This window comes from Dyadobacter bucti, assembly GCF_005869225.1.
GTDB lineage: Bacteria > Bacteroidota > Bacteroidia > Cytophagales > Spirosomataceae > Dyadobacter > Dyadobacter bucti.
Genome location: NZ_SWFP01000014.1, coordinates 57672 through 115342, shown reverse-complemented (window position 1 = coordinate 115342; position 57671 = coordinate 57672). Strand labels below are relative to the sequence as shown.

Below are 57671 nucleotides of genomic sequence, written 5' to 3'. Positions count from 1 at the left end.
ACGACTGGGATGGCCTGGTGCTGACCGAGGTTCCGGACGAGTTAAAAGGCCAGGTATTGTTTACTACGGTTCGGGGCCGTGCGCGGGAAGCGCATCTGGTAAACGCATTCAGGAATACCAAAACGCCTTCTTCCTCCGTCCCCGACCAGATCATGCTCACGTGGAGCGATGATCCGAAAACTTCTGTGGACATTCAGTGGCGCACGAATGTTTCAGTTGAAAGAGGGCGAGTCAAATACTGGAAGCCCGGGACTAAGGATACGCTTTTTGCTGATGCTTCAAAATTTAAAATGGAGGATCGCCTTCTGCAAAATGACCGGTATGTGAACCGGTTTACCGCGAAGCTGAAAAATCTTTCGCCGGGGACCACATATTCCTACGCGCTGGCAACTGAAAATGAAAAATGGCTGGCGCCGGTTGCTTTTCAAACGCAACCGGACGTGAACAAAGGATTTTCGTTTATCTGGTTTGGGGATACGCATTACTCGGAAATATGGGGTGATATGGCAAAAAAATCATTAAAAAGACACCCGGAAACTGCATTCTTCTCCATTGCGGGCGATCTGGTGACCACCGGCCTCCACCGCGATGAATGGGACGGATTGTGGAATTATTCGAGTCCGGTATTTCATGGCAAACCTTTGATGCCAGTGCCGGGGAATCATGACAGCCAGGATGGGCTAGGGGCCTGGATGTACCAGGAGATGTTCAGCCTGCCTGAAAACGGTCCCGGAAATCAGCCAAAGGAAATGACCTATTCTTTCAAATACCAGGATGCACTTTTTGTGATGATCGATGCGACGCTTTCGGTGCCGGCTCAGAAGGGATGGATTGAAAAACAGCTTAAAAATTCTGACGCGAAATGGAAATTTGCGATGTTCCATTTTCCTCCATATAACCTCGAAGAGCCTTACGACGACATCAGAAAAGATTGGTGTACGCTTTTTGACAAATACCATGTGGATATGGTCATGAGCGGGCACATGCATTATTACCTCCGTACAAAGCCGATGCTAAACGGAAAAGCTATGAAAACGCCGGCAGAGGGAACGATCTATACCATGTCCATCAGCATTCCCGGCAAGCAGGAACAATGGCCGGAAGAAGATTATGCCGTGGTTCGCTATCCCGACGGTCCTTTATACCAGCACATTACAATGAAAGATAATACGCTTACATACAAATGTTACGATCCGGAGGGGAAGGTGAGGGATGAACTGGTGATCAGAAAGTAGGAGTTATTGTTCCGGGGTTTGGATAGGATCTTTGTAATCCAGCAGATCACAAAACATCAATTGCGTCCGGCCCTTGTCTTCAAATGGCCGGAGCAACTTGAAGCCGTTGTTTTTGTAAAAATCTATTTTGTTGTTATATGCATCTACTAGCATAAATCGGCAGCCGGTTCTGTTATTTGTTAAAAACATAATTTTAACAAAGTCAAGAATACCTCTTCCGTAACCCTTACCTGTGAACTTCTCACCTACACCTAATCTCCCGATTTTTACAGCGGGATAGCTTTTATGAGATTTTTTATGGGCGATTTTGGAGCGAGCTTTGTTATACTGACTTCTGCTTGGAAAATCCTCCAAAGCTATTTTGTCATTCTGGACCGAGAAGTAAGCAATTGTGTCATCCTTGTTCTCGAGAATATATGTTACAGCCAGATGTGCTTTTTGGTAGTCAATTGCGTCCTGTAAAAGGAATTCATTAAGTTCGTTATCACCGCAATCAAATGGTTTTATAACAGAATCAACCGACAATCTGACGATTCTGAATCATCTAATGCCATCAGAACGTAATCTTCGATTGAAACAACTTGAAGTTTTTCTTCATTCTATCAAGCTCTTCAGCAGACACCTTTTTGTTAAATTCCATATTCTTCCGGAATCTAATTGCGTCTGCACCTTTTAAAACCGGTGTTTCTTTTATCGGGCGTGCCATAGCGAAAGTGTGTTAAATTATTGAAAATAAGAATCTTAGTAACAATCGTTTGTTGGAAAGTTTGTAATGATACAATAATGGAACGATTGGTTTTATAATAATAATTGCGAAGTTAAATATTTATCTGCCATTGCTTAATAAAGGATGTTTAAAAAGAGGGAAGTGGCTAGTTAAATGAATTAGCATTTCTTTTTATTTCCTTTTACTCCAAGTGATATGCAATCGTTAAAACCCTCCGGCCAGCATCCTTCAAAACCGGCTTTGAGCCCCTTTCAATTCTCCGTGTGAGCTTACTGCTACTGCTGTGAGCAGCGCTATGATAGCCAGCACAAAAATTAGATTGATAAACCACCTGTTGATATTGAGGCCCCGGTCGGTAAAAGAGGGCTCGAACTTCCCGACAAGCAGACCGATAATCACCACATTGACAACATAAAGGTATTGTTCTATACGGTAAGTGCTCATAAAAGCACAGGTGATAAGGATGCTGTAAATGGTATAAACGCTAAGATTTGCCAGAAAGAATAACCTTACGGAATCAAACGAAAAGCTTAAAACGCCTCCTTTTCGTTTTTGATAATTAACATAAATAAAATAGCAGGCATATCCTGCAATCAGCAAGAGCGCAATCCACTGCACATATCGGGTAATGCCTGTTCCGTCGCCGGTTGGACTGATTTCCTGGACCGTATTCAGGATTCTTTCTGTTCCGAAGGATTGGTCCCAAACAATAAATGGGATGATCAATGTAAGAATCACGAGTGGGACAAGTATGCTGTTCTTAGGTACGCCAGCCTCCTGTTGTTCCCATTTCGAAGTGAATGTGCCGTAAGCCATCCCAATACCACCGAAAAATCCGATGGAATATTCCATCACATTCCAGAAATTGAATTTGATACCCGAAACATTTCCCATCACTTGAAGGAAATTCCCGAACGCAAACCCGAAACCCCCGCCCAGGCCGGCAAATACCGCCACGCGGATCGCCGCATATTGCCGGTTTCTGATCATAAACCAGAACATAGCCACGGTCATTCCAAAGCAGGCAGCCCAGGCCTCCGATCGGGGAGGGGTCATGAGCCAGCCCAATTCTTCAATCAGAAGGTAATAGAAGATCAAAGCACCGGCGGTCATTTCCAGGATCAGCTGGTGCCAGGCCACAGGTTTGTCTTTTGTAGAAGCCAAAACGAGCCCAAAAAGCCCGCCGCCGATCAGCCCGAACAGGCCTCCTATGACAAACAACATCAGCAATCCATAATATACATTTCCGAATTCGATCCCTCGTCCGTACCCAACCACAATCCCATAGCTGATGATGCCACCGATTCCCCAGCCTGCCGCCGACGCAAGTGCCAGATGAAAGGCTTTTGCATACCAGTCTGGTCTTTTGGCAAGAAGCACGATACTCAGTCCGCCGATCCCGCCAGCCCAGGCAGCACCCTGTTCGTGCCCGAACTGTCCGCGGATAGCCCAGGCCGTTCCCAGCGACATGCCTGCAACGAGCAGTGTAAAAAGAAGTTGTCGGTCTTTCATTCCGGTAAAATATAGAGGAGGGTTTATGAGATAAGTACTTTTTAATGTGAGAAATGGACTACAACCATTGTCCTGATTTTTTGCCAATAGCCCGAAAAATGCATTGAAAAGTATTGAGATTGAATGAATTTGATAACCGACCTTTAAGTAAAATATGTTTTATGGATCCAGTACTGGCAATAGACGGAGGAGCAAAATCGGTAACCAGGCAGTTTCCCTGGCCTGTGTATGATTCACGGGAAGTGGATGCAGTAGCCGAAATAGTCAGGAGCGGCAAATGGGGAAACCCGGATTGCGGCGATGAGGTAGCTAAGTTTGAAAAAGCGTTTGCGCGTTATTGCGGAAGCAAATATGCAATTACGTGCGTTAATGGTTCTGTTTCACTCCGCCTTGCCCTGATTGCCTGCGGCCTGAAACCCGGAGACGAGGTGATCGTTCCCCCCTATACTTTTATCACCACGGCATCGTCGGTTATCGAGTGTAACTGCGTACCGGTTTTCGTGGATATTGATCCGGATACTTATAACATCAGTCCAGCCGCCATAGAAGCCGCCATTACCGAGCGCACGAAAGTGATTATCCCGGTGCATTTCGGAGGACAGGCCTGCGATATGGAAGCCATTATGGACATTGCAGACAGGCACGGATTAAAAGTGATTGAAGATGCGGCTCACGCTCACGGGGCAGAGTATAAAGGGAAAAAACTGGGCACGATCGGTCACGTAGGCAGTTTCAGTTTTCAGTCTTCCAAAAACCTTACCTCCGGCGAGGGCGGAATCGTTATTACCGATGACGATGATCTCTACGCGATGATGCATTCGTTGCGTAATGTGGGGCGTATTGAAGGCGGCCAGTGGTATGACCATTATAATCCGGGTTGCAATTACAGGATCACGCAGATGCAGGCGGTACTGCTTTCACACCAATTGGAAAGGCTCGACGGGCAGACAAAAAAAAGAAACGAAAATGGATTGTATCTGAACGATCTGTTGAAAAATATAAAAGGGATCACACCGCTGCACAGGGGAGAGGAAATCACGCTGCATTGTTACCATATTTATATTTTCAAATATGATGCTTCTGAATTTGGCGGGCTGCCGAAAGACAAGTTCGCTGAAATGCTTGCGGCCGAAGGAATCCCTTCTTTTAAAGGTTACCCACATCCTTTGTATAAGCAGCCTCTTTTTCAGAACCGGAACTTTATGTGTTATGCTATCCCCGAAACTGTCGATTACAGCCGGGTTGTCTGTCCGGTGGCTGAGCAGGCCTGCAGTACAGACGCCGTATGGATTTTACAGCATGCCATGCTCGGGGAAAAAGAAGATATGGAAGCTTTTGCCGGGGCGATCCTGAAAATCCAGCAGGCTGTTGCGGCCATTGCAGGTAATTAGCCTGGAAATAGCTGATCAGTTTTTTGAGTTTTTTCGGGTATTTTTCAGTTCCATAAAATACTGGCGCTGTCCTTTATCCAGATGTTCAATAGCATATCTCAGTAAAGTCCGCGGCATGGTTGCGGCGTATTTATCCAGAAATTCCAGTAACCTTTCACGGTTGGATGCACCCGCAAAACGGAGCATCCAACCCGTGCCTTTGTGAACAAGGTCTTCTTTGTCGTTAACAAGTATTTCAGCAATTTTAAATGTATCGTCCAGATCGCCCTGTCTGATAAAATACGTCGTGCTGACAATGGCTGTTCTTCTTTCCCAGAGATTTTCCGAAAGTGCCAGCTGATACAAAATATCCCTGGGCTTGTTGTAAAGGTAGCTCCCGGTCATGTGGAGCGTTCCGAGGTCGACAAGGTCCCAGTTGTTGATCCTGTCGGAACGTCTGATGTAAAGGTCGAACAGTTCTTTTCTGCGGCTTTCTGGCGTCTTTTTACTGCGCGATTGTTTGTCCATAATGCTGAGTGCGCCGGCCCGTGCTTCGTGAATATCGCTTTCCAGCAATTTTTCGATCTCTTCCGGCGACATATCTATGAATGCTTTGGCCAGATCGAAAACCTGTCCCATACGTACACCGATGAACGTATCACCTTCACCGTATTCGCCTGGGCCAGATTTGAAGTAACGCTGAATTTTTACAAGTTCCTCCGGCGAACTGGCGGCTTTCAGCTTTTCGATAAAATGTGCTGCGTCGATATTGGTAGCCATAGGATCCGCATATTGATCGTTACAAAGATGCAGATGCCTGTTTTAGCTTTTGGGCCAAAACCGCATAGTCAACTTCCAGTCCATTTGTAATGGTGGCTGTTTTTCTGTCGGGGCTGGATGTGGATTTGAAAAAACCGTTGATGTCTTCCAGTTCACCGGCATTGAATATCATGAATGAGACCTTGTCCTTCGAGCAGTGGATGACACATGCATAGTGACCGTTTTTCAGATAGTGCGGCTTGCCATACTGGATCCGCTCGGCAACGTCAGGGATGGTTTCATAAATCATCTTTCGGAGCGACTCGCAAACTTTGATCTGCCATTCCGGTTGTTTTCGGATATAGGCTGTTACTTCCTCGTTCATGGTTTTGGGGTTAGCATAATGATCTTACAAATATCCAGAGATTAATCCCAATTCAAAGGTGCCGCTCACGACAACATTCAGGGGCAATTGCGACAACTGTGAAACCGTCTTTTGCACAAAAATTACTTCTCCACCCTGATCCTCACTCCCTCGCTGTGTGCAGTGAACTCAGGCGCGTACATGCATTGAATGGTGGTGATACCATTGCTGAAATCGCCGTTATGTGTTATAAAAAGAGGATATTCGAACACGTATGTCCCTTTTCGCAGATTGTTGAAAAAGAAATTAACGCTCGCGTCTTTCGTACTTTCATAGTAACCCAAACCATCCTGCCATTTGAATTGGCTCAAAACATTCACAGGTTCCAGGGACGAAGCACGCATGTCTTTCATGTGTACATACTCCATATCGCGGTCGGCGCGGAGTTCGATCCGGACTTTGATTTTATCCCCGACATGCAGCACAGCACCTTCGTTGACCGGAGAAAGTACCGGTCCGCGATCTGTATTTTTTTCGATAAACAGCTTTTTGGAGAGTTTTAACGGGGTATCTGCAAAAGTGATCTTATCAAGATCTTCGAAATACTGCCAGTAAACGGCTCCCCAGGTCGGCAGCGTGGAAGCATTTTTACTTTCGCCCGTCTCGATCCGGATGTTACCCATAGCTGCCTTTACCTCACTTCCGTCAAATGTCTTTTTAAAATAGCCTTTTCCTGTTTCGGTCTGTTCCGGCGCCGGTTGAACAACCATATTACCCAATTTGACAACAGTTGACCTTTCTTCATTCAGCCAGTCTGATCCCTTCATTAACAAAGCATAGCAGGCTTCGGCGGTAGCTTTGGTGCTCTCCCACCCATTGGTTTGCTTATTTTTAAGCAGCCATGTTTTTAGATTATCGACTGTTGCGACATCACCACTGATCTCCTGAAAAGCCTCGATCAGCAAAGCCTGCCGCTCGATAGGTGCCTCATACCACCACCAGCCTCTGCGGGCATCTTTCCAGTACATGCCCAGCTCCTCATTGTTTATGGCTGTTTCTTTTAACGATTTCAAAATAGCCGCCGGGATATTCTTGTCTCCTGAGCGGTGCACTGCCAGGGCTGTCAGTCCCTGCAGGTATTTTGACTGATCAGTCCAGTTCAGTTTGGTACGTTCCATAAAAAAGCTGTATGCCTTTTGAGAAGCGGCCGGTATTTTGTATTCCGGATAAAAGCTCCGCATGTACAGATATTGTATTGCGACTGGCGAAGGGCTGTGGGCTTTCAGGTCAGCTTTCCTTTTTACCAGCTCGTCATAATCTTCTTTGACACGCTGGTCAAGATATGGAATGGCGGCTGCAACGATTTTATTCAAAATGTCTTCGTGACCGCTTTTCACGGCACCCGATTTACGTAAATGACCAATGCCGGTGACAATGTATTGCGTCATATACCGGTCGTCGGGCCCGCCTTTGAACCATACAAAACCACCATTTGGGCTTTGCAGCTGAGTGAGTTTGTCGATGGCACTGCTCAGTTCGTTGCTCATTTTCAGAAGATCAAACAGGAGGGCGATATTCTTTTTCTGCTCCGATTCTGTTTTCGCCGCGAGTACCCAGGGTGTTTCTTCAAGTACCAGCGATTTGAGTTCCTGATTTTTTTCTAGGTTACTCTGCAAAGCAGTCGTATCCGAGGTTCGCCATTTTTCAAATACCGCGGCAATTTTGGGCGATCCGTTAACAATGGATGCGGCCAGCGAATTGGCATAATACCGGTTCCAAGTTTGTTCCGCGCAATCGTACGGGTATTCCATCAGGTAGGGCAGCGCCTGAACTGCATACCAGGCCGGGTTACTTGTATATTCAACGGTCAGCGACTGGCTGGTCAGTGTAGCGGATTTTCTGGAATTGATGAGTTTTTCCATCTTAAAATCCTTGCTGCCATTTCCGCGTGTATGCAGCGGCAGGCTTTCGGTAACGAGCATACGATTGGGCAGCACGGGCAGGGTGTTTTCTTCGGCGTCCGATATGTTCCCTGCTTTGGCAGTTACGCGCCAGGTCAGCATGTGGGTGTACCCTTTGGGGATTTCCAGGGAAAATTGAACCGCTGTGCTTTGTCCTGCCGGAATATGGAAATCGACGTTCCCGGTGGTATTTTTAAATAAATCATCCACCGGCTTATTGGTCTCTGTATCGAACATTTGGAATGAAACTGTACCATCTACCGCGTGGTCAGCAAGGTTTACTACTTTGGAAGAAAAGAGGATTTTGTCTCCTTCCCGCAGAAAGCGGGGCGGGTTGGGCTGCACCATCAGGTCTTTCTGTGTGATGATTTCTTTGCTGCTGTAACCCAGTGCCAGGTCTTTTGTATGCGCCAAAGCCTGGAATTTCCACTTGGTAAGAGCCTCAGGCATGGTAAAGGAAAATGTAATTGCACCCTCCGCATCCGTTTTAAGATCAGGGAAAAAGAAGGCGGTTTCATTGAAGTTTTTCCTGATCGCAGGCCCGGCAGCGTTATCGCCGGGGGCAGGTGGAGCGGCCTTTTGCACCCCGTAGCCCACTGTCACCACTTCTTCCAGCATAAGCCGATCTTCGCCGATCATCGGGGCTGCGAGAATCTCATCGGAATTCTGCTGTCTTAATTGAGGCCTCGCTGCTCCGCCCACTGCGCCAGTGAGCCTTGCCCGCATATTGTTTCGCATGAAGATCCGATCCCCGATCAATTGATCATATTGTTTGTCAAAATGTTTGTACGGTTCCCCTACGGTGTACCGCAGTTCCGAGGTGCCGGTCCCGAAATTCGCACGGGTGTCCCGGTAGCTAAAATCCTGCCCGGCTGGCCAGATAGAGGGCTTTGTCCATCGATGCACATAAAACTGGTCGAGCGATGCATCATACATACTTGCCAGCATTTCAGCGGCTGCCTTTTCTTTTTTGTAACCCGTGATTTTTACTTTCCATTGTTCCGCGGAGCCGGGCAATGCTTTATCCCTGAATGTCTGGTATTCGATATGCAGGTCTTTGTTTGTCCAGGGAACGTTCACAGTTTCCGCGTGCCTGTAAAACCTGTTATGTTTGACAAAGAAATATTCAACACGGTATCCGCCCCGGTCGGCTTCCGTAGCCGAGAGGTCAAAAGTCTTTTTCTGATTGTCGAGTATAGAAAATGAAAAAGTGTTACTGCCCCGCGACTTTTGTTTGCTGCCGTTGATCAGAAATACATTATCGGCGGATGTTCCGATTTTGATACTTGTCTTTTCGCCGGGCTCAATGGCGTGACTGCTTTCTGCCCAAAGGTATTGCGGGCGCGCAAGTTTGTCGTTTGCAGGGGCAGTAACCTCCATGTACCGGACGTCTTTGTTTTCCTCTCCGGTCTGGTCTTTGGTTGATATTTCAATTTTGTAAAATCCGGCTGGGACCTTTTCTGTAAGTTGAAATCTTTTACTGCTATCTGTCCGCGCTGTTTTCTCCTGCACCAACCCCTGTTCCGGCCAGCTTTCGGGCTGATTTTCCCGCGCATATTCATCATGTGGAAAGTAGCTGATAAACTCATTTTTTGATAAAACAAATAAATCCGGCACCTGCCAGAGGCGTTCGCGGATCAGTCTGTTTTCCGGTGTCAGGCGTATTATTTTAACTGTTACATCAGAGGTCACGATTTCCCCATTCATATTCTCAGTCCTGATCGACAGGCTTTTCAAACTGTCCGCCGCGATAGTCTCTGGTATTACAGCTTTGATCACCAGCGATTTATATCCGGCGGAAATGGTGGTATTGGCGCTTCTGGTCTCGCCATTGGTATCGGTAATGTCCGCATATATCATGTAATCAAATACCGGATCAAGCTTTTTATCGGTCTTCCTGTCAGGAATTGCCTCGAATGTAATCGTGAACTTTCCGGCGGCATCGGTAACAGTTTCGCCATGTTTGATTTCCAGCGGTGACGAGGGGGACCACCAGCGTTTGGACAGCCAGGGATAAATCATCCTGACATTGCGCACAACGCGGAAGGAAACTTTGGCGCCGTCGATGGCATTCCCGGCATAAGCGGTGGCCGCGCCGGTGACTGTAATCGTTTCGGTTACCTTGTAAGTTTCTTTTACAGGTTCAAAACTGGCGGCGAATTTGGGCCGCTTGTATTCTTCTACCCGAAAAGTGACTTGAAAATTATCTTCTTCGGTTTCTACCCTGATCTGAAATTGTCCATTCAAACTACCACCTTTTGGCAAAATAAAATTCCCGGAGAAACTGCCATATTCGTTCGCTGTCCGGGTTATTTTGGCTACTTCCTGATTATTTGCATCATAAAGCACAACGTCAATTTCTCGCGCCCTATCGTTGAGAACCTGTTCCCCATTTTTTACAATGCCTTTATAATAAACTGTTTGGCCGGGACGGTAAATGCTGCGATCCGTGAAAAGGTATACTGATTCGACAGGCTTTTCATTTTCTCCGATATAAAACGTCTGAAGAGGATCCTGCAAAAACAGCCGGTCGTTGCCATGTGTTATTTCGAGCAACTCACTTTCGCGCCGGTCGGGCGTTTTTCTTACCGGTTTTTTAAAATATCCATTCCCATCCGTGACCAGAAGCGGGCCTTTTTGTTTTTTGTATGTCTGATTGGTATAGTCGTAGCCGTTATCCCAGATCTGTACATTCGCCCCGGCAAGCGGCTGGCCAGTGTCCCTGTTAAGGACAAAAAAATTGTCTTTTTGCTGCAGATAGCTGATATTTGAAATGTACACAAGCCTCGCGCCGATCAGCGTCTGGTTATTGTCAAAGTCGGGACTTGTGCCAGCCAGGAGCATGTACTCGCCGACGGGCAGGGCATCTACTTTTATTTCCAGACTATGCTGCTGATAATCTTTAGTGTCAGGTAATGCCTGCTCCCAATTTCTGATGGCGGGGGCTTTTTTAAGGAGAGTCCAGGCGTCCGGAAGGTCATTTCTTCTGATGTTAATATTGACAGCGTCGGTTGATTTCACCAGCCGGAGGTAGAGCTTATCGAAGTTCTTGAATTCCAAATGGACACGGAAGGGCTTCTCCGGTACATTGACGCTTTCGGTCGTGAACCGTAAATATTTCTGACGTATACTGTTCAGCAAGTTGAAGGCATTGGTTCCTCCTTCGCTTTCCGGATTTTCAGCAATTACTTTCTGGCAGATTTCCGCGGCCCTTACTTTCTGAAAAAGGTAGCTGGTATCTTTCCCGGCATTAAACAAATTGCCCTGATCGTTTAAGAACGCGGCCTTTAAATACCAGGCCTGTGCGGCGGCAGGTGTTTTCTGATATTGGTCCGCCACATGGCTGATCGCCATAAAATAAAGTTCGTCGGTATCCGGGTGTACCGATTTTTGTTTCATATACTGAATGCGTTGAAGATCCAGATCAATCAGGGCGTCCGGCTGCGGGTCATTGATATGGAAGTCGATCAGTTTTTGGTATAACAATAAAGCCTGGTATTCCAGGGCAGTGCTGTCTTTGGTTACAAACTTGCGGTGTATGAAGTCGGCTGCCGGATCGAAAGCGGAGGCTTGGTCTATTTCAAATGCAAATGCTGGTTTTTGGATGTTTCTTTCGTCGGAGGAGAAATATTGCAGTGCTTTGTGAGCGAGCAGGTCGTACACCGTCGGCCTGAGTTTGCGCGTGGTTCCTTTAGTAATGATCGCCTCGAAAGGTTCAAGCCGCGTTTTTTTCAGCTCTGTGGGGTTGGAGATAGATTCGAGGTACAACTTTGCAATTTTCTCGTGGAAATCTTCAGGAGTCCACGTCTTAATATCTTCTTTTTTGAAGTTGGTGGTCGCAGTGCGGGAGTAAAGTTGCCAGCGGACTGCGGAATAGTAGCTGTAATAATTGGACGCCAGTAAATTTGTGAGGATAGCCCTGGCCGGGCCCTTACTTTCGGCTACTTCTTGTTCAAGCTGGCGGATGGCGTCGGTTTCGTGTTCTTCACGGTTATCGGCCTGTAGTTTGATCATATAAATGGCCGCTTTGATTACCTGGGCTTCCTGCTTGTCTTTTTTTGCCAGCTGATAAATCTTTTTTACCTCTTCCAGGGCTGATTTAGGGAGCTTTTTTTGTGTGTATTCTTCGGCAATCTTCCATTGCTGGCCATAGGTTTTGATTATATTTTGTCCGTTTGTATGCATCGGGAAATAAAAGAGAAGAAGTGTGATGAAATAGTGTAAGCAGTGAAATGTCGGTTTCATAAGGATACTGTTAGAAGTGGCCCGGTACGAATACATGTTTTTTAGGGAAAATATTCGGGGGAGATTAAATATACTGGAAAGTCAAAAAGTTTAATCTGGTATTTATCAGGCGGTGATATTTGGCTACCGTATGGTAACAAGAAATTAACAACTTTCGGAAGTATAAAAGTGATCAGTTTTCGCTTTGTACAATATGAACTATCTTTAAATAGCTGGTTTATAGAAATATAATTAATACGAATAGAAATTGCACAGAATTTAGTTTTACTATTTATGCGTACAATATTGTTGATTGGGGTGGTGATCATCGTGCTGGTAGTAGGGAAGCTTTTTGTCTTTTCAAAGACGAAATCGGACAAGCCGGAAGGTGCCAAGGGGAAGACGGAAGGAGCAGGGAAGACCGCAGGCGGAGGATCGGGAGTTCCTGTAAATGTGTTTGTTGTGGGAAGAGAATCCATCGAAAATCAAATTTTTGCCTCGGGCACGATAATCCCCAATGAAGAGGTAAACCTGATGGCTGAGATCTCAGGAAGGCTCACCAAGCTCGATATCCAGGAGGGCGCGTATGTACAGAAAGGACAGCTCATCGCGAAGATCAATGACCGGGAATTGAGGGCACAATTGCAGAAAATAGGATTTAACCAGGAGCTGGCAAAAAAAATCGAAGCCCGCCAGAAGAAGCTCTTGAATGTTGAAGCTATTAATCTGGAAGAGTATGATGTGACTTCCAATAATATTCGTTTGCTGGATGCGGAAAAAGAAGTCATCGAATCGCAGCTTGAAAAAACCGAGATCCGGGCACCTTTTAACGGAAGGATCGGGCTTAAAAATATCAGTGAAGGTGCTTACGTAGCGCCGGGTACGCCTATCGTTACGGTAGTGCAGAGTAATCCTGTCAAAATTGATTTTACGATTCCTGAAAAATATGCTCCGAGTATCAGGATCGGAAATGTGGTGAAGTTCAATCTCGATGGGGACCCGTCTACATACAATGCGAAGATCATTGCACTGGACCCGAAAGTGGACGAAAATCTTCGGACTTTGAGACTCAGGGCATTGGCTCCGAATCCGCAGGGGCGGTTTGTTCCGGGGATGTTCGTGAAAGTCCTGGCCGATCTGGAGGCCAACAGATCAGCGATGATGATCCCTACCGAAGCCATCGTGCCTGTGTTGAAAGGAAAGAAAGTATACGTTGTCAAAAATGGGAAAGCGCAGGAAGCAATGGTCGTCACAGGCTTGCGTACCGACAAGAAAATCCAGGTTATAGAAGGGTTACAGCCCGGCGATTCCCTCATTACTTCGGGGATTATCGCATTAAAGCCTAATGCAGCCGTGAAGGTGAACTGAAAAAGTACATTAATCTCCAGTTATGAGTATTTCAACTCTTTCTATCAAGCGCCCGGTTCTTGCGATAGTGATGAACCTGCTGATCATCCTCTTCGGGTTTTTGGGTTACAAATTTTTGGGAATGAGGGAGTTTCCTTCTATTGATCCGCCCGTAGTTTCCATCAGGACGAGCTATACCGGGGCCAATGCGGATATTATTGAATCCCAGATCACAGAGCCGTTGGAAAAGCAGCTCAACAGTATTGAAGGGATCAAGTCGATCAACTCCACCAGCAGCCAGGGGGCAAGCCAGATCACCGTCGAGTTTGATATCGGTGTGAACATGGAACGAGCGGCAAACGATGTAAGAGACAAGGTAGGGTCGGCTTCAAGAACCCTTCCGCTCGATATCGACGGTCCGCCGGTGGTGAGCAAAGCCGATGCCAACTCAGAGCCAATCATTGTTTTGACGTTCAAAAGCGACTCCCGCTCGCACCTGGAAGTGAGTGATTATGCAGAGAATATCATTGCCCAGCGACTGCAGACCATCGAAGGTGTGAGTGAGATACGGATATTCGGTCAGAAAAAATATGCGATGCGGATCTGGATGGATCCGATCAGGATGGCATCGCAGGGTATCACTACCCAGGACGTTAAAGTCGCTCTCGACAGGGAAAATGTGGAATTGCCCAGCGGTAGGCTGGCAGGCGATAACACAGAATTGACCGTAAATACAGTAGGACGTTTCCGTACCGAAGAGGATTTCAACGAATTGATCATCAAAAATTCTTCTACTCAGACAATCCACCTGAAAGATGTGGGTTATGCCCAGCTGGGACCCGAGAATGAAGAGACAATCCTGCGGCTCGACAATGTTCCGATGATCGGGCTGGCTATTTCACCTATGCCCGGCGCAAATTACCTGGCAATTGCAGAAGAAGTAAATAAGAGAATGGCCGATATCAAAAGGGAGCTTCCCAAAGATTACGAGCTGGACACGCTGATCGATAATACCATTTTTGTGGAAAGGTCGATAGAGGAAGTGGGAGAGACTTTACTTATCGCGATTGTACTGGTGGTACTCATCATATATCTGTTTTTCCGTGACTGGCTGATCGCCTTCCGCCCGCTGATCGACATCCCTGTGTCCCTGATAGGCACCTTCTTTGTGATGTATATCATGGGTTTTTCCATTAATGTATTAACCCTGCTGGCGATCGTTCTGGCAACCGGGCTTGTGGTTGATGACGGGATCGTGGTCACGGAGAATATTTTCAAAAAAATAGAGCAGGGGATGAGCCCTATCGAGGCTGCTATCAAAGGGGCTAATGAAATTATTTTCGCGGTGTTGTCAACTTCCATCACACTGGCCTCTGTATTCCTTCCGGTGATTTTTATGGAAGGGTTTGTCGGTAAACTTTTCAGGGAATTCGGTATCGTTATTTCAGCGGCAGTCCTTATTTCAGCTTTTGTTTCGCTGACTTTAACACCGATGCTTAATGCATACCTGGTACGTAAGACGCACAAGACAAGCTGGTTTTACGACAAAACAGAGCCATTTTTTGAAAAGATCACCAATAATTACGGAAATGCCCTCGCACAGTTTCTCAAAATGCGCTGGGTGGCAATTCCCCTGATCGGTATCACTTTGGGGATGATATGGTTTTTTGGTAAAGACCTCCAATCGGAACTGGCGCCTCTGGACGACAGAAACTGGTTCAGGATGAACATGACAGCACCGGAAGGCTCATCTTTTGAGTTTACAGACCGGTATGTACAGGAAGTTAGCCAGATGCTCATGGATTCTATGCCTGGCAGAAAAGGTTTGATGATGATCACCGCCCCCGGGAATTCAGGTCTTGGCGCAGTGAATACCGGAAGTGCGCGGATTGCGCTTGTGGATAAAAAATTGAGAAAGGAATCGCAGCAGGAAATTGCGGATTATATCAACCAGAAATTAAAACTGATGCCTGACGCTAAGTCGTTTGTAGTGCAGCAGCAGACTATTTCAGTTGATTCGCGGGGAGGTTTGCCAGTACAGTATGTGATCCAGGCCCCGGATTTTGAAAAATTGCGAGAGTACCTTCCAAAGTTCATGGAAGAAGCTTCCGCTGACCCTACTTTTGCGATCACGGACGTCAATTTGAAATTCAGCAAGCCAGAATTACGCATCACCATTGACCGGGAAAAAGCTAAATCTCTTGGTGTTTCTGTCCAGGATGTGGCCCAAACGATGCAGCTGGCGTTTGCAGGACAGCGGTTCGGGTATTTTACGATGAATGGCCGTCAATATCAGGTGATCGGACAGTACGACCGTATCAACCGTGACGAGCCGCTCGATCTTAAAAGTATGTTTGTAAAAACGAATACCGGCGCTTTGGTACAGCTGGACAATATCGTGAAAGCGGAGGAAGAAAGCAGCCCGCCACAGCTTTTTCACTTTAACAGATACATGAGTGCAACGGTGCAGGCTGCATTGGCACCAGGCAAAACGATCGGCGACGGTATTGAAGCGATGGACCGGATCAGGGATAAGCTGAACGATGAGTCGATACAAACTTCGTTAAGTGGCTCTTCCAGGGATTATGCGGAAAGCTCTTCGAACACAATGTTCTCATTTTTCCTTGCCCTGGTACTGATCTATTTCATTCTCGCGGCGCAGTTTGAAAGCTTTGTAGATCCTTTTATCATCATGATCACTGTTCCGCTGGCGATTGGAGGTGCGGTATTCTCATTGTGGTATTTTGACCAGACGCTTAATATATTCAGTCAGATCGGGATGATCATGCTGATCGGGTTAGTAACCAAAAACGGGATCTTGATCGTGGAGTTTGCCAACCAGCTCCGGGAAAAGGGACTTGGCATTGTGGAAGCAGTACACGAAGCTGCCACGCTGCGTTTCCGCCCGATCCTGATGACAAGTTTCGCGACCATACTCGGCGCCTTACCCATTGCAATGGCGCTGGGCTCGGCGGGGAAAAGCCGGATGTCGATGGGGATTGTTATTATGGGGGGACTGTTATTTTCCCTGGTGCTGACGCTTTACGTTATTCCGGCCATGTATACTTTCCTGTCGAGACCGAAGAATTTTGAAAAGATGAAAATGATAGAAAAAGTTGCTAAGGAAAGTGAGCTTCTGGATCCCGTCTGATCAGCGGGTTCCCATGTTCTTCAGCATTCTGATATGCGACCCGAGCGCGTTGGTAAAGTTGGTTTTTGCATTATAGTGCAAGCCAAATTCCATAGCTGTTTCCCGCACAATAGGCGAAAGCGCATGGTAATGGATGTGCGAAATGGAAGGAAACAAATGATGCTCGATCTGGTAATCCAGCCCGCCGATATACCAGGACAAAAATCTGTTTTTTCCGGCAAAATTGGACGTAGTCTGTAACTGATGTACCGCCCAGGCATTCTCAATGTTGCCGGAGTTGTTGGGCTCTGGCTGGTCAACTCCTTCTACCACGTGTGCCATTTGAAAAACTGTACTCAATATCATTCCAGCAGTGCAGTGCATAGCCATAAACCCGATCAGCCATTGTCCGAATGTCAGCGACGTGAAATAGAGGGGGATGACACAGATAAACAGCACGTAGGCGATTTTAGTAAGTACCAGTCGTATCAGTTCCTTTTTTGGAAATGGTTTTGTCATGCCTGATACGGACATTTTATTAAAAAGGGAAATTTCCTTAAAATCCTTCCACAGAAATGAAAGCGTCATGAGGCTATACAGCAGAAATGCATAAATGTGCTGAAACTTGTGAATGTATTTCTGTTTTTCCTGATAGGATAAACGAAGTAAAAATTTACCAGTGATATCTTCATCCACTTCATGGATATTGGTAAAGGTATGGTGGAGCCGGTTATGCTGTACTTCCCAGTTATAAGCGTTACCTCCCAGCAGGTAAATAGATGCTCCGAAAATTTTGTTAAGTACGTTGGAAGCAGCCAGAGAACCGTGAATCGCATCATGCATGACCGACATGCCCACTCCCGCAACGCCCAATCCCATTACTACGGTAAGTCCCAGCATGGCCACATTGGAAAGGTAGCCTGTAAGTATCAGTAAATAAGGGATCAGATAAAGGCTAAGCATAAAAAGAGCCTTGTAAATGATTTGGGAACCCCCGGATTTGCAGAGGTTATTGGCGGCAAAATACTGGTCAACCCGCTGCCTTAGCGTTGGAAAAAATGTGCTTTTTTCCAGATTGGTAAATTTTATCTTTTGGTACTGCATAAGCTATGGAGGGCACAATTTAGAATAGGTATAATCAAGGAACGGTCAGTACCGAATATTATTAGGGAGAGGTGATATTTTATTAAATTATACCCCCATAAATGATAGGCAAGCCGCTGATTTTTAAGGGTAAAAAAATAAGGCCAGCAATTTGCCGACCTTATCGTGTTGACTTTAAATATCTTACAAAGCAAACTTGGTTTTAATAGCGTCTACAAAGTCAAGTTTCTCCCAGGTGAAAAGTTCAACCTCTACATTTTTCTCTTCACCGTTCGCACCTTTAAAAGACTTTGTAACGATTTCATTTTTGCGACCCATATGACCATACGCAGCAGTTTCCGAGTAAATCGGGTTTCTTAATTTAAGGCGCTGTTCTATCGCATACGGGCGGAGGTCAAATACTTCGCCGATCTTCGCTGCTATTTCACCATCGTTGGCTGCAACTTTGGAAGTACCATAGGTATTGACGTACAGTCCGCAAGGCTCAGCAACACCAATCGCGTAAGAAACCTGAACGAGTACTTCGTCGCAAAGTCCGGAAGCTACCATATTTTTGGCAATGTGGCGTGTGGCATAAGCCGCGGAACGGTCTACTTTGGAGGGGTCTTTCCCCGAGAAAGCACCGCCACCATGGGCACCTTTTCCGCCGTAAGTATCAACGATGATCTTACGTCCGGTGAGACCGGTATCTCCGTGAGGCCCGCCGATCACAAATTTCCCGGTGGGGTTGATATGAAAAGTAATGTCTTCGGTAAACAGTTGCTGTAATTCCGGAGTCAGCTTTGCCTTTACACGGGGAATAACGATGCTGATCACATCACTTTTGATTTTTGCCAGCATTGATTCTTCCGTATCAAAATCATCATGCTGGGTCGAAACTACAATAGTATCGATCCGGAGCGGAACATTTTCATCGCTGTATTCGATCGTCACTTGCGACTTCGCGTCCGGGCGAAGGTAAGAGATCAGGTCTGCCTCATTATTACGGATATAAGACATCTCCTGAAGGATCTTATGTGCAAGGTCGAGAGCAAGCGGCATATAATTCTCAGTCTCGCGGGTTGCGTAGCCGAACATCATTCCCTGATCGCCTGCACCCTGGGCGTTTGCCTTATCTTCAAAGCTCCCGGAAGTTACCGCGCGGTCAACACCCTGGTTGATGTCGGCGCTCTGGTCATGGATAGCAGACAAAATCCCGCAGGAGTTTGCTTCAAACATATACTCACTCTTCGTATAGCCTATCTTTCTGATTACCTCACGCGTTATTTTCTGTACATCCAGATAGGTGTTCGTCTTAACTTCTCCGGCTAAAACAACCTGTCCGGTAGTTACCAATGTTTCGCAGGCCACCTTACTGTCGGTATCCCAGGCTAAGAAATTGTCAATTAAAGCATCTGATATTTGATCGGCTACCTTGTCCGGATGTCCTTCAGATACGGATTCCGAGGTGAATAAGTATGGCATAAAGATGAAATTGTTAGTAATTATATTCCGTTTGGAATCGTGCTATCAGTGTGTGGATGAGATAACAAAATTGAATTTTTTTGAGATATTAACCAAATAATAAATTCAGAATTAGCGGAACCTGATTACGGGATTGATCTTAAAATTTCAGCGCAGATTTAAATAAAAACCCCGCCATTTGTTGTCTGGCAGGGTTTGGCAGGATATTTACATTTGATTTCAGATCGGAACATTAACATGCCGTTCTGCATGGTAACTCGAACGAACCAGAGGGCCTGATTCTACATATTTAAGTCCACGTCTCAATCCTTCTTCCCGGTAGTTGTCGAACATCTCAGGCGTGATCCATTCGATTACCTCGTGGTGCATTTTTGTCGGCTGCAGATATTGTCCCAAAGTAAGGATATCGAGGCCATTTTCGGCCAGGTCATCCATGGCTTTATGCACTTCGTCCTGGGTTTCTCCCAGCCCCAGCATAATACCGGATTTGGTCCGCTGACCGAAGTCTTTGGTTCTTTTGATCTGCTCCAGGCTTCTTGAATATTTGGCCTGTGGACGGACCGCACGATACAGACGTTCTACGGTTTCCATATTGTGGGAAACCACTTCCTGTCCTGCCTCGATCATGTGGATCAATGCATCCCAGTTGTTTTTGACATCCGGTATCAGCGTTTCGATGGTTGTTTCAGGAGTGTTTTCTTTCACCTGTCTGACCGTCTGGTACCAGATTTCAGCACCCCTGTCCTTTAATTCGTCTCTGTTGACAGACGTAATAACCGCGTGTTTCACCTGCATCAGCTTGATCGCCTCTGCTACGCGTCTTGGTTCATCGGTGTCATATTCATTGGGACGGCCGGTGGCTACTGCACAGAAGCTACAGCTCCTGGTGCAAACATTTCCCAAAATCATAAAAGTAGCTGTTCCTGCTCCCCAGCACTCGCCCATGTTCGGGCAGCTTCCGCTTTCGCAAATCGTATGGAGCTTATAATTATCAACCAGTTGCCTTACTTTACGGAATTCGGGGCCAGCTGGTAATTTTACACGAAGCCAATCGGGTCTTTTCTTGCGTTCCGATGGAATAACCGGTAATTCAATCATATTAATCTGTAATCTCTGACCGACCGGGCTAGTCACTTCCGGAACAATCAATTAAAAATAGTAACTATCTTTTCTTGCTGCCGAAATACAGCGTAATGTAGCCGGAAGTGTAAACGCTCCTGTTTTCGGCATAAGCCATAATCTGAATTTTTCGGGTAAAGGCCTCGGCGATAAAACCTATTTCTATACCGGTAACGTTATCACGGAAAGCACTGAGTTCGAAACTCATAGCTGTCTTAAGGTGTAGGCCCGGAACGACCTTAGTTTGCCCAAACCCCTGGAAAAAGCTTCCCGCTCCGATAACAACGCCGGAGTTTTGAGATCCGCCAGAGTGTGTCGCAGGATCAAAGGGTACAGTAGTTACGCGCCCGTCGGAATTCTGAACCTGCACCATATATGGCTTTTCGAGGCCGAGTGAGGGACCGGCTGCTAAAATCCCGCTGATCGAAATCCCCTCGTCTTCGTGCCTGTTAAACAACGTAATTTCCCTTCCGTATTCCGGCCTGACCGCAAAGAGGTAGTTTTGCTTTCCGATCACCAGACGTGCGCCGGTCACGAAATCCTGCTGCGAAAGTTCTTTCGGATGTTTTACATTCACCACTTCAACTGCCAGGTACCTGTATTGGTTTTTGCCAAATAATTTGGAAGAAAGTGCCGAAGACTGACGAAAAACCGCGCCTCCCAAAATCCCAGAATTTGTATTGGTTGTGACGCCTACTGAGGTAAATGATTTATAGCTCTCCTCGTTGTCCTCAGCCTTGGCCCTACGTTGAGCGTATACATCTGTTAATAGTGCGAACAGAATAGATACCGAAAGTAAAAGTTTTACACGCATCATATTACTAGTTATTCTCTGTGATGACTGAAAGTGTCGTATGGACAGTGAAAGTACGAAATAATAGCGTAAGCTGTTGTATCCCGACATCACATTAACGGTTTTTTGTACATTTATGTTCTTTAAAATAAAAAAGGGAAGAAAAAAGCCTGCCACGCCATTGCAAGTTTGAAAAATTGCGCGATTAATATTATTTGTTATCCACTGATCATCAATTCATTGTCTAAAAATACTTACCAAATAGCCATTCGGATTTTTGCCTTTTTAATGAAGGTTGGCGCTCTGTTTAACTACAAGATCAAGTCAGGGGTGGAAGGCCGGAAAGGGCTTCTTAAAAAGCTTGAAAATGATTTTTCCGCACATACAAACGGTCGGCCTGTTGCCTGGTTTCATGCAGCATCTCTGGGGGAATTTGAGCAGGGAAGGCCGGTGATGGAAGCTTTCCGGAGCCAATACCCGGATTATTTTATCATCCTGACGTTTTTTTCTCCGTCGGGTTATGAAATCCGGAAGAATTACAACGGGGCTGATTATGTCTGTTACCTTCCCATTGACACGTCATCAAATGCCAGGAGGTTTGTTCGCGCAATCAATCCCAGGATCGTGTTTTTTATTAAATATGAGTTCTGGTTCAATTACGTCAACGAGCTGATAGCCAGGGGAGTGGGCCTGCTGGCATTCTCTTCTATCTTTCGAACCGAGCAAGTTTTCTTTCAATCCTACGGTGCTTTTTTCAGAAGAATCCTGTCGATGTTTGATCATATTTTTGTGCAGAATAAAGCATCTGTTGAACTGCTTTGGCAGGTGAACATCACAAATTGCAGCGTCGCCGGGGACACCCGGTTCGACCGTGTCAGAACAATTGCAGCCAATGCACGCGAGCTTCCGGAAATTGAGGCTTTTTCCAATGGAAAACCATGCATTGTTGCCGGGTCGGTATGGGAAGCGGATATGCAGGTTTTGATACCGGTACTCAACCGCCTTACGGGTTCCATCAAGGCGATAATTGCACCTCATGAAATAAAAAAAGAGCAGATCGAGAGCTGGCGAAAAAGTCTTAAAGGACGAACTCTACGCTATTCAGAACTCACACCGGAAACAGAAATATCTTCGTTCGATTACCTGATTATCGATAACATCGGAATGTTGTACTCTCTGTACAAATATGGTGATATGGCTTACATAGGTGGTTCTTTTGGGGCAGGGCTTCATAATATTCTTGAAGCCGCCACATTTGGTCTGCCACTGATGTTCGGCAACAAAAGTTACCAGCGGTTTCAGGAAGCCGTGGACCTGGTCGAATATGGAGGAGCATTTCCGATTGCCGATGCCGCGCAAGCCGGGGAGCTCATCGGGCAGTGGGTCCGTGATCCTGCTGCCCGCCGGGAAATCGGTGAAACAAATGAAAATTACGTGCTGTCCGGCATTGGGGCCACCGACAGGATCATGGAGAAAGTGAAAGAAATATTGGGACAATAGCCATTTCGAATTGTCCCAATGTATAAGATATCAGGAGAATTCCTTTGCAATCAAGTATTCAAACAAGTGCGCCTGTGTCCCCAGCAACCTGGCTTTGGAGCCTAATTTGGAAATATGGATGGACAAGGAATTCTTAAAATCGGAAAGGCAGTACTTATTGATCGCCTGCTCGATAGGGTTTGAGATGAATGGTCCTGCTTCTGCAAGCAAACCACCTACAATGATCACTTCCGGATTGAAAAGGTGTACAGCCGTAGCCAGACCTTTGCCCAGTTCGGTGCCTACGGTACTCAGCAGATCTATCGAAAATTCGTCCCCTGCATGAACTGCCTCAATAATGTGGCTTGTATCGAGCAAATCAAGGTTTTTATCAACAATCTGCGAAAGAATGGTAGCCCTCCCACTGTTGATACCTTCTTTGGCCTGACGGATCAGTGCGATTGCGGAAGTAATGGTGTCAAGACAGCCCACTTTCCCACAGAGGCATAAAAGTCCGTCTGGCTTCACCTGAATATGACCAAGCTCCCCGGCAAAACCTGAGGCTCCGTGGAACACTTCTCCATTGATGATAATCCCCAGACCAACACCCCAGTCGATATTAATCGTCAGTACCTGGGATTTATCCATAGCCAGCCCAAACCTGTGCTCGCCGATTGTAGTCGCTTTGGTGTCATTGAAAAGGCAAACAGGAAGTTTGAAGTGCTTTCTCAGATGCGAAACCAGCGGAATGCCGGGCGGGGTGAGGTTGGGATAGGTAAGATTGATGCCTTGAGAAGAATTAATAAGGCCCGGCATGGAAACCCCTATTCCCCATAACTTGCTGTGACTGATGTTGTTGGAGCTAAGGAATTCGTCGGTAAGCGTGAAAAGCTGTTCCAGGAAATCAGTGGAATCATCGAGCCGGATATCTACTTTTCTTTTCAGGATCAGCTGGTTATGCAGGTCGAAAATGACCAGCTGGGTATCATGGCGGTTGATGTCCATGATCAGTGTCAGGTATTTTTTTGCTTTCAATCCATACAAAACGGGAGGTCTGCCAGCCCTTGCCGGCCCTGTACCTGTCTCGGTGATCCAGCCATCGCGCATAAGCTCGTTTACAATGCCTGTCGCAGACGGGATGCTGGCGTGAAACAATCTCGCCATTTTATTGATTGAAGTGTCACCGGATTGGTATAAATGAAGCAAAAGGTTACTCCTGATACGGTTTTTGCGAATATCAATAACCGAATTCGGTTCCTCTACAATTAAGTCCATTATGCGGAGTAAGTTTTTTAAGTGTTTAGATCTTTTTAATATTCTTTAAAATAATGGATACTAATGTATGTAAAAACAATTATAATGTGCTTTAATATTAAAAAATATTATTATTTGCATGAACACGCACATGTAGGTTAATGGTATTGGTCCTGGGAAAAGTAAAGTGTTCATTAATTGTTGCCCGAAGTCGTTTCCTGTCCTTAATATCCGGCGTTATTTTTCAGAAAATATAAACAGCATGCATACAAAAAACTACTTGGCTCTTTAACCTGATTTATTTGTCTCTTCAAATAATTTGAAAATGCTGTCCTAAAATCCCGGCTAAATTCGCTATTTGCAAAAAATATTGAGGTCGTATACATGGATTTGGTAAAAGGATTGGTATTGAGATCAACTGGCTCGTGGTATGATGTGCGGGACACCAGGGATGCCCATATCTGGCAATGCAGGCTGAAAGGCAAATTCAAAGCGTTGGGATTGAAAGTGACCAATCCGATAGCGGTAGGGGATTATGTTCAATTTGAAGTAGAGGACGAAACGCAGAATTTCGGGATTATACATGAAATACTGCCCCGCGAAAATTATGTTGTGAGGCAGTCGGTCCATAAAGCCGCCTTCGCGCACCTTATCGCAGCTAATGTTGATCAGGCGATCCTGATCGCCACTCTGGTATTTCCAAGGACCTCGCTGGGGTTCATAGACCGGTTTTTGGTAGCTATTGAGTCTTTCAGGATACCCGGTGTGCTGATTTTCAACAAACAGGACCTGCTGAACGACAATATGAAAGATTTTCAGTCTGAGCTCATGGAACTCTATACGAGCCTGGGTTACACCTGCCTGGCGACAACCGCCATCGGCGGAGGCGGGCTGGAAGAGTTTGCAGACTTGCTGAAAGGGAAAGTTTCGCTGCTGTCCGGGCACTCCGGTGTCGGGAAGTCCACCCTGGTAAATGCCATAGCCCCTGATCTGGATATCAAAACGCAGGAGGTTTCCACATTTGCAAATAAAGGCGTGCATACGACCACATTTGCAGAAATGTTCGAACTGGAAAAAGATACTTTTATCATTGACTCCCCCGGGATCAAGGAATTGGGGCTTTCGGATATGAAGCCGGAGGAAATCAGCCACTATTTTCCTGAAATGCGCGACCTGCTGAACCAGTGCCGTTTTAACAATTGCCAACATATCAATGAGCCGGGCTGTGCTGTGAAAGACGCAGTTTCCGAAGGAGGGATCGCGCTGAGCCGTTATGAAAGTTACCTTAGTATGGTAGGCGGAGGCGACAACCGGAAATGAACATTTAAACCTGACTGTATGGAAAATGTAGAGCATATCGGTATTGCCGTAAAAGAGCTGGCTGCCGCAGAGCGGCTGTTTTCAAAGCTTTTCGGTGAAGGGCCTTACAAACGCGAAGAAGTTGCTTCCGAGCATGTTTCTACGTCTTTCTTTAAGGTTAATCAAACGAAAATCGAGCTCCTGGAAGCCACGAGTCCTGATAGCGCCATTGCTCGGTTCATTGAAAAAAAAGGGGAGGGCTTTCACCATATCGCTTTTGAGGTAAAGGATATTGTGGAAGAGATGGAGCGGTTAAAAAATGAGGGCTTCACCTTGTTAAGCGAAGCCCCCAAACCCGGCGCAGATAATAAGCTGGTTTGTTTTTTACATCCCAGGACCACAAACGGAATCTTGATAGAATTATGTCAGGAGATCAAAACAGCGGATAAACACGGCCTAGAACGGTAGCCCGACCGCAATGTTGAGTATCAGGTTTTCCTTTCGCCAGGCCTTGCTGCCGAAGTTGATCTCGTTGAAAACCCATGGATTTTTATACTTCACTTGGCCCTCAGGAAGGTCTGTTTCTGGCAGTTGGGTATACCAGGGTTTCCGGAAAGGTGTCGCCAGGTCGAGCCGGAATATCAGATAGGAGAAATCCAGCCGTAGCCCGATCCCGCCACCTACTGCAACCTGTTTCAAAAAACCATTTCCAATCAACGCCCGGGTATCGTAGCCAGATCTGGTACTGTCGCCGAATGACCAGATATTTCCTGCATCCACAAACACCGCACCGTTGATGATATTGGTGAATTTCATGCGCAGTTCTGTGTTCAGTTCCAGCCTGATATCGGCAAAAGACTGATAACCCAGGAGTCGGATAGACGCGGTGTCGGGCGGGTAGGCACCTGGCCCCAGCGCCCGGGCCCGGAACGCTCTGATCCCATTGCTACCTCCGCCAAAATATTGTTTGAAAAGAGGTGTCTGCGTGTTGACAGAGTTGCCATAAGGTTTGATCGCGCCGACGATCAGTCTCGTCGCCCATTTTAGTCCGGGTGTTACGGTACGGTAATACCGTACGTCACCATCTACTTTTACGTATTGGAATATAGGTACGCCAAAAAATTCCTTGGGCAGGCTATCCACTTTATTTTTGGGAGAAAACAGGCTGAGCAGGTTACCGCCATAATCGATCCCGCCGGTAACTGCAAACTGATTTCTGCTGAAAGGTCTGGGTGTCGGCCGGTAGGAGATACTATAATTGGATCCAGCGATAAAATACTTGGTTTCCAGGATCCTGAGATACCTTTCTACATCCAGTGGATTGGTATTGGCACTGAAAATGATGTCGTCCACACGCTCCCAGTTTATTCTGCTAGGCGTGATATAGTTCAGCGAGATAGGTGTAAGCGTGTGCTCTACCTCCGAATTCTTCCGCCAGACATAAGAATAGTCTCCGCGGATAGACGTGGTGGTGAAAAATCCCGTCTGGACCCGGTTTTCATAAATAAGCGATACCACGGTTTTGGGCAGCGACTGGCTTTTTTCCGGTCTTACTTTATAAAAAGGAATGATAAAACGTGGAAAAGACAAGTCGGCACGCGCCCCGTAGCGAATGTATTCGTTTCCGATTTTGTTCGGATTCACTTCTCTGTTCCCGCCCAACTGCACGTCGAATCCGAAGTAAGCATTGATGGATAGCATCTCCGCACCTTTGAACATATTCCGGTTACGCCAGGTAACGTCGAGCTGGGAGCCGCCCAGGTTGTTTGACTTGGTACTGGCGCTGATTACCGTCTGGAGAGATTTCTTTTTAAGCGGAGCCAGGTCATAATAAACATTGAGCAAAGCCGAATCCGAGCGGGGAACCAGCTCGAAGCGGTTTTTGACAAATTTGAAATTCTGGAGGTTTACCAGCCTCGAGAGCGACACATCATGCATTGTATTGGTATACATATTGCCCCTGCGGAAACCGATCGCATCGTAAAATATCCTTCTCCTGTAAAGCTTGCCCGGATCGGTGATATTAATACCCCGGCGCACCGGCCCGCGGCTTACTACCGAGTCGGCGGAAAGGTTTTCTTCTGTTCCGGTGTTGACATATATGCCATTTATAAAATACTGTTTCAGAGAAGTCTGGGCAGTTTCTGGTTTTACTTCCAGATAAAGGTTCACCTGCTGAGGAGCAAGCGTCGAGTCTGCTTTCCCGATCGTCGAATCCACTTTCATGATCAGATAATCCGGATTGAAATAGTAGTACCCTTTGCCTTTCAGCTCCTTATCTATCCTTGATCTTTCAGACGAAATAACATCCAGCCGTACCGGATCGCCTTTTTTCAGATAAGTATCTTTTTTTGACAAAACCAGGTCCCTGTTGAAAAGAGAGCTGTCTCTCACCACGTAATTGACCTCATTGATCACGTACCGCGGCATCACATAAGCTTCATATTCCGAAACAGCAGTCCTGCGTTTCTTTTTTTTGCTCTCAACCAGCTTCCCTTTTACAGAGGAGCGGTAGTACCCTTCATTGTCAAGATACGAAACCATGTTAGCGGCATTGATATCGATGACGCGCTGTGTGGCAAATTTTGGAGGTTCACCCAGTTTCTTACGGAACCAGCTCCTAAGTCCACCCTCATCTTTGGGCTCGCCGATGAAATAGTAAAACCAGACTTTGTAAGGAAATCCAAACAGCGTTTTATTAGGTGCCGGTTTCACGATGCCTTCAAGCTGGGAGTCGAGGCCCGAAACATTGGGCCGCGTAATACTATCAGGATTTACTTTGACATTATTGCCAACATACAGGCTCTGGCCGGCCGGCACATATTTATTTACGGAGCAGCTGCTCAGCAATACACATATTACCAGTACGACTGATATACTATTTCTCATTCTTTTGCTTTTGAAAAATTTCACGGAACAAATCGTAATCTGCCGTAATAATAAAACTCACACCAGTTTCAATAATGAAGCCTTCCAATATGGATTGATATTGATTTTTGCGGTAAGCACGGAACAGGTAACGGCCGTCGGGTGTGATGGAATAATCCAGTGCGATATTATCGAATACTTCGGTCGAGTTCGCAGAATTAGACTGGCTTTCAAGCTCGAAATTCTTGCCAACCGATATTTTCAGACGGTTATTCAAGAATGCTTTGCTAAGCCCGAGATTAAGGTCGGTTCTGGCGCCGGTGGTCTGGTCGGCAGTTGAATTAAGGCCGATATCGAGATCAACACCTTTGATCAGGTCGGAGGCCAGGTTATTGAGCTGGTCACTGAGCAACTGGCTTACGCTTTGCCGGGCAACTGCTTCTGCACTGGAACCCAGGTTAAAGCCTGGTGACGACTGGTCAGTTATAAATTTATTGGTGATCAGCAAAGCGAAAGCCTGCTTGTTCATTTCGGAAGGATTATTGGTCATATCATTCCAGAATGTCTGTGCAACGATCTCTCTCCGCACTTCATCCGAAATTTCGCTTCCCGGCACAATATTGAACGTGATATTCGGCGTAGTCAGGTTTCCGGTAATGATGATCTGAACCTGGATAGGTACTTTACTGCTTCCCTGAAATTTGGAAGAAATAGATCCTGGATCCACCATTACGGGATAAGACGCAGTGATGTTCAGGTCAGCTTTCATCGGGTCGCCGGTCCAGATCAGGGTGCTTCCTTTTTGTATCTGGAATTGCCTTTTGAGGATTTCCAGTGTCAGATCATAAGAACCTTCGGTCAGGTCATAGGAGCCCAAAAGGAATAATTCGCCATTCGGGGCTATACCTGTGTTGAGCTGTGCGTTTCCTTTCAGTCTGATATTGTCACCATTGAGCTCGTCGATCACCACTTTAAATTCCGACTGGTCATTGACATCGATATCCAGTGAGATCTGTGATGCGAAATCCACCATGATGTTGGCATTTTCGAGGGAATCGGCCTTAGCGACCTGGGTGGAGTCACTCATATCGACAAACTCGATCACGCCTTTTGTAGCGTCACCGGCCTCCGTTGCATCGCTCGGCAAAACCACAGTAATATTACTGCCCGAATTCACCTTCACGCTACCGTCAATGATCGATTTGGTTCCCTGGCCTTTCACAGTCAGATTGGCGTCTATGGCCGCTTTGCCGAAGAAAAGCTCATTTTGTTTTTGTGTTGAATTAAGGACGTTGAAGTTTTTGGCGCCTATGGTAAGGTTATAGCCAACATTTGGAATGTTGGCGATGCTTACATTCCCGTTTATTTTCATTTGCTGGTTCAGCGAATCAGCGATCGTGAAATTGCTAAATGTGATGTTCTGGTCTTTGAACTGGATACTCTGGTTAGCCAGCGAATACCTCGAGCCTAGCTGGGATGCATTAAAAGCCACGTTGTCGAAATTGATCGCACCGTTCAAACGGGGGCTGTCGGTGGAACCGCTGATGGCCACATTTCCGGTGAGATTCCCCTCCGCACGTTTTAACTCCCCGAAACTGAATGCTTCGATGGTCTGGGCACTGAGCTTTTTCAGTTCCATTTTAAAATCCATCGGATCGTCAGCCTTAAGATTGTAACTTCCTCCGAGCCGGATATCGTTTTGCGCACTCACCAGGGACATTCCCACTCGGATCAGGTTTTCAGTTTCGTTGGTGGACACAAGCGATAAATTACCCACAGGGATCTGAGTCACCGCCAAGCTGTCAATAGTGAGTTTTCCGGTGTATACCGGGGCAACCATATAATTGCTCAGCAGGATTTTTCCATTCAATATTCCTGTCGCCAGCGTTGAATCCCGTGTTGCGATGGCGATCATAGGCCCGATAGAAATATTAGCCATCGCAATATCAAGCGGGCTGTTTGGTTCCGTTGTAGTGGAATTGATGGTCAGGGACTGGTTGCGTTCGCGGATCACAAAATCTTTGATATACAGGCTATCCGGAGCATAAGTTATATATCCCGCAGTATCAGTTTCCCACTCGTGATAGTCAAGAAGCAGGTTGTCGCGGAGGTTGAGGCGGTATTTGCTTCCCGCAATCGCAAGGTCGCCTTTTACCGCATGCCGTTGGTCAACATTCAGGGAATCTTTTACGATAAAATCAAATTTGACATCGTTATCGACAATTTTGCTATCCAGGGATGCATTCTGAATCCTGAAACCACCGGTATTAACCAACCCGACATTCGCAATCAGGGCTGCGTTTTCTTCCACGTTGCTGAAGTTTACCGAAACGCGTTCGGTACGGATGCTATCGTAATCCACCATCGGAATACTCAGGCGGGCTACAATGGAAGAGTCTTTTTGGTTATCGACATGGGCGTGAAACTGCACCGCGTTCATTTCTCTCAGTTGCGGTACCACTACCTGGAATACCGGGTGATTGGTGACTGTCGCGTCCAGTGTAAAGTTGACGGGTTTTGTAATGGTATTGTAAGTTAATCCCGGTGCTTTAAAATGTTTTCCGACCTCGGTAAAGAGCACGTCAGCGATTTCAGTGTATACAAAATTGCCTTCCATTTTTGCCTTCAGGAATGGCGATTCAATATTTGCCTGTTTTCCGCCGGCGGAATCGGTGAGCTGCACATTGATTTCCGAAATACTCACCGGTTTGCGGTGGTGTGTCAGTACAAGGTCGTTGATATTGAATGTCCCGAGCGGGTTTTCAGGATTCGTAGAAGGCATATCCACCTTAATGTCGCCTTTGACCTGCAGAGAATCAGCATATAAATTCAAGGCGGTGAGATCAAGCTGGTCTATGGATAGATCTGCTTTTACACTTGGATATTCTTTCGACAAGTCAGCTTCCGCTGTCAGGTCTACGTCAATATTTTTGTCATTCATGCTGGCCGCTACGTGTGCCAGTCCATTGTCGACATCACCTTTGAGCGTAAGGTTTTGATAGACATATCCCTTAAGGTCAGCACTTGCTATGGTACCGTCCAGGCTGGCTTTCATGGTTTTCGGAGCGTAGCCAATTCCGTCAATATCGGTTCTGAGCGTAAGCTTGCCCATTTCTTCAGGAGGCTGCTTCATCATTTTGCCAAGATCGAAATCCTGGAAGGCAAGTGTTCCGTTGTAGCGCGCTTTCAGGCTGTCTGTTATGTTTTTAAGTGTTCCTGAAAACGTCCCGGTTCCAAAAGACGTGTTGATCGTCGTGGTCAAAGTCACGTTTTCCATTGATCCCTTCACCCTTCCGGAGATCTTGATCTGGTCGGGGAGTTCTATCGACGCAGGCACCGCGCTGTCGGGCAGCATTTTCATCAGGTCCTGTTTGGTCGATGATATTTCGTTGATGGTCATATCAGCAGCCAGCTTGTTGGCATCGGGCAGTCCTTGTATTCTTCCGTCTACACTTAGTACCGTCCCATTCAGCATGCTGAACCGCGCTTTTGATATCAGCATATCGTCCACCGAACCAGTCACTTGTCCTGATCCTTTCACGATGCCATTGGGTTCTTTGTCGAATGGAGGGGTCTTGGCAAGGTCCGGAACCAATAACAGGATATCTGCGAAAGCGATGCGGCTATCGGTAAGTCTCAGCTTGATTTTAACTTTTGCAATGTCTTTTGTAAGCTCGTCCAGACTGTTATAGCGAAGGCTCAACTCGTCTCTGAGCAGGGTATTGGGAGTTTTTACAAATAAATTTCTTAAATAGGTTTCTTTTGCACCGTAAGCAAAATTGGTACTGAATTCTTCCAGCTTAAACCCGCTCTTTTCCTGAAAGGAACCTGATTTGAGCGCACCTGCAATATTCTCGTCAGAAAAAAGAAAATCCTGCAGATCGATATTGAGGTTTTTAACATTCAAATGTGCGTAGTCCAGCCCTTTTGGCTGGGCAGGTGCGTTGAAATCATCGTAACGCAGATCATTGTTGACGAGTTTGATATCGCCCACTTTTACGTTCCAGCCTGGCGTGGCAGGTTCCGAGGAAGCTGTATCTTTCGCGACCGGAGCTTTTGCCTTTTTTGCAAACTCAGCATACAGCGACATATCTTCCAGCGATAGGTTTTTAACGTCCACGCGCTGACTGCCCATAAAGATGTTGTTAATATGCCCTTCCAGTTTTCCGACAGTCACACCGTTTTTCAGTCCGGATGTTTCATCTTCAAAAAGCCATTTGAACTGCCTGATATCGATATCGCCCAATTTTAAGTCCAGCGAATCAGCCGGATCGGAGGGAGGGCTGGGAGCGTCGGCGGTGTTCAGCGCCTGGTACATCCGCAGTTTCACCTGGCTATTGAGCAGGGCAACTTTGGTGGGATGGTACTGGGAAATGGTCGGGTTAAATTTGTCAAAACGAACCAGAGCGGAATCAATGTTAGCATCGGCATCCGTTCCCACCACCGCATCCCTGTAAGATAACCTTATATTTTTAAGAGAAATCTGATCCAGCCGCATTTCAAGCGGTTTTGAGGTAGTATCGGTGACCGTAGTGGTATCGCTGCTTGCAAAAGCATCTACGATAAACTGGAAATTAAAAACCGTATCGGGAAGCGTTCTTTTGATATTTGCCGTCACGCCTTCCATTTCTACCTTATTGATCCCGATATTTCCCTTGATGAGGCTGTACATATCGAGGTCAACATATAACCGCTTTCCGGCAACGAGCGTATCGCCAGCCTGATCTTCGAAGTAAACACCTTCCAGCAGGATCCAGTCGGGCACATCAAAGCGTACTTTCTCGATATTTACCTTGGTCTTAAGTTTTTTCCTGAGATAACTGTTAGCTTGAGTTGTCAGAAAATTCTGCCCGAAAGGAGTTTGCAGGCCCCATATCAATACACCAACCAGAATCAATACCGTAAGAATAATGATGGCCAGTACCTTTAGTGCTTTCTTCATTCGTTGCTTTTAATCCTGCCCCCGGTCCGGGAAGAGGTGAGTTATTTGTTGCCGGCTATTTTTAAAAATCCGGATGGCCAAATCTTTTGAATTTCACCATCCGGAGAAAATAGATGTCCTGTGTCTTACAGGCTATCGTTTAAATAATTCCTGATTGACCTGACCGTTTATTGTAACCGCGGATTTCACAGTGACCGGTTTTTTGTCCACACTGTTGGTTTCTACAATTTTAGCCGGATATAGTATGCCATATGTTGATTTGGTATACTCAGACAGGTCTTTCACTGTTTCCACGCCATTGGCCGTTTCCTTCTGGCGAACCAGAAGTCCGGTTTTTGCATCAAAATACAAATTGTACTTCATGCCTTTTCCCTGCAGTTCGACATGGTTAACGCTTACTCCGTTCAAAGTTTCGGTGCCAACGGTAGTTGCTATGAAACCTCTGTTTTTATAATCAATAAATGGTGCTAAGACGTCATACATTTCAAAACGCATGCTTTGTTGCTCAGCCTGGCTCAGATCCTTCACATCGGCTCTTTGTCCCAGCGGAACTTTGATCCATCCTTCGTTACCCTTCACTGTATATACAAAACTGCGTTTCATGATAGTTTTTGATTTGTGGATCGACTTGTCCGGCAGTGAAACCGTAGTATTGGAAACGTATGGGGTTGCTGACGCAGCTGAAAAGCTACGGTTCAAGTTAAATGACTTTATGGAATCCCATAGTTTCTTACCGCCGGTTGCAGTGTAATAATTGGCGAAAATAGAATCTGCAGGTAGTTTTTGGGCAAACGACATAGCCGAAACCAGCAGCAGCCCGGCTAACATTTTCAATGATCTTTTCATTTCAATTTTTATTTATTGGTTGATAACTTGTTACCGCTTTTTCTTGGATCTGCGGATTAGATCCGGCATTTAGAGCGGTAATTCCGTTTGGGGTTTAATTAAGCAAAATAAATTGACTACTGCTATTCCCCTTGATGGCAAAAACCATTCCACACTTTTCGGATACGCCGTATTCCGAAAATCTGTTGGGATACCGGTAAACGTCAGGGAGCTTTTGAGATGGCTATACTATTCTGTAGCTAACAGGCTGTAAATGAAAAAGTAGGATAAACTGAATTATCCTACTTTTTAAAAATTTCGATAAAGACCGTGATCAGGCATCGTCGCCGCTGGCGGATATTTTACCAAACCGGTACTGAAAGGTGAGGTTGATCTGCCTGTTCGTTTGCTGCCAGAGCGAATTTTGAGAATAAGTTGCGGTATTCAAATGGCTCTTATAAGCTCTCGACAAAAATATGTCCTGTACATTGAAGGAAATTGTAGCCTTTTTTTCCAGCAAATCCTTTCTGATACCCATATTGGCGATAAAAACACCGTCACGGGTTCCCTGCGCAATGGCACGCGGACCCTCATAATTTAGATATGCAGAAGCGCGGAAGTCTGCCGGCAATGTAACAAATGCATTCACATTACCCGAGTAGCTCCACGTCCGGTTGTCAATCTGGGCAATTTGGGACACAACCTCCGACCTGAATACCCGTCCGCTGCCATTAATTTTCAGAATGTCACCGATCGATTGTGAGAAATCAGTTTCTAGTCCGTAAGCCATTTCCCGGCCTACGTTATCAAACTGCGTAAGGGAAACACCTGCTTCGTTAATTGTGCGTACCCGCGTAATCGCATTGTTTGAATAATCCATAAACAGGGAAGGTCCCCATCCGCCGGAGGTTTCATAATTGGAATACCCCATTTCTGCTTTGTGCGTAAATTCCGGGCGCAGGTTTGGGTTTCCGGACTGGATGTTTCTCGGATCAGAAACATCCGTGTAAGGATTCAGCCAGTCGGCTTCCGGGCGCTGTACCCGGCGGCTATAATTCAGTTTAAGCTGGGACGATTCCCCCAGTTTGCGCGTCAGGGCCAGTGACGGTACTATCGTGAGGAAATGTACCTTGAAATCCCTGTTGATACTGATCTGATTGATATTCTGGTTATAATCTGTCAAACGCATTCCGAAGCGCATTCCCCATAAGTCTGTTTTTTGGGAGAAAGTCATGAAGCCGGTGTAGGTGGCATCTTTGTACCCGAAGATATTGCTGATGTTAGGGTCAAAAACATAGTTCCCGAGTTCCCTGTCCAGATTATAGAATGAGTTGGTATTGTCATTGGTATTGAATCTGGATCTGATCCCTACTTCCAGGGTAGCTTTTTTGGTGATCGGCCAGGTATAGTCGGAGTTCAGGTAAAGCGATTTGCGGTTATTGTTCCTGAAATTTTGCTGGTGCCGCACGAGGCTGTCGATAACGCTTTCCTGGTCATAGTAAGATTCGCCGTCGGAGTTGCCAAGCGAATAATTGGCTGTGAAATTCAGCTGATGATCTTTGTCACTGAATTTTTTCCGGTAATCAAAATTAAAGTTCAGGTTGTTACCATCGCCGGTACTTCTTGAAATCCTGTCAAAACGCTCTGAAATCACACCGTTTGGCAAGCTGGTTTCATTCAGCATATTGCTTAAGTTACGGTTCCCGTAAAGCGAGTAGTTCATGCCGACCTCAACGGAGTTCTTATCATTGATATCGTAGTTCATCCCGATGCGGCCAAAAGCATTTTTACTTTTATTTTCACCTGTCCCTGACTGGTCGAGACGCGTGGTTGTTTCGGAGATGAAATTATCCCTGCTGAGCTCCCTCTTCCAGAACATATTCCTGGTTTGTCCGCTCAGGGAAGCATTCAAACCCACTTTTCCAACTCGGTAACTCAAATTTCCCGATGCGCTGTGGGAATTTCTGTTGCCCAGGCTGGCGCGGAGGCCACCATTTGTCCCGCGGATTTTCGTCTTTTTCGTGATGATATCGATCACACCCGAAGCACCTTCTCCCTCGTATTTGGCGGACGGGGTGGTCATTACATCTATGCGCTCGATCAGGTTGGCAGGAAAGGACTGAAGAATGGTGGGCAGATCGCTGCCGTAAAGGTTGGAAGGTTTGCCGTCGATCAACACTACGACGTTACCTTTTCCCCGTACTTGCGGGTTACCGTTTTCATCCAGCGATACAGCGGGCACTTTTTCGAGAAGATCGCTCACATTGTTACTGGTAGCAAGCATGTCCTTGCCGATATTCACTATTTTTTTGTCAATATCATCAACGATCATGGTTTTCTCCCCTTTCACAATCACCTCATTCAGCTTTTGAGCTTCGGGAAGGACCACGATGGCACCCAGATCCAGCAGATTGGCTTCTGTGGCAACATTGATATTGGGCACAAACTTCGTTTGATAACCCATATTGGTAACTCTGATGATATACTTCCCCGGTTTTACATCCGGTATGGCAAACACGCCATTTTCATCGGTAACGCCCCCGGTGGATAACGTAGAATCCCGTGAGACAAGCACTGCAACAGTGGCAAAACTCACACCAATGTTACCGGGTGATTCCACCACTTTGCCTACGAGCTTTCCTCCGTCTATATGAATTATTTTAAGATCGGCGGCCTGTGCTGTAAAGGCGGCAGGGACAGAAAAAAGAAAGGTAAGAAGTGTAAAATGTACGAATAGAGATAGAGTTGCAGCTCTTTTCACAGGGCAGGGGTTTTAGATTTTTGTTAGGAATTAAGCTTGATAAATAACCTGTTCGACACAGTTTATATAACAAAATCCTGTTGATAATAAACAATCAGCGACAAAGTTACCAAGAATATTTTTAACGTCCTTTTCTTTGAATTAATTACATAAAATTATAAAAAAATAAAGATTGGTAGTATTAAAAATGGCAGAGGTTTATATTTACTTTATATACCTGCTGAATCAATTGGTTATGGAGAAGAAGAGGGTTATTACGATTTATAAGGATCAAAACGGCCCATACAGGCAGTCGTTGCTTGATGGATTAAACGAGGGGCCGGAAAAGAGGTTTGTGAAGTTTTTTGAAGAAAAAGAAAAGTTTGACTATTTCATGGGAATAAAAAAAGTCCCTTTAAAAGAACGCACTATTATTTTTCGTGACCCTACATGGATTTAGAAGACTATGATTTCCTACAGTTTACAAGATGTGCCCAGGAACAAAACCTGGAATACATGGTTGTGGGAGGATTCGCACTGTATTTACATGGGCTGAACCGGGCTACCAACGACGTTGACATCTGGATTAATCCAACTCAGGCTAACGGTGAAAGGTTGATCAGTGTTTTTCGTTGTATGGAACTGGATGAGGTTGAGCTTATAAAACTTAGTCTTTTGGATTTCACAAAACCGCAGATTTTTGGTTTTGAGGGGACACTAGACATTATGACACAAGTACATCACAGATTTGATTTTTCAGAGCTTTTTAAACGATCAAGAAAGTTCAAGAATCCTCATGGGAGTGTGATCCATTTTTTGCATTTAAATGATCTTCGCGAACTTAAAATTCTGGCGAGAGGCCGCAAGACATTCGGGATGTGATCATGATTGATGATTTACTACAAGTGAGTAAAGATCAGAGGAATTTGGATGACTTGGAAAATGGAGGATCATAAAATCCTTTTTGCCTCAAAATAAAAACTCCCTGCCCCGCCCCGCTTCATTCTAAACCTTTTATTTTTGCAGGATGTATAAATTCCTGATTTCTCCGATCCTATTTCTGTTTGATGCCGAGCGGATTCATTATTTTGTTTGTGAAGTCCTGCACATTGCTTTCAAAATCCCATTCATTCCCCAGTTGCTGAGATCTTTATACACCTATGAACATCCCGATCTCGTACAGGAAGTGGCCGGCCTCCGGTTCAGAAATCCCATAGGCCTTGCTGCCGGTTTTGATAAAAACGCAGAAATGGTCGATCAGCTGGAAGCTTTGGGCTTCGGCTTTATAGAAATCGGGACGGTAACGCCACGGCCTCAGCCCGGCAACGACAAACCCCGGCTTTTTCGGTTGAAAAGTGATAAAGCGCTTATTAACAGGATGGGTTTCAATAACAAGGGAGCAACCGTTGCCGCTGCCAAACTTGCACACCGCAAATCCAAAATCCTGGTTGGCGGGAACATTGGCAAAAACAAAGACACCCCAAACGAAAATGCGCTTAGCGACTACCTGATCTGTTTTCGGGAATTGTTTGATGTTGTGGATTATTTCGTGGTCAATGTAAGTTCGCCCAACACGCCGGGACTGCGCGATTTGCAGGAAAAAGAGCCGCTCACCGCCCTTCTCCGCGAACTTCAGACAAAAAACAAGGAGCGATTCTCCCCCAAACCTATTTTCCTGAAGATAGCGCCGGATCTGACATTCAGCCAGTTGGACGATATCATTGATATTATACAGCAGACAGGCATTGCCGGAGTGATAGCCACCAACACGACCATTAGCCGAAAAGATCTGCGCACAAGTGCCTCAGAAATAGAGAAAATAGGTGCCGGAGGGTTGAGCGGGGCTCCCCTTGCACACCGGTCGACTGAAGTAATTCGTTACCTTTGCGATAAATCCAATCATGCGTTTCCGGTTATAGGTGTCGGAGGAATCTCTTCACCAGAGAGCGCTCTGGAGAAAAGAAAAGCAGGGGCAAGTCTTCTGCAGATTTATACAGGGTTCATTTATGAAGGGCCCGGCCTTGCCAGTAAATTGTGTAAAGCATTGGTGAGCAAATAATTAAATCAAGTCAAGATACACTCACGCATTCCCCGTATTGAATAAATGTCAGTTAATAAAATAAGAGGAAACACACATCGCCAGAAAGCAGAGGAAGCCACGGGTTCGCGCTTTCGTGTGTCCCTGGACTGGGAGAACCTGTTTTCCAGTCCCAAAAACATGCTGGCCTGGGGTACTTTCTTTATAGTCGTCGGACTGATCCTTGAAGTCTCTTTTTTTTCCTACATCATTACAGGTCTCTCCGACCAGAGCGTAGTGGACGGAATGGGAAGTCAGTCGATACGGGATGCCGGACGTCAGACACGGAATTTCTTCGGGGTGCTCGGGGCTGTAGTTTCCCACTTTTTTGTGTACCGCTGGTTCGGGGTAGGCGCATTGCTGATTCCCCTGATCCCATTTATTGCTGGATGGAAAATCGCTTTTGGTAAAGAGCTGCTTCCGTTGGGCCGGGTTACCAGAGAGGTGATTTTTTTCACTCTTTGGTTAAGTGCCCTGATGGGTTATGTGGTGCTGATGAGCAACACCGAAAATAATCTGAGCTTCGTGTCCGGGGGCGTTGGTTATACGCTCAATGTTGCGCTATTCGATTGGCTCAAATGGGGGAGTGTCATCCCGATCATATTCTCACTTTTTGTTTTCGCTGTATTTTTCTACGATGCCAAATCGGCGTATGAAGCATGGCAGCTCAAAAATGCAAAGCCTGATCCTGAACAGGAAGTGGCCGCAGCACCAAATGAGGAGCCGACAGAAACTGCAGTGGTGCCGCCAGCTGTACCGGAAAGAGAATACGTATCAGTTGTAAACGATACATATGACGATGAAACAACATCAGGGGATGGGTTGGCTGAGACAACAGAGGTGATCGAAGAAGAGGAAATCGTACCTGTTACCCCGGTGAAACCTCTTGTTCCGGTAGTCGTTCCGCCGGTTGTACCGGTCGTTCCCGCAGAGGTGAAGCTTGAACTCGAAGTAGAGGTGCCTGTGGTGCCTGCTGAAACTGAATTTGAGGATGAGGACATCAATGCTTCGGTATTGAGGGAATTTGGGCAGTACGATCCGATGCTCGACCTGCCTTCTTACCAGTTCCCGAATATCGGCCTGCTGAACGAAATTGTTGAAAATCTGCATGAAAAAGTAAGCCAGGAGGAGCTGGAAAGTAACAAAACTCGGATTGTAGATACGCTTGGAAGCTATGGTATCAATATTTCCAAAATAAAAGCGACCATCGGGCCCACGGTAACACTTTATGAAATTATCCCCGAGGCTGGCGTAAGGATTTCAAAGATTAAAAACCTGGAAGGGGATATTGCCCTGAGCCTTGCCGCCCTGGGTATCAGGATCATTGCCCCTATGCCGGGACGCGGAACGATCGGTATTGAAGTTCCGAACAAGAACCGCGAAACTGTTTTTATCCGCTCGGTTTTATCCAACGAACGTTTCCAGAAATCGACCTACGACCTGCCGATTGTGTTGGGTAAAACGATATCCAATGAAATCCATATTGCCGACCTTGCCAAAATGCCCCACTTGCTGATGGCCGGTGCCACGGGGCAGGGAAAGTCCGTCGGCCTGAATGTAATCCTTGCTTCACTGATATACAAAAAGCATCCGGCGGAATTAAAATTCGTGCTCGTCGATCCTAAAAAAGTGGAGTTAACCCTCTTCAATAAACTGGAAAGGCATTTTCTGGCCAAGCTGCCAAACGCCGACGAGGCAATTATCACGGATACAAAAAAGGTGATCTTTACGCTGAACTCGCTTTGTATCGAGATGGATTCCCGGTACGACCTGCTCAAAGAAGCGGCGGTCCGAAACCTCAAAGAATACAATGCAAAGTTTGCCCAACGCAGGCTTAACCCCGAAAAAGGCCATCGTTTTTTACCTTATATAGTACTGGTAATCGATGAGCTTGCGGACCTGATGATGACTGCCGGAAAAGAGGTGGAGACACCCATCGCCCGGCTTGCGCAGCTGGCCCGTGCTGTGGGGATTCACCTTGTGGTAGCTACACAGCGTCCTTCCGTCAAGGTAATTACCGGTTTGATCAAAGCCAACTTCCCCGCACGTTTATCGTTCCGGGTAACTTCGAGCATTGACTCCCGTACGATCCTGGATATGGGCGGGGCGGAACAGCTGGTAGGGCAGGGAGATATGTTGCTGGCTATCAATTCCGAAGTAATCCGCCTGCAGTGTCCGTTCATCGACACGCGCGAGATCGAGGATGTGTGCGAATATATCGGAGGCCAGCGGGGCTATGATGATGCCTATGCATTGCCCGAGTATGAAGGAGAGGATGCGGCAGAAGGAAGAAGTGAACTCAATCCTGATGATTTTGACGGATTGCTCCCGGATGCGGCACGCCTGATCGTTACGCACCAGCAGGGAAGCACTTCATTGATCCAACGTAAAATGAAACTGGGCTATAACCGCGCAGGACGTATTATGGACCAGCTGGAAATTCTTGGGGTGGTAGGCCCTTTCACAGGCAGCAAGGCCCGCGATGTGATGTTCCACGACCTCAACGGACTGGAGGAACACCTGCGGGTAATGGGTGTGAGTTGATATGATGTTTTTAAATGATTAAACCTTCTCAATACAGGTTGGTCTAAATTTTGTAACAGTTAAAGATCAACGTTTTTATTTAACTCACTAATTTTCAATTTTTTAATATGAAAAGTTTCATGAAAAGTGCTTATTGGCTTTCGGCGGTGTTTTTTGTTGCAGGTATGGCTCAGGTTTGTGCTCAGGGGGACAAGAAATCAACTGCTATTCTGGAAGCAATGAGTAACAAATATCAGCATATCAAATCGTTCAAGGCAGCATTTACCTATACCCCGGACGGTGGAAAAGCTCTTAAAGGTGATGCCACGGTGAAAGGAACCAAATTCCGGCTTAAACTCGCAGGCCAGGAAATCTATAATGACGGAAAGCTGATGGCCACTTACATTAAGGAAACCAATGAGGTGAATCTTCAGGATTTCGACCCGACTGCTTCCGGCGACCTGGATCCTACAAGGATTTATTCTGCTTACAAGAAAGGGTTCAAATATGCTTTTTTACAAGAGAAAAAGGAGGGAAGCAAAACCTTTGAAGTGGTGGAACTGACATCAACCAACAAAGCCAGCCAGGTTAACAAGGTTGAGATCCAGGTCAACAAAGCTGACAAGTCTATCAACAGTTGGAAAATTTATCAGAAAAACGGTCAGACTGTGAAGTATCAGGTGGATCAGTTTCAGCCGGATGTGAATGTGAACGACAGCTATTTTACGTTCAATTCAAAACAATATCCCGGTGTGGAAGTGGTTGATTTAAGATAATAGCCGGCTGGGCGTCAACTGCGCTCCTGACACATAGGTAAGCCTGCAGATATAAGGCTGTGCACCATCAGAGCTGATATAAAAAAGTGGGATTGGATCATTTGGATCCAATCCCACTTTTTTATGCTATTAAACTTTTTTTATCAGTTTACAGCCTGATGCAAGTCTCTGTATTTCTTGATCAGGTTATGTGATTCAAGTAATTCAGCTTTCTGATCTGTAATGATCTGGCGGATATTCACAGGAAGATCCGTATCGGTGGCCAGTGCATCGTCATATGCTTCTTGGGCCGCATCTTCTCCATACTCGCAGCTTTCCAGCACCGAAGCCCTGTCATGGCCGGTAAAGGTTGCTTTGATGTCCATCCACACGCGGTATATTTTCCCGGAGTTGGTTGTACCCGTTGCTACCTCGCCACCCAGGCTTGCTATTTCGGCACTCAGTTCAGTTACATTTTCACGGCTTTCGTTCGCCATTTTCTGGAATATACCTTTCAGATCAACATCAATATCCTCGGTTTCTTTGATGGCTTTTTCGTATCCGTCGATCCGGTCATTGTTAATCCTCACCAGGTCATTCAACACTTCCACAAGATTTTCATTGGTTTCCATAACTCAGTGTATTTAGTTTGTGACAAATTTTTGATTCAATTACCAATGTGTTTTAAAATCCTGTGCCACGGGTTTTAACATAGAAATCCGGGATTTTGAACTATAAACGTTAATGATCGGGCTGAGTTTTAGTGGATATTGTTCAACGGGGATTTACGTATATGAATAGCAAATTCGCCAGTTTTTTAAATGTTAATTCTTTGATAATAAGTTTATTACCTGGATATGTTCTTTTTAGTCCACACAAATTAAGCAGGATTTGCGAGCAAGGCCTTCACATGTTGCTCACTGGCTGAGAAGTCCTTGAGTTCTTCGGTCTCTTTGTTGAGGATGCGCTGGATCTTGTTATTTTCGTACGCAAGAAAAACAGCCGGGTGTACATAATATTTTTTACATACTGCGCGGGTATTCCCAAGGTGTGCTGCTACAACGTCCAGGCAGGTATTCACGACCCGTGTGAACTGGCGCTGCGTTTCGTATTTTTCCTGCGAGCTCAGATATTCAAAAGCAGTTACCGTGCCCATCCACGTGCGAAAATCTTTTGCTGAAAAATTGGAGCCGGTATGTTCCCGAATGTAATTATTGACCTGGGTCGCATTCAGTGCACACTTGCTTCCACTTTCTGTGGTGTATTTGAAAAGCCGACGGCCCGGCATCTCTTTATATTGTTTCACCAGACGAGCAAGCTGGATATCACGCAATGTAATGTCCTGTTTGATCCCCTTTTTTCCCGTAAACATAAACCGGATCTTGCTGCCCGTGACGGTACAACAGCGCGCGTCCATGGTGGTGATCCCGGAAGATCCGTGTTTGATCTTGTATCGCTGATTGCCTACACGCATACAAGTTTTGTCCATCAGTTTAATGACCAGCGCAATGGATTTTTCGAGCGCAAAATCCTTTCTTTTAAGGTCATGGACCACCTGTTCACGTAACCGGGGAAGTGCTTCGGAAAAGGTCAGGAGACGGTAATATTTGGTCTGGTTGCGGATCAGGTTCCAGTGCGGATGATAACGGTATTGTTTCCTGCCGGCTTCATCAATGCCAGTGGCCTGTAAATGGGCGTTTTTATCTTTGCTGATCCATACGCCTTTCCAGGCAGGAGGCAGTACCAAAGATTTTATTCGCTGGATAACCGTCTTATCGGTGCAGCGTGCCCCTTTTTTATCCACATAATAAAACCGGGGTGATTTGCCTTTTCGAAAATATCCGGGTGCGTTTGTAGACTGGACGTAGTTCAAGCCTGCGGCTGCGGCGGTAGAGGCCGGGTCCTTTTTTAACTTCCTGATTTCCTTTGCACTGACCAGGGGGACGTCTGTTAATGTTCCAACTGCTGCGGCTGTTGACATGTTACAAAATATTAAAGTTGTAACGTCACGATATTAAATTAATACCAGCACAAAACATCAGTGCGATGAATTTATTGGGGGAAGAATCTACTCAATTTTTGATTAGGTTGATTACCCGGCAGGGAAGAATAGGGTAAAGGTTGCGCCTTGACCAGGTTCCGCGTCAGCGGTAATAAAACCGCGGTGGTTATCCATAATTTTTTTACAAATCGCCAGACCTATGCCTGTTCCCGGATATTTGTGGGAAGGATGAAGCCTTTGGAACACACCGAAAATCCGGTTTTGATATTCTTTTTCAAAACCGATCCCATTATCAGCAAAGGAGATTTGATGATACTTGCGGTCGCGGGGCAGCATTATTCCAGGCGTGTCTTCGCTGTCGGCAATCGTAGATCTGATATCAATCACCGGAGTAATGCCCTCACGGGTAAATTTTATGGCATTGGTCAGAAGATTGACAAACAACTGATGTACCTGGAAAGGAATTACATTCAGTTCCGGCAAGGGAACTCTGTTCACGATGGCCTGCTTTTCTTCAATGTTGATGCTGAGCTCTTCGAGTACATTGGAGAGAATAATATTCAGGTCCATGGTTTTAAAGACTTTTTCCATATTTCCGGTTTTGGAATACGTAAGGATGTCTTCGATGAGCATCTGCATTTTTTCAGCCGCAAAGCGCATTCTTTCCACCGAATCCTTAACCATCGCCGAGAGGTCAGGGTCTTCGCGGTCGAGTACTTTTGATGCGAAAATCTGAATCTTGCGCAGAGGTTCTTTCAGATCGTGGGTGCTGATCCAGTTGAGATTGGCAAGTTCCTTGTTAGCGGTACGCAATTCGTCATTCAGGATCCTGTTTCTATTTTCCTGGTCCAGTATAACGCGGAAATTAATGTGCTTTTGTAAAGAGTAGGTGAAAGTGCCGGCAGCGCTGATCTCGGTTTTTCGCCAGGATACACTTTTGTATTTTACCACTTCCATCCAAAGCTCGAAAGATTTGCGGGGTGAAAGCCTCAGGCCCTCTGCGTTTTCAATGACCGCTTTTTTAGGATTACCAGCCCAGTTTATGGTTTCAATTCTTTCTTTTCGCAGCCAGACGATCCCATCCGGTGTGCCCGGCGCCAGTGAATGGTATATGATCCCGGCAGCGAACTTTGATAAATTGGCATGCTCGGTGTAAGTCTTAGTCAATTCATTGGTGACCAGTCCGCTCGTTGAATAGTTGGCAGCCAGGAAGCTGAACAGCGGAATGAGCTCGTCGTCTGCCGGAACTTCTCCGTTTTTATATAATTTGTTATTATAAAAAATAACCGAACCGGATGCATTGGCAAGTGTCAGCAAAGCCGGTGACTGGTGACACGCTTCGATAAAATCCTCATGTTGGTGCAGGAGTTCCAGCGATTCGCTCAGTGATTTTTCGACCCCCTGGCTCACCTCAAACTCTTCGGCTGTTTCCCTTACCGCAATCTGAGAGGTAAGAAAATGCCCGTGCAGCAGCGCGGAAAGCCTGGTATAATGCGGGAGGATTTTCGGCGAGTAATGATGGCAGGCTATCAATCCCCAGAGCTTTTGATTCTGCAGCAAGGATATGGTCAGCGTTGCGCCCACGCCCATGTTTTTCAGGTATTCCACATGGATCGGAGAAACACTTCTCAGGATCGAGAGGCTCAGATCCAGCGACTTGTTACTTTTTTCTCCTGTATTATCCAGTGTCAGCAGAGGTACCGGCTCGTAATTGATGTCGGCAATCATCCGCAGCGGATTCTTTATATATAGTTCGCGTGCCTGTGCCGGAATGTCGGTATGCGGGTATTTCTGCCCTGAAAAAGAATCAAGATCTTGTCGCCTGCTTTCTGCGATCACCTCGCCATTATACTCGGGGTCAAATTTATAGATCATAACCCGGTCATAACCTGTTATCTGGCGCGTCTCATCGGCTATATTCTGGCACAGCTCACCCAAGTAGGTTGTTTTCTCCATATAAGAAACAAACTTCCGGGTCTGGTTGTAAAGGTTGGGCAAGTTGAGCGTTCCGTCGGGAAAGGGTTCGATTTCGAGTATCAGATGGTTGCCGCTCGGGTGTATAGTCGTGTTGAAGGATATGTCGTCAAGAGTAAAAACAAAAGGCCTGGACGAGTCAAAGGTGTCTGTCTTGATATAAGACCTGAAAGCGCCGAATGCTTCCTCAGATAAAAATGCTGTGAGGTGTTTGCCTAGAAGCGCTTCGGGGGCGAGTTTTATAAACGCAGCACTATTCGCACTGCAAAACTCGATCAGCAGACTATCATTATCCAAACCCAGCAGAAACCCGTGCGGCTGGATGCTGCCCGGGATGTGTATAGGCTCGTGTTCGCAATTTGTCAGATTGACGATATCCCGGTTTACAATATTTTTGATGTTCATTGTGTGATCAATAAGCCGCTTCGTTCAGCCAGTTATCAATGTTGGCAAATGTTTGAACTGCACTCTCAATAATTTTTTCGCTCTCATCTTTTTCAACTGCAAATCGGGTAAGTGCGGCGATGAAAGATTTCCACAGTATTCCTGTCTGAGGTCCGTATCCCCAGAAATAGCTTGCCCCGTTTTCTGCGGTGAGCCCTAAAGTCTGATGTATATGTTTGAACAACACCCTCCCTCCGAGCGTAGATCCTTCTGTTACATACATAAAACCCAAAGCTTCGGAAACTGAAGAAAAAGGGTAATCAAAAACAGGGATGGACGAGAGTTTTTCTTCGGGGTAGCCCGTTTTGGCAAGATCTTCAAGGACGTGGAGAGACTTATATCTTTGATCTAAATCAGGCACAACTCCCTCTATAACAGGAAATATGCTGTCTTCAGCGGCTTTGGTTACACCATACATTTTAACCAGATAAGTCTGATAGGCAGCTAAGGTAACATCTGGCAGGAGGATCGCTTTTGAAAGTTCGCTATCTTCCAATTTTTGGTGGCTAGCAGCCGTACTTTGTCTTAAATCAGCCAAAAATTGAAGCTTGTCATTTTCAGATACAGTCAATTCATTCATGAAGCACAGGGCAAAACTTAATTATTTGTGTTTTTGATCAAAAATTGCTCCAGATTGACCGAGCGCTCAGCAGCTGATTGTTCAAGGATGCACTTTTTCAATGTATCTACCAAAGCTGAGAAGCTCGTCGGCTTTTGAATGTACAGGTTTGCACCGGCGCTAAAGGCCGATTCAATGGGATAGTCTGCAACAGATGTGGAAAGTATCACAACCGGTACATGCAGCAGTTCGTCGGATTCCCGGATTTCTTCCAGGCACTCCAGCCCGTTCTTCACGGGCATGTTCATATCCAGAAATATGAGGTCAGGCTTTACGTCTGTCCCATTTAGAATATCCATCAATTTCATCCCGTTTTCCGCCACGATCAGTTCCGCTTGGACGGGAATCTGTTCCAGAGCCTCGCGGAACAAAAAAGTGTCATCATCGTCATCATCTGCCAGAAGGATGCAATATTGTTTAGCTAGGTTCATGTAAAATGAAGAGAGAGACCGGGTTATATGATTATGTTCCTGTGCACAAATGCCCGGTGCAGTATGGCATGGCAGCGGAAATTCAGGCGCAACAAAAATAATACAAGTTTGTTTAAAGCGAAATTTCGATAGCGCTTCTGATGGATGCTCAATTGTTGCTTGGCACGCTTTTTTAAATTATAAATATCAAATAACTACAAAAAGTGTAAATAATTATGAAAAAGATAACATTAAGCTCGCTTGCATTGGCTGCTATGCTCTCATTTGCAGCCTGTAATAGCAATAAGACAGAGGATAGTACGGAAGTGGCGGAAGAACAAAACGACGCAAAACTGGATGATACTAAAATAGAAGATGATGCCGAATTTGCGGTGGATGCCGCGGACGGAGGTATGATGGAGGTTAAACTCGGTGAACTTGCACAGACCAATGCAGCGGCGGCAGAGGTTAAAAAATTCGGAAAAACGATGAGTACGGATCATGCCAAAGCAAATGAAGAGCTCATCGCTTTGGCCCAGCAAAAAAATATCACGCTGCCAACTGCACTAAGTGATGACAAGCAAAAAAAATACGATGACCTTGCAAAAAAGACAGGCGCCGATTTTGATAAAGCTTACATCGATTTTATGGTAGAAGATCACAAAGAGGATATTAAGGAATTTGAAGAAGCGGCCAGCGATGCGAAAGACGCAGAGGTTAAAGCCTGGGCAGCCGGTAAAGTTCCTGCATTAAAACACCATCTGGAAATGGCACAGACCATCCATGACGCAATAAAATAAAGTAACAATTATTTCATTTCAGAAGCCGGGTTTCCTTTTTGGAAGCTCGGCTTTTGATTTTTTAAATGGCAACAGTGAAAAGAAATATGGCTTGTGTACTATACTGGAAAAAAGAAATAGTAAAATTGCCGGTAAATCTCATCTTAAGCTTGTTAATTACTGAGGGATAAGTTTATTTTGTCTACCAATTATATAGAGTATTAGTATGACCACGTTTGCCAGACCGTTCCGAAGTTCGTGTTTTTCTTTTATTATCGCGCTGATTGCCTCATCTGCTACATTTGCCCAGCCGGGGTCAGCCGGAAAAAGACCCAATATTATTTTTATTTTTTCCGATGATCATGCTTATCAGGCGATTGGGGCTTATGGGAATCAAATAGCCAAAACACCCAATATTGACAGAATAGCACGCGAAGGAGCCCTACTCACAAATAATCTGGTCACTAATTCGATCTGCGGTCCGAGCCGGGCCACTTTGTTAACCGGGAAATACAGTCATCTGAATGGTTACAAAAGAAACGATAACACCCGGTTCAATACCAATCAGACGCTGCTTTCCGAAGAACTGAGAAAAAGCGGTTACCAGACTGCCTGGATAGGAAAAATGCATTTGAATAGTCTCCCGGCAGGATTTGACTACTGGAATGTACTTCCCGGGCAGGGGAATTACTACAATCCGGATTTTATCGGACAACCCAATGATACCACCCGGTATACCGGCTATGTATCTGATCTGATCACAAAGTTTTCGACAGAGTGGCTGGAAAAGCGGGATAATTCGAAGCCGTTTTTCCTCATAGTAGGGCATAAAGCAACTCACCGTGAGTGGCTGCCCGATTTGCAGGATCTGGGCGCATACGATGATGTTGATTTCCCGTTGCCTTCTACATTTTATGATGACTACAACGGCAGGACCGCAGCATTGCAGCAGGATATGACGATAGATAAAACCATGCGTATGAAGCAGGACCTGAAAGTAGATGTGGATTATGAAAAAGACTGGACTTACAACCGCTTTAACCCCGAGCAGAAAAAAGTTTTCAAAGCTTATTATGATAAGGTTACGCAGGAAATAAAGGATAAGAAGTTAACGGGAAAGGCCCTGGTTGAATGGAAGTATCAGCGTTATCTGAGAGATTATTATTCCACGGCCAATTCTTTGGACAGGAATATCGGCAAATTGCTGGACTATCTGGACCAGTCGGGCCTAGCTAAAAATACGGTGGTGATTTATGCTTCGGACCAGGGATTTTATCTGGGAGAGCATGGCTGGTTCGATAAACGTTTTATTTATGAAGAATCATTGAAAACACCGTTTGTGATCCGTTATCCGGGCGTTATCACGCCGGGTAAAACTGTTAAAGATCTTGTGATGAATGTAGACTGGGCACCGACTGTGCTGAATATTGCAGGTGCCAAAATTCCGGCCGATATTCAGGGGGAATCATTTTTGCCGCTCTTGAAGGCACCCCAGACTGCCAAGACGCCGTGGAGAAAAGAAGCGTATTATCACTACTACGAATATCCGCAGCCGCACCATGTTTTCCCTCATTTCGGCATTCGGACAGACAGGTATAAGCTTGCTTATTTTTACGGAGGAGTTGATGCCTGGGAATTGTTTGATCTTGAAAAAGACCCAACCGAAGTTTCAAATATTTATGGAAAACAGGGCACAGAAAAAATTGCCGCAGACCTGAAGGCCAAACTTAAAACCCTTATGGGACAGTACAAGGATGACGAGGCGTTGAAAATATTGGCTGCCGCCAAAAAATAATGGATATCAAAAGAATGATGAAGTTTCAAAAAGAAGATTTCAGGGCTGTTTATTTGCTGATAACAGTTATGGTGCTGAGCTCCGGCTGCCAGAAAAAACAGACAGCGGCAGAGAAGACCGCTGATAGTCTGGCGCATTGCATCGCAGAGGGTATTCCTTCCCGCGCAGCGGCGATCCAGAATGCTGCCCACGTTACACAGGGCAAAGACGACACAACCGGAATGATTTGGATCGGTGGGGGAGAGTTTTTGATGGGAGCCGATGAATTTCCTGATTCGCGCCCGATGCACCGGGTTTCTGTCGATGGTTTTTACATGGATGAACACGAAGTAACAAACGCCGAATATGCGGCTTTTGTAAAAGCTACAAATTATAAGACGGTAGCGGAAAGACCATTGAATCCTGCTGATTATCCGGGTGTCCCGGCAGACAAGCTGGTTCCGGGCTCGGCGGTGTTTACCCCTACCAAAACACAGGTTTCTCTCGATAATCCTTTGCAATGGTGGAATTACGTGCCCGGGGCCGACTGGTCGCATCCCGAAGGTCCGGCAAGTTCTATTAAAGGCAGAGAAAATTACCCGGCTATCCACATTTCCTATGAAGACGCGGCGGCCTATGCCAAGTGGGCGGGAAAGCGGCTGCCTACCGAGGCAGAGTGGGAGTTCGCTGCCCAGGGCGGGAAAGGAAATCACACCTACTATTGGGGCGACCAGCTGAAACCCGGTAATAAATGGGTCGCGAACATATATCAGGGAAATTTTCCCGATAAGAACACCAACGAGGATGGTTACACGGGTGCGGCACCTGTTAAATCTTTTCCGCCAAATCCTTACGGCCTGTATGATATGGACGGCAATGTGTGGGAATGGTGCGAGGATCTCTATCGTCCGGATTATTATACCAAAAGCCCCAAGGACAATCCTAAAGGACCATCGGACAGTTATGATCCTGATGAGCTGGGGGCCGTAAAACGGGTTCAGCGCGGAGGATCGTTTCTTTGCAGCGACGACTATTGCATCCGGTACAAAGCCGGTAGCCGGGGCAAGGGAGAAGTGACAAGCGGAAGCAATAATCTTGGGTTCAGGTGCGTAAAGGATAGAAATTGAGATTATGAGCGTTCGTTTTTTAACAGTTCCGGGACTGGCAAGTTCGGGCCCGCAACATTGGCAAACCATCTGGGAAAACCAGTATCCGCACCTCTTTACGAGGGTGGAGCAGGAAAACTGGGACTGGCCTGTTAAAAATGACTGGGTGGAAAAGTTGCAGGAAAGTATCAGCTTGTTAACCGCGCCGACTGTCCTGGTAGCACACAGCCTTGGCTGTATCACGGTAGCTCATTGGGCCAATGAATACACGTCCGCAAATATAGCAGGCGCGCTTTTGGTGGCCCCGGCCGATGCTGAACTTTCCAAACGGCTCAATTTTGTAATTGGTTTTACGCCAATACCGGTCAGGCAATTTTCGTTTAAGAGCATAGTAGTGGCAAGTACCAATGATATTTATGCTACTATCAGCCGTTCAAAAATGTTTGCTACCAACTGGGGAAGTGAGTTTGTGAACATCGGGAAAAAAGGACATATCAATGCAGTGTCCGGTCTGGAAGACTGGGCGGAGGGAAAAGAGATACTGGAACGCCTCGGTAGTCTGCAGCTCGTCGGTTAGGCAACTTTTTATTTGAGGTTTGCGCAGCAGATTATTTAAAAACAGGTTTACGAATGTTAAGCTAGCTTCTTATCTTACAAAAAAATATTTCTATACTTAAACAATTGAATGACTATGAAAAAAATGTTTGTTTTTGCTTTGGCTGGTTTGTTCATTACCACTGCCTCCATTGCCAATGGTCCGGATAAATCCAAGGCAGCTGATAAAACATTAGCAGTGGATACCAAAAGTAGTACAGTCGTTTGGGGCGCGAAAAAAGTGACAGGAACACATGCCGGTACGGTGCCTCTGACCAGCGGCTCGCTGATCGTAGACAATGACAAGCTGAAAGGCGGTAATTTTGTAATAGATGTAAAATCTCTGGTAGTAACGGATGTTACTGATAAGGAGATGAACGGGAAACTGACAGGACACCTTAAAAGCGATGATTTTTTCTCGGTTGAGAAACATCCACAAGCGAAACTGGTGATCAGTTCGGTGACACCAAAAGGTGGAAATGCATACGATGTTACAGGAAAGCTGACGATAAAAGGAATTACGCAGGATGTAAAATTCCCGGCTACTGTGAAAGCTGACAGCAAAAAAGTTACTGCCAACGCAAAAGTTACTGTCGACCGTACCAAATACGACATCAAGTTCCGGTCGGCCAACTTCTTCGAAAATCTGGGGGATAAGGCAATCGACAACGATTTTACACTGGACGTCAACCTGGTTGCCAATAAATAAAAAATGCCTGTTCCTGAGTTGGCGGTAACAGGATACACAGTACCAAAAAAACGGTTTGATCGAAAGGTCAGGCCGTTTTTTATTGTCTGCCGTGCGGCGTGCTAAAAGGTATATATTTGGGATCTTGTTTGATAACTTTAATAATTTCTATGAAAAATTTTATAAAGGTTTTTATCATAACCGTGTTGCTGGCAGCGGATATTGTTCATGGACAAACAGTGAACAAGCTTCCGGACTGGACTTTTGGTGGTTTCGTGCGTCCGGCTGATGTCAATCCGGTGATCTCGCCCGATAGTACCAGCACGTTTTTTTGCCCGATGAACAAAAGGCAGGTTGACTGGGAATCGAATGACACTTTTAACCCCGCAGCTACCATTAAAAATGGGAAGATCGTGGTGCTTTATCGGGCTGAGGACAAAGCGGGCCGGGCCATCGGGAAGCGGACTTCCCGGCTGGGCTATGCAGAAAGTACAGACGGGATAACGTTCAAGCGTCGTAAAGAACCTGTTTTATATCCCGCGGAGGACAGCCAGAAAGCGATGGAATGGCCGGGAGGATGCGAAGACCCGCGTGTGGCTGTGACAGAAGACGGCTTGTATGTGATCATTTATACCCAATGGAACCAGGATAAGGCCCGGCTCGGCATCGCTACATCGAGGGATTTGCTCAAATGGGAAAAGCACGGCCCGGCGTTTAAAAATGCTTATGGCGGAAAATTCAATGAGATTTGGTCGAAATCGGGCTCGATCGTGACGAAACTCGTAAATGACAAGCAGGTGATCGCAAAAATCAATGGAAAGTACTGGCTCTATTTCGGAGAGGCGCATGTGAACGTTGCTACTTCCACGGATCTCATCAACTGGGAGCCTGTCGTGGACAAAAATCAGGACCTGGTCAACCTTATTTCTCCCCGAAAGGGGTTTTTTGACAGTAACCTCACGGAGTGCGGCCCGCCCGCGATCATTACCGACAAAGGCATCGTGCTTTTATATAATGGTAAAAACGATAAGGGCGAAGACGGTGACAAACGTTTTACGCCCAACAGCTACTGCGCGGGACAGGTTTTGTTTGATAAAAATGATCCCACCAAGGTACTGGCCCGTCTGGATGTACCATTTTTCCGGCCGATGGAATCTTTTGAAAAAAGTGGTCAGTATGTAGCCGGGACAGTATTTATAGAAGGGATGGTCTATTTTAAGAAAAAATGGCTGCTCTATTATGGCTGCGCAGATTCGAGGGTTGGCGTGGCAGTTTTTGACCCGAAAAAGAAAGGCCCGGGCGATCCTTTGCCGGTCCGATAAAAACTTTTCAATTCTTTCTTCAAACAATTCAATCCAAACAAAAATCTGCGGCGTATATCAGGGAAAATTAAACAAACTAAAAACCTATGAAAATGTCGATCAGATTTAGAAGCTTACTGGCTGTGGCTCTTTTGACCACTTTCAGTGCATTTGCTCAAAAAGAAAAAACAGTAATGGTAGGCGGTGCAGACATGTACCCTTCCAAAAACATCATCGAAAACGCCGTCAATTCCAAAGATCATACTACACTTGTAGCAGCTGTAAAAGCAGCCGGTCTTGTTGAAACGTTGTCCGGGGCGGGACCATTCACGGTGTTTGCACCAGTTAATGAAGCATTTGCAGGTTTACCGGCAGGGACAGTTGACAACTTGTTGAAACCGGAAAACAAGGCAATGTTGACATCGGTATTAACCTACCACGTAATCCCCGGGAAAGTGGATTCGAAATCGGTGGCGAAAATGATCAAGGACGGCAACGGGAAGACGATGGCCAAAACAGTTCAGGGGGAAGAGTTGACATTCTCGATGAAAGGTAAAGACCTGATCGTAACCGACTCCAAAGGAAACATGGCAAAAGTGACTATCGCCGACGTGTACCAGTCAAACGGTGTGATCCACGTGATCGACAAAGTGCTGATGCCATAACAGCATGGTTTTGTGAAGTTGGTTGGAGTGAATGTTGGTTGTTGAAAAAACGGGGAGGCGTGAGCTTCTCCGTTTTTTTGTGTGTTACCTGCAACCAGGTATGGAAGGTAAATGGCAAATTCTTTTAAGAAAATGAGGTTTGAATTGCATAATCACATAAGATTTTGAGATTTGAATTGCAAAAGTACATGGGAATGGATATTTGCAGTAGGTTCTCAATGTTCGGTGTTTTTAAAAACAAGCTTGGGAGAGGAATTTGAAAGCAGGTTAGTACAGGATGGTCGCCCCGATAATTTTAGGAATTTTTGGATATTATTTTCTTTTTTTTAAAGAGTATTGTAGTTAAGTATACCCCTTGTTGTAAGGGAACCCTTTAGTTCAGAAGTCACTAAACCAATAAATGCGATCAAAAATGAATTCCAGAATTATCAATGCCGGAGTTATGCTGGCTGTTTTACTGACCATTGGAAGCCACGTTTCAAGTGTGGCTCAGAAGAAAGAAAAAGGGTTCGTTCAAATATTTGATGGCAAAACACTGAAGGGCTGGGACGGGGATACCAAATACTGGCGGGTAGAAAACGGCCACCTGGTAGGAGAAATAACTCCTGAAACACTTCTGAAAACCAATTCCTTTATCATCTGGCGGGGTGGCGAGCCCGGAGATTTCGAATTGAAAGGTTCCGTGAAAATTGCCAAAGATGGTAACTCCGGGATCAATTACCGCAGTGAGCAGCTAACCGATGTGCCTTTTGCATTAAAAGGTTACCAGGCTGATATCGACGGGAAAAATAACTACACCGGGCAGAATTATGAGGAGCGTAAAAGAACGACGCTGGCATACCGCGGACAAAAAACTACTATCAAGCAATACACTGGTGAGAACACGCCTGAGGCCGTTCGTGCCAATGTGAAAAACAATGCCTGGACAGGTTTTGAAGTGACGGGCTCACTAGGAAGCTCGGATTCTCTGAAAACACTGATCAAAAGTGAAGACTGGAACGACTTCCATATCATTGCAAAAGGCAATCGTTTACAGCATTATGTCAACGGTGTTTTAATGAGCGATGTTACTGATAACGATACAGTTAACGGTAAAAAGAAAGGTCTGCTCGGTGTTCAGGTGCATGTTGGTCCGCCTATGAAAGTGGAATACAAAGACCTTCGCATCAAACAATAAATATTTTTATTAAGCTGTTGGCTATCGGCATTCGGCTTCGGCTGTCATGCTGCGGACCGACGGCTAAACGCTTAAACCCAATGAATAAAATAGGATTTAATGTGCTTGCCTGGACGGCGGCGGTTTCAGATGATTTGTTCCCCACAATAGACCGTCTTAAACAGATCGGTTACGACGGAGTTGAGTTTTATTTAGGCCCTCAGGATGCCGAAGCTTACAAGCGGATGGGAAATTACACCAAAGATCTTGGCCTGGAAACTACAGCAGTAATGACGCTGGGAAAAGACGACAACCCGATAAGTGAGTCAGCGGAGGTTCGGGCAAAGGCTATCGACAAGATCAAATGGGCCGTGGACCGTGCCCACGATCTGAATGCCAAAATAATTTGCGGACCTTTTCACTCGGCACATACAGTTTTTGTAAATCGCCCGGCTATTGACCAGGAATATGCGCTTGCAGGGGAAGTGCTGAACACAGCGGCGGACTATGCTGCCCAGGCGAACATCGTTTTTGGTCTAGAGGCGCTCAACCGGTTTGAATGTTACCTGTGCAATACCATGGAACAGTTGAAAAAGCTGGTGACTGCTGCGGATCACCCGAATGTGCGGGCAATGTTCGATACCCATCATTCCAATATTGAAGAAAAGAAATATTCGACGGCACTTGAGACCATAGCCCCGGTCCTGGCGCACGTTCATATCAGTGAAAATGACCGCGGTACCCCTGGTGACGGGCAGGTTCTGTGGGACGATGCATTTTCGTCTCTGGCAGCTATCAAATATTCCGGCTGGCTTACAATCGAGGCTTTTTCCAGAAATGATCCGGATTTCGCTAACGCCATCGGTGTTTGGCGGGAGTTTTCCAATCCCTGGGATATTGCCGAGAATGGCTACAAATTCATCAGGGAAATGAGCCTCAAACATGGCCTTTAACCAACATCACTTCACGTTTTCCCAAATCCTATGAAAAAGATCCTGACTGCAATGCTGCTGCTCAGTATTGCTCATTTTATGTTCAGTTTTCGAGCGCAGCCTGAAACGGTTTTGCAGACGGATGCTGATAAATACAAGGTGGTTTATAAGGGAGATAAGGGGCCGGGAGTTGGGAAAAACATCGTTTTTATTGCAACCGACCATGAATACCGGGGTGAGGAATCTCTCCCTGCACTGGCGCGGATTCTGGCCAAGCGGTATGGATTTACCTGTACTGTCGTATTCGCGCTGGACGAAAACAATGATATTCTTCCCGGTGGTTCCAATATCAAGGGACTGGAAGTGCTCGACAAAGCAGATCTGCTGGTAATGTTCATGCGCTTTGCGGATTTCCCCGACGAACAAATGAAGCATATCGACGATTACATCAAGCGAGGCGGCCCGATTATGGGTTTCAGAACATCGACTCATGCTTTCAGCAATAAAAAGAATGCAAAATGGGGTCACTATAGCTGGGATTATAATGGTCCTAAAACTGAGTGGAAGGACGGTTTTGGTGAATATGTGTTCGGGGAAACCTGGGTATCCCATTATGGAACCAATCACAAACAATCTTCCAGGATCATCATTGAAGAATCGCAGGCAAAGCATCCGATTATGCGTGGCGTGAAAGATGTGTGGGTACAGTCAGGAGGTTATACTGCTTATCCTAAAGGTACGGTACTGGCAAGAGGTCAGGTACTTAATGGTATGACGCCAACCTCCGAGCCCGACAAAACCAAGGAACTGCTCCCGGTTGCCTGGGTGCGCGATTACAAGATCGAATCCGGAAAAACGGGCCGTGCATTTGCAGTAACCCACGGGGCGTCCGAAGATATATTGAATGAAGGTTTCCGTCGCATGGTTATCAACGCCAGCTTCTGGTTGTTGGGAATGGACAAGCAGATCAAGCCTGACAATGATATTGCATTCGTAGGGCCGTACAAGCCTACTACCTTCAATTTCAGCGGATATAAGGCGCATGTAAAACCTGCCGATCTGGCTGGCTGGGATTCGCTGATCATGCCTGGCGAAATTGTAAAGAAAAAGACGAAGTAGTTTTTCTAATTAATAAAATAACAACAGTTTTTAATGTCGCAACAAATTCCATTTCGCTTTGGATCAGAGGTTTATACCTGGTTTATGAGCAATAGCGGCCAGACACATCAAGGCCGTCTGGGGCACATGATCGAAGTAATCGCAAAAGCAGGTTTTACAGGCATCCAGCCGATTTTTACCTGGATGGGAGATCTGATCGATCCGGACAAGCTGGAAGCCAAATTAAAAGAACAAGGC

Annotated in this window: 42 protein-coding genes (2 of these 42 cut by a window edge); 23 read left to right on the top strand and 19 right to left on the bottom strand. The window is 46.0% G+C overall.

Annotated elements, in window-relative coordinates:
- Window positions 1-1235 carry the 3' portion of a purple acid phosphatase family protein gene (locus tag FBF61_RS31255; protein ID WP_138484924.1) on the top strand. Its footprint begins 544 nt before the window's first position, so only the last 1235 of its 1779 coding nucleotides appear in the window; its start codon lies beyond the left edge, outside the window; it ends in the stop codon at window positions 1233-1235.
- A 3-nt stretch (window positions 1236-1238) separates the two neighbouring features.
- Here the strand turns inward: FBF61_RS31255 and FBF61_RS31250 are convergent, their stop codons facing one another.
- On the bottom strand, window positions 1239-1760 hold the full coding sequence (locus tag FBF61_RS31250; RefSeq protein WP_205748341.1) for a GNAT family N-acetyltransferase: 522 nt from the start codon (window positions 1758-1760) through the stop codon (window positions 1239-1241).
- Window positions 1761-2190: 430 nt separating this feature from the next.
- Window positions 2191-3474 carry a photosystem II biosynthesis protein gene (locus tag FBF61_RS31245; protein WP_138484922.1) on the bottom strand — a complete coding sequence of 428 codons (1284 nt, stop codon included), beginning with the start codon at window positions 3472-3474 and terminating at the stop codon, window positions 2191-2193.
- 161 nt (window positions 3475-3635) lie between these two features.
- Here FBF61_RS31245 and FBF61_RS31240 point away from each other — a divergent pair, with 161 nt between their 5' ends.
- Complete coding sequence (locus FBF61_RS31240) at window positions 3636-4865, top strand: DegT/DnrJ/EryC1/StrS family aminotransferase (protein WP_138484921.1); 1230 nt, start codon at window positions 3636-3638, stop codon at window positions 4863-4865.
- Between the two features lie 15 nt (window positions 4866-4880).
- Here FBF61_RS31240 and FBF61_RS31235 read toward each other — a convergent pair whose 3' ends face one another.
- From FBF61_RS31235 to FBF61_RS31225, 3 genes are all read right to left on the bottom strand, one after another.
- On the bottom strand, window positions 4881-5624 hold the full coding sequence (locus FBF61_RS31235; RefSeq protein WP_138484920.1) for a DNA alkylation repair protein: 744 nt from the start codon (window positions 5622-5624) through the stop codon (window positions 4881-4883).
- Between the two features lie 19 nt (window positions 5625-5643).
- Window positions 5644-5988, bottom strand: coding sequence for a DUF1801 domain-containing protein (locus tag FBF61_RS31230; protein ID WP_138484919.1), 345 nt, complete (start codon window positions 5986-5988; stop codon window positions 5644-5646).
- A 122-nt stretch (window positions 5989-6110) separates the two neighbouring features.
- Entirely contained in the window at window positions 6111-12173 is a 6063-nt protein-coding gene (locus tag FBF61_RS31225) for an alpha-2-macroglobulin family protein (RefSeq protein ID WP_138484918.1), read from the bottom strand.
- Window positions 12174-12446: 273 nt separating this feature from the next.
- Between FBF61_RS31225 and FBF61_RS31220 the strand changes: the two genes are divergently transcribed.
- Together FBF61_RS31220 and FBF61_RS31215 are read left to right on the top strand one after the other, a co-directional pair.
- Entirely contained in the window at window positions 12447-13520 is a 1074-nt protein-coding gene (locus FBF61_RS31220) for an efflux RND transporter periplasmic adaptor subunit (protein WP_138484917.1), read from the top strand.
- A gap of 22 nt (window positions 13521-13542) precedes the next feature.
- The gene (locus FBF61_RS31215; protein WP_138484916.1) at window positions 13543-16650 is read left to right on the top strand and encodes an efflux RND transporter permease subunit; all 3108 of its coding nucleotides are present in this window, start codon (window positions 13543-13545) and stop codon (window positions 16648-16650) included.
- On the opposite strand, the gene FBF61_RS31210 is transcribed toward FBF61_RS31215, so the two are convergent.
- The 4 genes from FBF61_RS31210 to FBF61_RS31195 form a co-directional block, all read right to left on the bottom strand.
- Window positions 16651-17733, bottom strand: a complete 1083-nt coding sequence (locus FBF61_RS31210) for a fatty acid desaturase family protein (RefSeq protein WP_138484915.1) — start codon at window positions 17731-17733, stop codon at window positions 16651-16653.
- Window positions 17734-17916: 183 nt separating this feature from the next.
- Window positions 17917-19197, bottom strand: coding sequence for a methionine adenosyltransferase (metK, locus tag FBF61_RS31205; protein WP_138484914.1), 1281 nt, complete (start codon window positions 19195-19197; stop codon window positions 17917-17919).
- Window positions 19198-19416: 219 nt separating this feature from the next.
- Window positions 19417-20295: a lipoyl synthase gene (gene lipA, locus FBF61_RS31200; protein WP_138484913.1), complete on the bottom strand. Its 879-nt coding sequence runs from the start codon at window positions 20293-20295 to the stop codon at window positions 19417-19419.
- Between the two features lie 64 nt (window positions 20296-20359).
- Complete coding sequence (locus tag FBF61_RS31195; protein WP_138484912.1) at window positions 20360-21133, bottom strand: hypothetical protein; 774 nt, start codon at window positions 21131-21133, stop codon at window positions 20360-20362.
- Between the two features lie 264 nt (window positions 21134-21397).
- On the opposite strand from FBF61_RS31195, the gene FBF61_RS31190 reads away from it, so the two are divergent.
- A complete protein-coding gene (locus FBF61_RS31190) occupies window positions 21398-22609 on the top strand; it encodes a 3-deoxy-D-manno-octulosonic acid transferase (RefSeq protein WP_166444659.1) in 1212 nt (403 codons plus the stop codon).
- A gap of 30 nt (window positions 22610-22639) precedes the next feature.
- Here the strand turns inward: FBF61_RS31190 and FBF61_RS31185 are convergent, their stop codons facing one another.
- Window positions 22640-23863, bottom strand: coding sequence for an ROK family transcriptional regulator (locus FBF61_RS31185; RefSeq protein ID WP_138484910.1), 1224 nt, complete (start codon window positions 23861-23863; stop codon window positions 22640-22642).
- Between the two features lie 363 nt (window positions 23864-24226).
- Here FBF61_RS31185 and rsgA point away from each other — a divergent pair, with 363 nt between their 5' ends.
- Both rsgA and mce read left to right on the top strand, forming a co-directional pair.
- Window positions 24227-25162, top strand: a complete 936-nt coding sequence (gene rsgA, locus FBF61_RS31180; protein ID WP_138484909.1) for a ribosome small subunit-dependent GTPase A — start codon at window positions 24227-24229, stop codon at window positions 25160-25162.
- Between the two features lie 18 nt (window positions 25163-25180).
- The gene (gene mce, locus FBF61_RS31175) at window positions 25181-25609 is read left to right on the top strand and encodes a methylmalonyl-CoA epimerase (protein ID WP_138484908.1); all 429 of its coding nucleotides are present in this window, start codon (window positions 25181-25183) and stop codon (window positions 25607-25609) included.
- On the opposite strand, the gene tamL is transcribed toward mce, so the two are convergent.
- The 4 genes from tamL to FBF61_RS31155 form a co-directional block, all read right to left on the bottom strand.
- Window positions 25598-28030, bottom strand: coding sequence for a translocation and assembly module lipoprotein TamL (tamL, locus tag FBF61_RS31170; RefSeq protein ID WP_138484907.1), 2433 nt, complete (start codon window positions 28028-28030; stop codon window positions 25598-25600). The genes mce and tamL overlap by 12 nt on opposite strands.
- Entirely contained in the window at window positions 28020-32951 is a 4932-nt protein-coding gene (locus FBF61_RS31165; RefSeq protein ID WP_138484906.1) for a translocation/assembly module TamB domain-containing protein, read from the bottom strand. The genes tamL and FBF61_RS31165 overlap by 11 nt, the downstream gene beginning before the upstream one ends.
- A gap of 132 nt (window positions 32952-33083) precedes the next feature.
- On the bottom strand, window positions 33084-33797 hold the full coding sequence (locus FBF61_RS31160) for a hypothetical protein (protein ID WP_138484905.1): 714 nt from the start codon (window positions 33795-33797) through the stop codon (window positions 33084-33086).
- A 313-nt stretch (window positions 33798-34110) separates the two neighbouring features.
- On the bottom strand, window positions 34111-36537 hold the full coding sequence (locus FBF61_RS31155) for a TonB-dependent receptor (protein ID WP_229215313.1): 2427 nt from the start codon (window positions 36535-36537) through the stop codon (window positions 34111-34113).
- A 187-nt stretch (window positions 36538-36724) separates the two neighbouring features.
- Between FBF61_RS31155 and FBF61_RS31150 the strand changes: the two genes are divergently transcribed.
- The 5 genes from FBF61_RS31150 (at window position 36725) to lolA1 (ending at window position 41892) form a co-directional block, all read left to right on the top strand.
- Window positions 36725-36976, top strand: coding sequence for a hypothetical protein (locus FBF61_RS31150; RefSeq protein WP_138484904.1), 252 nt, complete (start codon window positions 36725-36727; stop codon window positions 36974-36976).
- A complete protein-coding gene (locus FBF61_RS31145) occupies window positions 36967-37398 on the top strand; it encodes a hypothetical protein (protein WP_229215312.1) in 432 nt (143 codons plus the stop codon). The genes FBF61_RS31150 and FBF61_RS31145 overlap by 10 nt, the downstream gene beginning before the upstream one ends.
- Before the next feature lie 145 nt (window positions 37399-37543).
- Window positions 37544-38575 (top strand): quinone-dependent dihydroorotate dehydrogenase, encoded by a 1032-nt coding sequence (locus FBF61_RS31140; RefSeq protein WP_138484903.1) that lies wholly within the window; start codon window positions 37544-37546, stop codon window positions 38573-38575.
- A 45-nt stretch (window positions 38576-38620) separates the two neighbouring features.
- Window positions 38621-41137 carry an FtsK/SpoIIIE family DNA translocase gene (locus FBF61_RS31135; RefSeq protein ID WP_138484902.1) on the top strand — a complete coding sequence of 839 codons (2517 nt, stop codon included), beginning with the start codon at window positions 38621-38623 and terminating at the stop codon, window positions 41135-41137.
- A 119-nt stretch (window positions 41138-41256) separates the two neighbouring features.
- Window positions 41257-41892, top strand: coding sequence for an outer membrane lipoprotein periplasmic chaperone LolA1 (gene lolA1, locus FBF61_RS31130; RefSeq protein WP_138484901.1), 636 nt, complete (start codon window positions 41257-41259; stop codon window positions 41890-41892).
- A gap of 143 nt (window positions 41893-42035) precedes the next feature.
- Here lolA1 and FBF61_RS31125 read toward each other — a convergent pair whose 3' ends face one another.
- From FBF61_RS31125 to FBF61_RS31105, 5 genes are all read right to left on the bottom strand, one after another.
- The gene (locus tag FBF61_RS31125; RefSeq protein WP_138484900.1) at window positions 42036-42503 is read right to left on the bottom strand and encodes a ferritin-like domain-containing protein; all 468 of its coding nucleotides are present in this window, start codon (window positions 42501-42503) and stop codon (window positions 42036-42038) included.
- A gap of 248 nt (window positions 42504-42751) precedes the next feature.
- A complete protein-coding gene (locus tag FBF61_RS31120; protein WP_138484899.1) occupies window positions 42752-43852 on the bottom strand; it encodes a DNA topoisomerase IB in 1101 nt (366 codons plus the stop codon).
- 111 nt (window positions 43853-43963) lie between these two features.
- Window positions 43964-46252 (bottom strand): ATP-binding protein, encoded by a 2289-nt coding sequence (locus FBF61_RS31115; RefSeq protein WP_138484898.1) that lies wholly within the window; start codon window positions 46250-46252, stop codon window positions 43964-43966.
- 7 nt (window positions 46253-46259) lie between these two features.
- Window positions 46260-46871: a biliverdin-producing heme oxygenase gene (locus tag FBF61_RS31110; protein WP_138484897.1), complete on the bottom strand. Its 612-nt coding sequence runs from the start codon at window positions 46869-46871 to the stop codon at window positions 46260-46262.
- Between the two features lie 17 nt (window positions 46872-46888).
- Entirely contained in the window at window positions 46889-47341 is a 453-nt protein-coding gene (locus tag FBF61_RS31105; RefSeq protein ID WP_138484896.1) for a response regulator, read from the bottom strand.
- Window positions 47342-47556: 215 nt separating this feature from the next.
- On the opposite strand from FBF61_RS31105, the gene FBF61_RS31100 reads away from it, so the two are divergent.
- The 11 genes from FBF61_RS31100 to FBF61_RS31050 form a co-directional block, all read left to right on the top strand.
- On the top strand, window positions 47557-48120 hold the full coding sequence (locus FBF61_RS31100) for a DUF4142 domain-containing protein (RefSeq protein WP_138484895.1): 564 nt from the start codon (window positions 47557-47559) through the stop codon (window positions 48118-48120).
- A 205-nt stretch (window positions 48121-48325) separates the two neighbouring features.
- Complete coding sequence (locus FBF61_RS31095; RefSeq protein ID WP_138484894.1) at window positions 48326-49894, top strand: sulfatase family protein; 1569 nt, start codon at window positions 48326-48328, stop codon at window positions 49892-49894.
- A 68-nt stretch (window positions 49895-49962) separates the two neighbouring features.
- On the top strand, window positions 49963-51000 hold the full coding sequence (locus FBF61_RS31090) for a formylglycine-generating enzyme family protein (RefSeq protein WP_138484940.1): 1038 nt from the start codon (window positions 49963-49965) through the stop codon (window positions 50998-51000).
- 4 nt (window positions 51001-51004) lie between these two features.
- On the top strand, window positions 51005-51556 hold the full coding sequence (locus FBF61_RS31085) for an RBBP9/YdeN family alpha/beta hydrolase (RefSeq protein WP_138484893.1): 552 nt from the start codon (window positions 51005-51007) through the stop codon (window positions 51554-51556).
- Between the two features lie 123 nt (window positions 51557-51679).
- On the top strand, window positions 51680-52282 hold the full coding sequence (locus tag FBF61_RS31080) for a YceI family protein (RefSeq protein WP_138484939.1): 603 nt from the start codon (window positions 51680-51682) through the stop codon (window positions 52280-52282).
- Between the two features lie 149 nt (window positions 52283-52431).
- The gene (locus FBF61_RS31075; RefSeq protein ID WP_138484892.1) at window positions 52432-53583 is read left to right on the top strand and encodes a beta-1,2-mannosidase; all 1152 of its coding nucleotides are present in this window, start codon (window positions 52432-52434) and stop codon (window positions 53581-53583) included.
- Between the two features lie 92 nt (window positions 53584-53675).
- Window positions 53676-54227 carry a fasciclin domain-containing protein gene (locus FBF61_RS31070; protein WP_205748340.1) on the top strand — a complete coding sequence of 184 codons (552 nt, stop codon included), beginning with the start codon at window positions 53676-53678 and terminating at the stop codon, window positions 54225-54227.
- Window positions 54228-54627: 400 nt separating this feature from the next.
- The gene (locus FBF61_RS31065; protein ID WP_138484890.1) at window positions 54628-55404 is read left to right on the top strand and encodes a 3-keto-disaccharide hydrolase; all 777 of its coding nucleotides are present in this window, start codon (window positions 54628-54630) and stop codon (window positions 55402-55404) included.
- A gap of 80 nt (window positions 55405-55484) precedes the next feature.
- Entirely contained in the window at window positions 55485-56336 is an 852-nt protein-coding gene (locus FBF61_RS31060; RefSeq protein WP_138484889.1) for a sugar phosphate isomerase/epimerase family protein, read from the top strand.
- Window positions 56337-56366: 30 nt separating this feature from the next.
- Window positions 56367-57434 carry a ThuA domain-containing protein gene (locus tag FBF61_RS31055; protein ID WP_138484888.1) on the top strand — a complete coding sequence of 356 codons (1068 nt, stop codon included), beginning with the start codon at window positions 56367-56369 and terminating at the stop codon, window positions 57432-57434.
- 33 nt (window positions 57435-57467) lie between these two features.
- Window positions 57468-57671: the 5' portion of a sugar phosphate isomerase/epimerase family protein gene (locus FBF61_RS31050; RefSeq protein ID WP_138484887.1), read on the top strand. 624 nt of this gene lie beyond the right edge of the window; the window shows 204 of its 828 coding nt (coding positions 1-204); it begins with the start codon at window positions 57468-57470; its stop codon lies off the right edge, out of view.

What these genes read in the sequence shown, in the direction of transcription:
- FBF61_RS31195 (WP_138484912.1), bottom strand. Translation starts at nt 21,133, where the DNA reads ATGATGCGTGTAAAACTTTTACTTTCGGTATCTATTCTGTTCGCACTA.
- FBF61_RS31150 (WP_138484904.1), top strand. Translation starts at nt 36,725, where the DNA reads ATGGCAGAGGTTTATATTTACTTTATATACCTGCTGAATCAATTGGTT.
- FBF61_RS31140 (WP_138484903.1), top strand. Translation starts at nt 37,544, where the DNA reads ATGTATAAATTCCTGATTTCTCCGATCCTATTTCTGTTTGATGCCGAG.
- FBF61_RS31165 (WP_138484906.1), bottom strand. Translation starts at nt 32,951, where the DNA reads ATGAAGAAAGCACTAAAGGTACTGGCCATCATTATTCTTACGGTATTG.
- FBF61_RS31245 (WP_138484922.1), bottom strand. Translation starts at nt 3,474, where the DNA reads ATGAAAGACCGACAACTTCTTTTTACACTGCTCGTTGCAGGCATGTCG.
- FBF61_RS31090 (WP_138484940.1), top strand. Translation starts at nt 49,963, where the DNA reads ATGGTGCTGAGCTCCGGCTGCCAGAAAAAACAGACAGCGGCAGAGAAG.
- FBF61_RS31110 (WP_138484897.1), bottom strand. Translation starts at nt 46,871, where the DNA reads ATGAATGAATTGACTGTATCTGAAAATGACAAGCTTCAATTTTTGGCT.
- FBF61_RS31190 (WP_166444659.1), top strand. Translation starts at nt 21,398, where the DNA reads ATGAAGGTTGGCGCTCTGTTTAACTACAAGATCAAGTCAGGGGTGGAA.
- FBF61_RS31215 (WP_138484916.1), top strand. Translation starts at nt 13,543, where the DNA reads ATGAGTATTTCAACTCTTTCTATCAAGCGCCCGGTTCTTGCGATAGTG.
- FBF61_RS31145 (WP_229215312.1), top strand. Translation starts at nt 36,967, where the DNA reads ATGGATTTAGAAGACTATGATTTCCTACAGTTTACAAGATGTGCCCAG.
- metK (WP_138484914.1), bottom strand. Translation starts at nt 19,197, where the DNA reads ATGCCATACTTATTCACCTCGGAATCCGTATCTGAAGGACATCCGGAC.
- FBF61_RS31095 (WP_138484894.1), top strand. Translation starts at nt 48,326, where the DNA reads ATGACCACGTTTGCCAGACCGTTCCGAAGTTCGTGTTTTTCTTTTATT.
- FBF61_RS31235 (WP_138484920.1), bottom strand. Translation starts at nt 5,624, where the DNA reads ATGGCTACCAATATCGACGCAGCACATTTTATCGAAAAGCTGAAAGCC.
- FBF61_RS31075 (WP_138484892.1), top strand. Translation starts at nt 52,432, where the DNA reads ATGAAAAATTTTATAAAGGTTTTTATCATAACCGTGTTGCTGGCAGCG.
- mce (WP_138484908.1), top strand. Translation starts at nt 25,181, where the DNA reads ATGGAAAATGTAGAGCATATCGGTATTGCCGTAAAAGAGCTGGCTGCC.
- FBF61_RS31230 (WP_138484919.1), bottom strand. Translation starts at nt 5,988, where the DNA reads ATGAACGAGGAAGTAACAGCCTATATCCGAAAACAACCGGAATGGCAG.
- FBF61_RS31120 (WP_138484899.1), bottom strand. Translation starts at nt 43,852, where the DNA reads ATGTCAACAGCCGCAGCAGTTGGAACATTAACAGACGTCCCCCTGGTC.
- FBF61_RS31070 (WP_205748340.1), top strand. Translation starts at nt 53,676, where the DNA reads ATGTCGATCAGATTTAGAAGCTTACTGGCTGTGGCTCTTTTGACCACT.
- FBF61_RS31240 (WP_138484921.1), top strand. Translation starts at nt 3,636, where the DNA reads ATGGATCCAGTACTGGCAATAGACGGAGGAGCAAAATCGGTAACCAGG.
- FBF61_RS31065 (WP_138484890.1), top strand. Translation starts at nt 54,628, where the DNA reads ATGCGATCAAAAATGAATTCCAGAATTATCAATGCCGGAGTTATGCTG.
- FBF61_RS31105 (WP_138484896.1), bottom strand. Translation starts at nt 47,341, where the DNA reads ATGAACCTAGCTAAACAATATTGCATCCTTCTGGCAGATGATGACGAT.
- FBF61_RS31080 (WP_138484939.1), top strand. Translation starts at nt 51,680, where the DNA reads ATGTTTGTTTTTGCTTTGGCTGGTTTGTTCATTACCACTGCCTCCATT.
- tamL (WP_138484907.1), bottom strand. Translation starts at nt 28,030, where the DNA reads ATGAGAAATAGTATATCAGTCGTACTGGTAATATGTGTATTGCTGAGC.
- FBF61_RS31220 (WP_138484917.1), top strand. Translation starts at nt 12,447, where the DNA reads ATGCGTACAATATTGTTGATTGGGGTGGTGATCATCGTGCTGGTAGTA.
- FBF61_RS31060 (WP_138484889.1), top strand. Translation starts at nt 55,485, where the DNA reads ATGAATAAAATAGGATTTAATGTGCTTGCCTGGACGGCGGCGGTTTCA.
- lolA1 (WP_138484901.1), top strand. Translation starts at nt 41,257, where the DNA reads ATGAAAAGTGCTTATTGGCTTTCGGCGGTGTTTTTTGTTGCAGGTATG.
- FBF61_RS31055 (WP_138484888.1), top strand. Translation starts at nt 56,367, where the DNA reads ATGAAAAAGATCCTGACTGCAATGCTGCTGCTCAGTATTGCTCATTTT.
- lipA (WP_138484913.1), bottom strand. Translation starts at nt 20,295, where the DNA reads ATGATTGAATTACCGGTTATTCCATCGGAACGCAAGAAAAGACCCGAT.
- FBF61_RS31210 (WP_138484915.1), bottom strand. Translation starts at nt 17,733, where the DNA reads ATGCAGTACCAAAAGATAAAATTTACCAATCTGGAAAAAAGCACATTT.
- FBF61_RS31160 (WP_138484905.1), bottom strand. Translation starts at nt 33,797, where the DNA reads ATGAAAAGATCATTGAAAATGTTAGCCGGGCTGCTGCTGGTTTCGGCT.
- FBF61_RS31115 (WP_138484898.1), bottom strand. Translation starts at nt 46,252, where the DNA reads ATGAACATCAAAAATATTGTAAACCGGGATATCGTCAATCTGACAAAT.
- FBF61_RS31225 (WP_138484918.1), bottom strand. Translation starts at nt 12,173, where the DNA reads ATGAAACCGACATTTCACTGCTTACACTATTTCATCACACTTCTTCTC.
- FBF61_RS31125 (WP_138484900.1), bottom strand. Translation starts at nt 42,503, where the DNA reads ATGGAAACCAATGAAAATCTTGTGGAAGTGTTGAATGACCTGGTGAGG.
- FBF61_RS31085 (WP_138484893.1), top strand. Translation starts at nt 51,005, where the DNA reads ATGAGCGTTCGTTTTTTAACAGTTCCGGGACTGGCAAGTTCGGGCCCG.
- FBF61_RS31135 (WP_138484902.1), top strand. Translation starts at nt 38,621, where the DNA reads ATGTCAGTTAATAAAATAAGAGGAAACACACATCGCCAGAAAGCAGAG.
- FBF61_RS31100 (WP_138484895.1), top strand. Translation starts at nt 47,557, where the DNA reads ATGAAAAAGATAACATTAAGCTCGCTTGCATTGGCTGCTATGCTCTCA.
- FBF61_RS31185 (WP_138484910.1), bottom strand. Translation starts at nt 23,863, where the DNA reads ATGGACTTAATTGTAGAGGAACCGAATTCGGTTATTGATATTCGCAAA.
- rsgA (WP_138484909.1), top strand. Translation starts at nt 24,227, where the DNA reads ATGGATTTGGTAAAAGGATTGGTATTGAGATCAACTGGCTCGTGGTAT.